The following is a 55412-nucleotide window of genomic DNA, read 5'->3' on the forward strand; positions in this document are numbered from 1 at the left end:
GGCCCACGCTCCAAAGCCGGAGTGAGGGCACACCGAGCGTGAGCGAGGTGCCGAGTGTTGGGGCAAGAGCCCTTTTGGTTACTTTTGGGGCTCTTTTCCAAAAGTGACCCGCTGTAAGAGCGGAACCAATATCAGCCATGACCCCAACAACGGATATGCCCCCCAATCCCCCAGCCACACTTTCTGCCGCCCACAGCCCCATCCTAAAGCGCTTCACCCCCCAAAAGCCCCCTAAAAGCGCACAAACAAAGGCCTTGCCCAAGCCTGGCGCGCACCGCAAAGTCTGCTGAGCCCAGCCACCAAAACGGTGGTTTGTATTGAGTGAAGGTCGTTTTAGACGGCATATGCTGATTTCACAGTGGTGTAATGAAGCTGTGCTGCAACGAGGCCGACGCGCCGCCAGGGCAGCGAACGCTTGCCACACTCAACTGACTTCAGGACCGCACTCAATGAGCTTTCTTCGTCCCAAATTCATTACGTTCGACTGCTACGGTACGCTGACCAACTTCCATATGGGCACCATGACCCGCGAGCTGTTCGCCGATCGCATCAAGCCCGAACAGATGGACCAGTTCGTCAAGGACTTCTCGGCCTACCGCCTCGACCAGGTCATGGGCGACTGGCGCCCGTACGACGAAATCCTCAAGACCGCCCTGGCCCGTACCTGCAAGCGCTGGGGTATCGACTATCGCGAGGAAGGCCAACTGTATTACGACGCCGTGCCAACCTGGGGCCCGCATGCGGATGTGCCGGCGGGCCTGTCGAAGATCGCCGACAAGATCCCCCTGGTGATTTTCTCCAACGCCAGCGACAGCCAGATCATGTCCAACGTCGACAAGCTCGGTGCGCCGTTCCACAAGGTGTTCACCGCTGAACAGGCACAGGCCTACAAGCCGCGTCTGGCGGCTTTCGAGTTCATGCTCGACAACCTCGGGTGCGGCCCGGAAGACATCTTGCATGTGTCTTCCAGCTTCCGTTATGACCTGATGCCGGCGCATGACATGAAGATCAAAAACAAGGCCTTCGTTGCCCGTGGTCACGAAGTGCCGGCCAATGCGTTCTACGGTTATCAGCAAATCACCGATATCGGTGGGCTGCCGGCGTTGGTCGGTCTGTAACGCAAACAAGGGGTAAGACATGGGCAGCGAATCCTATTGGCTCGACACCGCACCGGCGTTTACCGGTGCCCAGCTGGGCGGTTTGCCCCAGCAGGTCGATGTGGCTGTGGTCGGCGGTGGGTTCACCGGCCTGGCGGCGGCGCGGGCGTTGGCGCTCAAGGGCGCCAGTGTGGTGGTGCTGGATGCCGGGCGGGTGATCGGCGAGGCCTCGGGGCGCAACGGTGGGCAGTGCAACACCGGGGTGGCCCAGGACTATGCCGGGCTGCACGCCAGCCTCGGGGCCGCCAAGGCGCGTGCGTATTACCAGGCCTATGAAAGTGCGGTGCACACCGTGGTGTCACTGGTGGAGCAGGAAGGGATCGCCTGCGACATGGTGCGCAACGGCAAGCTCAAGTTGGCGGCCAAGCCGCTGCACTATGAAGGCCTGGCCCGCACCTGCGAGCTGATCCGCCGGGAGGTGGATGCCGATGTCGAACTGCTCAGCGCTGCGCAGACTCACGCTGAAGTCAATTCGGCGCAGTTCCATGGGGGCTTGCTGCAACGCAATGGCGTGCAGATGCATGTCGGTCGCTTCGGTGTCGGTTTGGCCGAGGCGGCGGCGCGGCGTGGCGCGATGATTTACGAGCACACCCAGGTCAAGGACTGGAAGGCCCAGGCCGGCGGTTATCAGGTCAACACCGCCAAGGGCTCGCTGCACGCCGGGCAAGTGCTGCTGGCCACCGGCGCCTGCCAGCATGGCGACCTCGGTTGGTACCGTCGGCGCATCGTGCCGGTGGGCAGTTTTGTGATCGCCACCCAAGTCTTGCCCCAGGCGCTGATCGACCAATTGCTGCCGCAGCACCGCGCCTATGTGACCAGCCGCATGATCGGCAACTATTTTCGCCTGACCCCGGATAACCGCCTGCTGTTTGGCGGGCGTGCGCGGTTTGCGATGTCCGACAGCGTCTCCGACGCCAAGAGCGGCAAGGTGCTGCAAGCGGCCATGCTCAACATGTTCCCGCAGTTGGCGGGCGTGAAGATCGACTACTGCTGGGGTGGCCTGGTGGACATGACGTCCGACCGCCTGCCCCGCGCCGGCCAGCATGGCGGCGTGTTCCACTCCATGGGCTACAGCGGCCATGGCGTACAGATGTCGGTGCACATGGGCCAGGTGATGGCCGAGGTCATGGCCGGCAATGTCGCGGCCAATCCATGGCGCGAGCTGGAATGGCCAGCGATCCCCGGGCATTTCGGCAAGCCCTGGTTCCTGCCGTTCGTGGGCGCCTATTACCGCTTCCAGGACTATTTGCACTGAGTTGCCGTTGTTGCGTCACCGTCGTTTGTGTTTCCAGGACGCTCCGGACATCCGTGAGCACTCGATTCTTCCGATTATCGACAGGTAGCCTTGCTATGACTGACAACAAAAACATCCCCGAGCTTATTTCCGGTCAGGAAAGCCTGCGGGTATTCGAAAGCCTCAATCGCGGCATGTCGCGCCGTAACGCGCTGCAAATGCTCGGCGTGGCCGGTGTGGCCGCCGCCGGTGCGGGCAGCCTGTTTGGCGTTGCCGGCAAGGTGTTCGCCGATGACGCAGTCGCAGCGGGCAAGGGCAAGCCCGGCGGCAAGATTCGTGTCGCCGGCATGTCCAGTTCCACCGCCGACACCCTCGACCCGGCCAAGGGCGCACTGTCCACCGACTATGCCCGTCACTACATGTTCTACAACGGCCTGACCCGTTTCGATAAGCACCTGGTGCCGCAATTGGAACTCGCCGAGCGCATCGACAACAGCGATGCGACCGTGTGGACCATCACCCTGCGCAAAGACGTGACCTTCCACAACGGCAAGAGCCTCACCGCCGCCGACGTAGTGTTCTCCCTGGGTCGCCACAAAGACCCGCTGACCGGCTCCAAGGTCATGCCGTTGATGGAGCAGTTCGTCGAGGTCAAGGCCAGCGGGCCGAACGAGGTGCAGATCCGCCTCAGCGCGCCCAACGCCGAGTTGCCATCGATTCTCGCCGTGTCGCACCTGTTGATCGTTCCCGAAGGCACCACCGACTTCAGCAAAGGCATCGGCACCGGGCCGTTCACGGTGGGTGAATTCAAGCCCGGCGTGCGCTCGGTGGCGGTGCGCAACAAGAACTACTGGAAACCCGGCCTGCCGTACCTCGACGAGATCGAGTTCATCGCCATCGCCGACGAGCCATCGCGGGTCAACGCGCTGTTGTCGGGTGACGTGCACATGATCAACGAGGTCAACCCGCGCTCCACCGACCGTATCGGCAAGAGCGCCAAGCACCGGGTCGTCGATGCGCCGTCCGGCAACTACACTGACTTGATCATTCGACAGGACCAACTGCCCGGCAAGAATCCGGACTTCACCCAGGCCATGAAACTGCTGCTGGACCGTGAGCAGGTCAAGTCGGCAGTGTTCCGTGGCTTTGCCGTCGTCGGCAACGACCACCCCATTGCGCCCGGTTCGCGTTACTTCAACAGCGACTTGCCGCAGACGGTCTACGACCCCGAAAAAGCCAAATTCCTGCTCAAGAAGGCCGGCATGGAAAGCATCACCATGCCCGTGATGGCGTCGCCTGCCGCCACCGGTTCGGTGGACATCGCCGTGCTGTTGCAGCAGTCGGCGAAACAGGCCGGCCTCAAGCTGGACGTGAACCGCCTGCCGAGTGACGGCTACTGGTCCAACCATTGGATGAAGCACCCGTTGAGCTTCGGCAACATCAACCCACGGCCGAATGCCGACGTGATGTTCTCGCAGTTCTTCCAGTCCAAGGCGCCGTGGAACGAGTCCGGCTGGCAGAACGATCAGTTCGACCAACTGCTGATGCTGGCCCGAGGCGAAACCGACGACGCCAAACGCGCCAAGATGTATGGCGACATGCAGACCCTGGTCCATGACCACTGCGGTATCGGCATCCCGGTGTTCATCAGCAACATCGACGGCGTCGACCAACGCATCAAGGGCTATGACAGCAACCCGCTGGGCGGTTTCATGGGCTACATGTTTGCCGAGCAGGTGTGGTTGGACGCTTGAGGAGGGCAGTACGATGAATAGCAATACACTGTGGTTGATCGGCCGGCGCCTGGGCGCAGGGGTCGTGACCTTGTTGATCGTGTCCATGGTCGTGTTCGCGATCACGGCTGTACTGCCGGGGGACGCGGCGCAACAATCCCTTGGCCAGTTCGCAACCCCTGAACAGGTGGCGGCACTGCGCCTGAAACTGGGGTTGGACCAGCCCGGTGTGTTGCGGTACCTGCACTGGTTGATGAGCCTGCTCACCGGTGACATGGGCGTGTCGGTTTCCAACGCCATGCCGGTGGGTGAGCTGATGGCGGGCCGTGTGCCCAATACCCTGATGCTGGCCGGTGCGACGGCGCTGGTCTCGGTGCCGGTGGCCCTGGTGTTGGGCATCGGTTCGGCGATGGGCCGGGGCGGGCGCATTGACAGCTGCCTGAGCTTTGTCACCCTGGCCATGGTCGCGGTGCCGGAGTTTCTGGTGGCGACCCTGGCGGTGCTGATTTTTGCGGTCAACCTCGGCTGGTTGTCGGCCCTGTCTTACGCCAGTGACATCAGCTCACCGCTGCAATTCATGCGCACCTATGCCTTGCCGGTGATGACGCTGTGCTGCGTGATCGTCGCGCAAATGGCGCGCATGACCCGCGCCGCCGTGATCGACCAGCTCGACAGCCCCTACGTGGAAATGGCCCGCCTCAAAGGCGTCAGCCCGATCCGCATTGTGCTGCGCCACGCGTTGCCCAATGCCATCGGGCCGATTGCCAATGCCATCGCCTTGAGCCTCTCGTACCTGTTGGGCGGGGTGGTGATCGTCGAAACCATCTTCAACTACCCCGGCATTGCCAGCTTGATGGTCGATGCCGTGACCAACCGCGACATGGCACTGGTGCAGGCCTGCACCATGCTGTTCTGCGCGGCTTACCTGGCGTTGGTGCTGCTCGCCGACCTGTGTGCAATCCTGTCCAATCCGAGGCTGAGAAACCAATGAACAACCTCATTGCGAAGTCAAAGCCTGTGTCTTCCGCCCTGGCACTCGCCAAGGTTTCCAGCGCGCCGTCCTGGTTGGGCCTGCTGGGTGCCGTGGTGTGCGTGGCCTGGTTGCTGGTGGCGCTGTTCGGCCCGTGGCTGGCCCCCCACCCGGTGGGCGAGGTGGTGTCCGATAACATTTTTGAAGGCTTCAGCCTGGCGCACCCGTTCGGCACCGATTACCTGGGCCGCGACATGCTCAGCCGCGTGCTGGTAGGCGCCCGGTTCACCGTTGGCCTGGCGCTGGTCGCGGCGTTACTGGCGAGCACCTTTGGCACCGGTTGCGCGCTGCTGTCGGTGGTTTCGCCCAAGTGGCTGGACGAAATCATCAGCCGCATCATGGACGCCTTCATTTCGATCCCGAGCAAAATGCTCGCGTTGATCATGGTGTCGGCCTTTGGCTCATCAGTCACGCTGCTGATCTGCACCGCTGTGATCAGCTATATCCCGGGCTCGTTCCGCGTGGCGCGCAGCATGGCGGTGAACATTGAGGCCCTGGAGTACGTGCAAGTGGCACGCACGCGCGGCGAACGCCGGCTCTACGTGGCGTGCGTCGAGATCCTGCCGAACATGCTCAACCCGGTGTTGACCGACCTGGGCCTGCGCTTCGGCTACATCGTATTGTTGCTCAGCGGTATGAGTTTTCTTGGGCTTGGCGTGCAACCACCGGACGCCGACCTGGGCTCCCTGGTGCGCGAGAACATCGGCGGCCTGAACCAGGGCGCGATGGCGATCATCATTCCGGCCCTGGCCATCGGCACGCTGACCATCGGTGTGAATCTGTTGATCGACTACCTGTCTTCACGACGTAGTCGACGCACGGGAGGCCATTGATATGAGCGAATTAATTCGCGTCGAAGACCTGCGCGTGGTCGCCTGTGGCGAGCACGGCGAGGTAGAAATCGTCAAAGGCGTGAGCTTTGCCCTGGAAAAAGGCGAAGTGCTGGCGCTGATCGGTGAATCGGGCTCGGGCAAGACCACCATCGCCCTGGCGCTGCTCGGCTATGCGCGGCGCGGTTGTCGTTTGTCCGGCGGGGTGGTGCAGGTCGGTGAACACGACATGCTCGCGCTGAGTGAAAAACAGCTGCAGGGCCTGCGTGGCAACCGCGTGTCCTATATCGCCCAGAGCGCCGCCGCGGCCTTCAACCCGGCGAAAAAACTTATCGATCAGGTGGTGGAGGGCGCCCTGATCCATGGCCTCGGCACCCGCGCCGCACTGGAGGCCAAGGCCATCGGCCTGTTCCGCGACCTGGCGCTGCCCAACCCCGAGCGCATCGGTCGGCGCTACCCGCACCAGGTGTCCGGCGGGCAACTGCAACGGGTGATGGCGGCGATGGCGTTGATCAGCGACCCGCTGCTGGTCGTGCTCGACGAACCGACCACCGCGCTGGACGTGACCACCCAGATCGACGTGCTGCGCGCGTTCAAACGTGTAGTGCGCGAACGTGGCGCGACGGCGGTCTACGTGTCCCATGACTTGGCCGTGGTCGCGCAGATGGCCGACCAGATCGTGGTGCTCAACGGCGGGCAAATCCTCGAGCAGAGCGCCACGGCGCCGCTGCTCAAGACCCCGACCCACGAGTACACCCGCAGCCTGTTGGCCGCTGCCCGGCCAGACACCACGTTGCGTGCGCCCTGCGGGCTGGCCCAGGACGTACCGTTGCTGACCATCACTGGCCTGACCGCAGGCTACGGCAACAAGAACATGCAGGGCATGCCCGCGATTCGGGTGCTCGAAGACATTGACCTGAGCGTGCGTCGCGGCCAGGCCATCGGCGTGATCGGTGAGTCGGGCTCCGGCAAGTCCACCCTGGCGCGTGTGGTGGCCGGGCTGCTGACCCCGGCCATCGGCGGGCTGACGTTCGACGGTGAACCGTTGGGCGGCAGCCTGTCCGAGCGTACGCCGGAGCAATTTCGACGCATCCAGATGGTGTTCCAGAATGCCGACACTGCACTCAACCCGATGCACAGCGTGGCAACCATCCTCAGCCGTCCGTTGAAGATGTATTTCGGCCTCAAGGGCGCCGCCTTGCAGGCGCGTATCGGCGAACTGCTCGACCTGGTGCGCCTGCCGCGTGACCTGGCCGAGCGCCGCCCCAACGAGCTGTCCGGCGGGCAGAAGCAGCGGGTCAACCTGGCTCGGGCGCTGGCCGCCAAGCCTGATTTGATCCTGTGCGACGAAGTCACCTCGGCCCTCGACACCGTGGTGGGCGCGGCCATCCTGGAACTGCTGCGCGACCTGCGCCAGCAACTGGGCGTGTCCTACCTCTTTATCAGCCACGACATCTCCACCGTGCGCGCGCTGTGCGACGACATTGTGGTGATGTACAGCGGCCACAAGGTGCAGGCCGGCAGCCGGCAGTCGTTTGCCGAGCCGCCGTTCCACCCCTACACCGACCTGTTGATTCACTCGGTGCCTGAGCTGCGCCAGGGCTGGCTGGAAACCTGCGGCGCCACCAGCAGCGCGCTGCCGCCGATTGGCGAGCGCGCCAACGTGCCCGAGCTGTGCACCTTCCTCAATCGCTGTCCGGTGCGCGTCGACGGCCTGTGCAACCGCACCGCGCCGAGCCGCCGCCGCCTGGACAACGGCGGTGAAATCCTGTGTCACCACGACAGCGCCCAGTTGCTGAATACCCAGCAGGGCGTCACTACTATCAGCTTGGGAGCCTACGCATGAACGGGCGTTTTGTGAGGCTGGCCGAACAGGGCCGGCCGACGGTCAGCCTGACCGTGGATGGCGCACCCATCGAAGCGTTGCAGGGCGATACCCTGATGGTCGCACTGCTGACCCAGGGCAACGCCCTGCGCCAATCCGAATTCGACAACGGGCGCCGCGCCGGTTTTTGCCTGATGGGCGCGTGCCAGGACTGCTGGGTGTGGACCCGCACCGGCGAACGCCTGCGCGCCTGCTCCAATGAAGTCCGCGACGGGCTGGATATTGTCACCACACAACCGGAGGCAACATGGCCACTGCACGGGTAGTCATAGTCGGCGCCGGACCGGCCGGGGTTCGCTGCGCCGAAACCTTGCTGGCGGCCGGTATCAAGCCGATCCTGATCGATGAAAACCGTCGCGACGGCGGGCAGATCTACCGTCGCCAGCCCGAGGGTTTCACCCGCGACTACACCACCCTGTATGGCACTGAAGCCGCCAAGGCCTGGGACCTGCACCAGAGTTTCGACCGCCTGCGCGGCGCCATCGACTACCGCCCCAACACCCTGGTGTGGAACCTCACGCCGGGGCAGTTGTGCTGCGCCAGCGAGGGCCGCCACTGCACGCTGGATTACGACGCGCTGATTCTCTGCACCGGCGCCACCGACCGTTTGATGCCCATCGAGGGTTGGCAACTGGCGGGCACCTACAGCCTCGGCGGCGCGCAGATCGCGCTGAAAAACCAGGCCGTGTCCATCGGCCATCGCGTGGTGTTCATGGGCAGCGGGCCGTTGCTCTACCTGGTCGCCAGCCAATACATAAAAGCCGGTGCAGAGGTGGCGGCGGTGCTCGACACCTCGCCGCTGAGCCTGCGGATCAAGGCATTGCCCAAGCTGCTGGCGCGGCCGGGTGTGCTGTTCACCGGGCTCAAGCTGTTGGCGCAACTGTACCGGGCCAAGGTCGCGGTGCACCTGGGCATCAAGCCGTTGCAAGTGCTCGGCGATGCGGCGAATGGCGTGATGGGCGTGCGGTTCACCACGGGCAGCGGGCGGACCGAAACGGTGCAGGCCGATGCCGTCGCGCTGGGTTACCACCTGCGCCCGGAAACCCAGCTGGGCGATCTGGCTGGGTGCGCCATGGCGTTCGACCAGGCGTCCAGCCAATGGTGGCTGGCCACGGACGCCGCCGGGCGCACCTCGGTGAAGGGCGTGTATGCGGCCGGTGACGGCGCGAAAATTCGTGGCGCGGATGCCGCCGAGCACGCCGGGCGTCTGGTCGCGTTGGCACTGCTGGAAGACCTGCAGCAGCCGGTCGACGCCGGGTTGCGTGACGAGCAACAGCAAGCGCTGGCGGTGATGGACCAGTTCCGCCTCGGCCTGGCCCAGGCGTTCCCCTGGCCCAGCGAGCAGGCCCAGACGCTGCCCGACAGCGCCATTGTGTGCCGTTGCGAAATGATCAGCGCCGGTGAACTGCGGCGCACGGTGCGTGAAAAGGGCGCCTGCGAAGTCAATCGCGCCAAGGCCTTCAGCCGTGTCGGCATGGGCCGTTGCCAGGGCCGTTATTGCTCCCAGGCCGGGGCCGAGGTGATTGCCGCTGCAGCCGGTGTGCAGGTGCAGGAGGTCGGTCGCCAGCGCGGCCAGGCACCGGTAAAACCCTTGTCGATGCTCACCGAGGAGGTTGCGCCATGAGCGTGCAAAAAGCAGACGTGGTGATCGTCGGCGGTGGCCTGATGGGCGCGGCGACCGCGTTTTTCCTGCGTCGTCGCGGGCAGTCGGTGATCCTGCTGGAACGTGACCAGATCGGCCAATACGCCAGCGGCGTGAACTTCGGCAATGTGCGCCGGCAAGGGCGTTTTCTTGGCCAACTGGCGCTGGCCAACCGTTCCTGGGCGCTGTGGAAACGCCTGCCGGAGCTGATCGACGATGACCTCGAATTTATCCCCAGTGGGCACATGCGCGTGTGTTATCGCGAAGATGAAATCGCCGAGCTGGAGGCCTACGCCGCCGCACCGGAAGCCGCGCAACTGGACCTGAAAATCTACCGTGGCGCCGAGCTGCACCGGCGTTTCGGCTTCCTTGGCCCGGACGTCAAGGGCGGCTCCTACGCGCCCCACGATGGCCACGCCAACCCGCGTCTGGCGGCCCCGGCATTTGCCCGCGCGGCCATTCGCCTGGGGGCGCAAATCGAAGAGCGCACGGAAGTCGCCGAGGTCGAGAAGCGGGGCGCCGACTTCCACGTCACTACCACCGACGGCCGCCAGTTCCAGGCCGCGCAGCTGTTGATCACCGCCGGCGCCTGGGGCCAGAAACTCTCGGCGCAATTCGGCGAGCCGGTGCCGCTCGACACCCACGGCCCGCAGATGGCGGTGACCGAGCCGGTGCCCTATGCCTTGCCCACGGTCATCGGCGTGTACACCAAGATCCCCGAGGAAGTGATTTACTTTCGCCAGATCCCGCGGGGCAATATCGTGATCGGCGGCGGCTACCGCAGCAAACCCGACATGCTCAACCGCCGCGCCTACGTGGAGCCGCGCAGTATCGTCAACCAGATCAGCCAGATGCGCCGCCTGCTGCCAGGCGTGGGCAACCTGAATATCATCCGCGTATGGAGCGGCATCGAAGGCTACCTGCCGGATTCGCTGCCGGTAATGGGCGCCAGCGGCACCGTCGACGGCCTGTTCTACGCGTTTGGCTTCTGCGGCCATGGCTTCCAGCTCGGCCCGGGTGTGGGCGATGTGATGGCCGAGTTGCTCAGCACTGGCGCCACCAGCACGCCGATCGCGCCGTTCTCCATTACCCGCTTTGCCCTTCCCGCCGCGCAACGGAGCCAGGCCTGATGAAACCCCGTGTACTGGATATTCTGAAAAAACTGATGGCGTTCGACACGGTGTCGTCCGAGTCGAATATGGCCTTGATCGAGTACGTGCGCGACCTGCTGCTGACCCAGGGCATCGAGTCGCTGATCGTCAAGGATGCAAGCGGCAAGAAGGCCAACCTGTTCGCCAGCACCGGGCCCAAGGACCAGCCTGGCGTGCTGTTGTCCGGGCACACCGACGTGGTGCCGGCGGCGGGGCAGGCGTGGACCTTTCCCGCGTTCGCCGCCACCGTGCAGGACGGGCGCATCTATGGGCGTGGCAGCTGCGACATGAAGGGGTTTATCGCCCTGGCCATCGACGCCATGCTCGACGCCGCCGGCCACACGTTGAACCGCCCGCTGCAACTGGCCCTGTCCCATGACGAGGAGATCGGCTGCGTCGGCGTGCGGCGCCTGCTCGACGTGCTGCACCTGGCGCCGGTGCGGCCGTTTTTGTGTGTGATCGGCGAGCCGACCAACATGCAGTTCGTGCTGGGGCACAAGGGCAAGGGCTCGTACCGCACTTATTGTCGTGGCCAGGAAGCCCATTCGTCCCTGGCGCCGCGTTCGGTCAACGCCATCCATGTGGCCTGCGACTTTATCGCCGCGCTGCGTGAAAGCCAGCAGCAATTGCAACAACACGGCGCCCAGGACGGTGACTACGACGTGCCTTACAGCACCGTGCATGTCGGGCAGATTGTCGGCGGCAAGGCGCTGAATATCGTGCCCAACCTGTGCACCCTGGATTTCGAAGTGCGCAACCTGCCAGCCGATGATCTGGACCAGTTCCTGGAGCAAATGCGTGAACGCGCCGAGGTGATCGTGCGCGAGGCGCAAAAGCTCTCCAGCGTAGCGGCCATCGAGATCGAAACAGTGAATGTCTACCCCGGTCTCGACACCCACCCCAGCGTCGAGGCCGTACGGTTTCTCAAGCAATTCGCCGCGCCAGGCACCGCGACCTCCAAGGTTTCGTTCGGCACCGAAGGCGGCCTGTTCAAGCAGCGCCTGGACGTGCCGGTGGTGGTCTGCGGGCCGGGTTCCATCGAGCAGGCGCACAAGCCCGATGAGTTTATCGAGATCAGCCAGATGGACGCGGGTGAACGCTTTCTACAGGGTTTGCTCGGTTCGCTGACGGCCTAGCAGAGCCTGCCGTCCTGGGCTGAATTTCAGCACGGCACGCTGCTTTAACCGCGCTTTCGGCATCCTCGTCCGTGGCACCTCCCTAGACTGGAGCGTGTCTCGGATCAGGACTCGACCATGCTCAATACTCGCTTGCAAGACCCCAGCCTCCTGGCTGAACTCGCCTATGTAGATGGCCAGTGGATCGCTGCCGACAGCGGCGCGACCCTGGACATCCACGACCCCGCCACCGGCCACTTGCTGGCGCGCGTACCGGCCATGGACGCGGTGGACACCCACCGCGCCATTGCCGCCGCCGAACGTGCCTGGCCCGCCTGGCGCGCACGCCCCGCAGCGGAGCGTGCGGCGCTGCTGGAGCGCTGGTTCCAGGCCATGCTCGACAATCTCGACGACCTGGCGCTGATCATGACCTGGGAACAGGGCAAGCCGCTCAATGAGGCCAAGGGCGAGATCCGCTACGGGGCCGGTTTCGTCAAATGGTTCGCCGAGGAAGCGCGCCGGGTCTACGGCGAAACCATGCCGGCGCCGAGTGGCGACCGCCGCTTGCTGACCCTCAAGCAGCCGGTGGGCGTGTGCGCCGCCATCACGCCGTGGAATTTCCCCAACGCGATGATCACGCGCAAATGCGCGCCGGCCCTCGCCGCCGGTTGCCCGATCATCGTCAAACCGTCGGACCTCACGCCGCTGTCGGCGCTCGCCCTGGCGGTGCTGGCCGAGCGCGTCGGCATCCCGGCCGGGGTGTTCAACGTGGTCACCGGCTTGCCCACCGGTATCGGCGAAACGCTCACCGGCAGCCCGGCGGTGCGCAAGATCTCGTTCACCGGCTCCACCGCCGTAGGCCGCCTGCTGATGCGCCAGAGCGCCGAGCACATCAAGCGCCTGAGCCTGGAGCTGGGCGGCAATGCACCGTTTATCGTGTTCGACGATGCTGACCTGGAGCAGGCAGTGGCCGGGGTCATGCTGAGCAAGTTTCGCAATGCCGGGCAAACCTGTGTGTGCGCCAACCGCATCCTGGTGCAGGCCGGTATCTACGAGCGTTTCGCGGCGCGCCTGGTGGAAGAGGTGGGCAAGCTCAAGGTCGGCAATGGCCTGGAGGAGGGCGTGAGCATTGGCCCGTTGATCAACCCGGCGGCGGTACAAAAAGTCGCACGGCACATCGACGATGCCCTGAGCCAGGGCGCGCAGCTGCTGTGCGGGGCGATCCCCACGGGCGACAGCCAGTTCGTGCAACCCACGGTGCTGGGCGACTGTCACGCCGACATGCTGCTGGCCAACGAAGAAACCTTCGGCCCGGTGGCGCCGCTGATGCGTTTTACCGACGAGGCCGAGGCACTGGCCCTGGCCAACGCCACGCCGTACGGCCTGGGCGCCTACTATTTCACCCAGGACCTGCAGCGCTCCTGGCGCTTTGGCGAGGCTTTGGAGTTCGGCATGGTCGGGCTCAACACCGGGATCATCTCGATGGAAGTCGCGCCGTTTGGCGGTATCAAGCAGTCGGGCCTGGGGCGCGAAGGCAGCAAGTACGGCCTGGACGAATACCTTGAGGTCAAAGCCTTCCATATCGGCGGGTTGAACTGAATTTTTGCGAGGTCTGCAGCATGAGCAAGACATTCAGAATCGCCGCGATTGCCGGCGATGGCATTGGCAAGGAAGTGTTGCCCGAGGGGCTACGGGTACTGGAACAGGCCGCGAAGATCTGGGACCTGAACCTGAGCATCGAAGTGCTCGACTGGGCCCACTGCGATTACTACCTGGAACACGGGCAGATGATGCCCGACGACTGGTTCGAGCAGCTCAAGGGCTTCGATGCGATTTATTTTGGCGCGGTGGGCTGGCCGGACAAGGTGCCGGACCACATTTCCCTGTGGGGCTCGTTGCTCAAGTTCCGTCGCGACTTCGACCAGTACGCGAATATTCGCCCGGTGCGGCTGTTCCCCGGCGTGCCGTGCCCGCTGGCCGGGCGCGAGCCTGGGGATATCGATTTTGTGGTGATCCGCGAAAACACCGAGGGCGAGTATTCATCGGTGGGCGGCAAGATGTTCGAAGGCACTGAGCATGAGTTCGTGCTGCAGGAATCGGTGTTCACCCGACGCGGGGTTGATCGCATCCTCAAGTTCGCCTTCGACCTGGCGCAGACCCGTCCGCGTAAAAAGCTGACGGCGGCGACCAAGTCCAACGGGATTTCCATCAGCATGCCGTACTGGGATGAGCGCACGGCCTTGATGGCGGCGAATTATCCCGAGGTGAGCTGGGACAAGCAGCACATCGACATCCTGTGCGCGCGGTTTGTGTTGCAACCGGACCGCTTTGATGTGGTGGTGGCGTCGAATCTGTTTGGCGACATTTTGTCCGACCTGGGCCCGGCGTGTGCCGGGACGATTGGCATTGCACCGTCGGCCAACCTCGATCCCGAGCGGCGCTTCCCCTCGTTGTTCGAGCCAGTGCATGGCTCGGCGCCGGATATTTATGGGCAGAACATCGCCAACCCGATTGCGATGATCTGGTCGGGGGCGTTGATGCTGGAGTTCCTTGGCAATGGGGATACGCGGTATCGGGCGGCCCATGATGGGATTTTGCAGGCGATTGAGGCGGTGATTGCAGAAGGGCCGATTACGCCGGATTTGGGCGGTAAGGGCTCCACTCAGGATGTCGGCGCCGCGATTACCGAAAGGCTCCACCTCTAAAGCGAACACCGTCAAAAATGTGGGAGGGGGCTTGCTCCCGATGGCGGTGGGTCAGTTGATAAATCTGTCACTGACCCACTGCAATCGGGAGCAAGCCCCCTCCCACATTTTGATCTCCATGCATCAGTAGCCCTTGTGGCGATCCACTTCTCCGACCATTGGCTCTGCCCGTTCAAATCGCCGAATATTCTCCAACAACACCCCAAACGCACTCGCCGGTTGGGTCATGGCGGCAATATGCGGCGTCAGTACAACCTGCGGGTGATCCCAGAACGGGTGGTCCGCCTTCGCCGGTTCCTCTTGCAGCACATCCAGCACCGCACCGCTCAGTTGGCCGCTGTCCAGCGCTTTCAGCAAGTCCTCTTCCACCAGGTGCCCGCCACGCCCCATGTTGATCAGCGCTGCGCCCCGTGGCAATTGTGCAAACAGCTGGCGGTCGAGAATGCCCTGGGTCTGCTCGGTCAACGGCAGTACGCAGAGCAGAATGTCGCACTGGCTGAGAAACGCCGGCAGTTGTGCGTGCCCGGCAAAGCAGTCTACCCCCGCTATCTGGTGGGCACTGCGGGCCCAGCCCGATAAAGCAAACCCAAGAGGAGCCAAGGTTGCCAGGATCTGCTGGGCCTGGGTGCCCAGCCCCATCACCCCCACGCGCCGGTTCGTCGCCGGCTGCAACAGGTGCGCCTGCCAGCACCGCGCGACCTGTTGCTGGCGATAGCGCAGCATATCCCTATGCAGGCTGAGCACCGCCCAACTGGCGTATTCGCACATGCCACGGGTGATGCCCGGGTCGAGCAGGCGCACCACGGGCAAGCCCACAGGCAAACGTTCAAGGTCCAGTTGATCGACCCCCGCCGACAACGCAAACAGCACTTTCAGGTTGGGCAGCAACTGCGCCATATCATCCGGCGCCTGCCAGGCGGCGAGGTACTCGATGTCGTTGGGGTTGCCGATGTCGGGCCAGGCGCGCCATTCGATATCCGGCGCGTGTTCGGCGAACAGTGCCTGCCAATGTTGGCCGCGCACCGGGTCAGCTTTGTAGAGCAAGGCCATGGGCATTTCCTGCAGGTTTTGGGTAGCGATCATCATCCCCCAAGCCCGGCGCAGGATCTGTTGAAAGGCGGGGCCAAAACAGTTGATCCGAATTTCTCACGGGCCAAGTTCGGCGTAGTTCGTTGCTCGCACGCCGTAATCTGGACAACATCGCAACCGCTTCCCGGTTGCCGGACTCACGATGGGAAATGCCATGAATAGCAAAGTCGACGAAACCCCTCATTTGCTCCGTCAGCGCGAACAATTCGTGCCACGTGGCCTGGTGACCGCGCACCCGCTGGTAATTGACCGGGCCCAGGGCGCCGAGTTGTGGGACGTGGATGGCAAGCGTTACCTGGACTTCGTCGGCGGCATCGGCGTGCTTAACATCGGCCACAACCATCCCAAGGTCGTCGCTGCGGTACAGGCCCAGTTGCAGAAAGTCTCCCATGCCTGCTTCCAGGTGGTGGCTTACCAGCCTTACCTCGATCTGGCCCAGCGCCTGTGTGAAATGATCGGCGGGCAGGCGGCGTACAAGGCGGCGTTTTTCACCTCCGGCGCCGAGGCGGTGGAAAATGCCGTGAAGATCGCCCGCGCGCACACCAATCGCTCGGCGGTGATCGCTTTCCGTGGCGGCTTCCATGGCCGCACGTTGCTCGGCACCACGCTCACGGGTATGAGCCAACCCTACAAACAGAACTTCGGGCCGTTTGCGCCGGAGGTGTTCCACACGCCATACCCTAACGCCTATCGTGGCGTGACCAGCGAGGTGGCACTCAAGGCCCTCGACGAGTTGCTGGCCACCCAGGTGGCGCCGGAGCGCGTGGCGGCGATCATCATCGAGCCGGTGCAGGGCGATGGTGGTTTCCTCACCGCGCCGCCCGAGTTTCTCCAGGCCTTGCGCGCGTTGGCCGACAAGCACGGCATCGTGCTGATCCTCGATGAGATCCAGACCGGTTTCGGTCGCACCGGCACCTGGTTCGGTTTCCAGCACGCTGGTATCCAACCCGACCTCGTCACGGTGGCCAAGAGCCTGGCTGGCGGCCTGCCGTTGTCCGGTGTGGTCGGCAAGGCGCAGATCATGGATGCACCGCTGCCCGGCGGCCTCGGCGGCACCTATGGCGGCAATGCGTTGGCCTGCGCGGCGGCATTGGCGGTGATCGACGCCTTCGAACAGGAACAATTGCTCGCGCGCAGCCAAGTGCTCGGCGAGCGCCTGCGCCAGGGGTTGCTGGGGCTGCAGGCACGTTACCCACGGATCGGCGACGTGCGCGGCACCGGCTTTATGCTGGCGATCGAGTTGATCAAGGACGACCCGGCCCGTACCCCGGACGCCGACCTCAATCAACAGGTGATCGACGCCGCGCGCGCCGGTGGTTTGCTGGTGATCAAATGCGGTGTGCATCGCAACGTACTGCGCTTCCTGGCCCCATTGGTGGCCACCGAGGCCCAGGTCGACGAAGCCGTACAGATTCTCGACGCGGCCTTGGCACGGGTCTTGAACTGAGCCCGTGCCCGCCTCGGGCGCGGTTTTCGGTACCGCCCGTGACCCGTTATGGCGCACGGGCGACTTCACTGCATCATTGGAGGCTTGACCCGCATGGGACTGACAGATTATCGAGCGTTGCTGATCGATTGCGATGAAGTGCTGGTGGACCGCGACTCGGGCGTCTGGGCGGCGTTGCAGCCGCTGTTGGATAGCCGCGGCGGGCAGGCGCAACGGGAGGCGGTGCTGGCCGAATTCAATGCGGTGGTGGCGGCGCTGTACCCGCGTTTCGCCGAGCTGGGTTTTAGTGGCGTGCTGTGTTTTGCCCATCGCCAATTGGCCGAGGCCTGGGGGCTGCACGCCAGCTGGGAAGAGGGCATGAGCTTTGCCCGGTCGGCCGGCAACTGGTCGTTGTTCGAGGACGCACCGGGGGCGATGCTGTACCTGCGCAAGTTCTATCGCCTGCTGGTGCGCGGCGACCGCGACGCCGAGGACCGTGGCTTACTGTGCGAGCGCCTGGGGATCGAGGCGGAGGACTTTGTTTCGCTGGCCGAAGAACCGCACTGGCTCGACGAGCAAGGCCTGCAGCCGATCCTGCATGTCACCCGTCCGTCGGTCGGTGCACAGGGCAGCCTGGACCGCTGCCTGATCGGTCGCCACCGTGCGCGGCAGCCTTCGCCATGTGCGGCGGATTACTGCATTAACAGCATGGCGGATCTGGTGGCGCAGCATCAGCTGTCTTTACGGCGCTGATTTTGCTAGAAGATTGTCTTATAAACGGCAGTCACGAGGTACGCAATGGAAGGGCAAGTCAAGCTGGACCGGATCGACATCAGTATTCTGGTTGAACTGCAAAAGGACGGCCGGATGACCAACGTCAGCCTTGCCGACGCCGTGGGCTTGTCTGCCAGCCCGTGTTTGCAGCGGGTCAAGCGGTTGGAGTCGGCGGGGTATATTTCCAGCTACAAGGCGCATTTGAACCTGGCCAAGATCACCGACTCGGTCACGGTGTTCACCGAAATCACCCTCAGTGACCATAAGCGCGAAGACTTCGCCAAGTTCGAATCCAACATCCGCCTGGTCGACGAAGTGCTCGAGTGCCACTTGATCAGCGGCGGCTACGACTACCTGGTGCGCTTCATGACCCGCAGCATCCAGCATTACCAGGAAGTGGTCGAGGGCCTGCTGGACAAGAATATCGGCATCTCCAAGTACTTCAGCTACATCGTCATCAAATCGCCGGTGCTCAAGGACGGCGTGCCGCTGCGCAAGTTGCTGCGGCACTGAGTCGGGCCTCACGGGGTGCCGGGGTAGCGCGTTTCCATCACGATCGACAGGGCATCGGGGCGCCAGAACTCCTGGTCGAATTCCACCGCCTGGTCAGCTTCGCCAAAGTTCAGGCGTTCCAGGTACACGCTGGTGGAGCCGGGTGACAGTTGCAGCAGCTCGGCCTGTTGTTCGTTGACCGTGCCGATGTGCATCTGCAGTTCACAGCGCGATTGCACCCGCGCAAACCGTTCGCGCAGCAGTTGGGTCAGGGAAGTGTTGAGGTCGGCGTCGAGCAGGCCGGGGCACCAGCTGGCAAGCAATGCGTTGAATTCCAGCAGCACCGGGCGGCGGTCGATCCACCGGCGGCGCTGCAGGAAAAACAGCGGTTCGTCCGCCGAGGCCAGGCCCATGCGCTTGGCCAGCCAGGCACCGGCCGGGCGCAGTTCGGCGTGCAGGCATTCGGTGCGGGGCGTGCGGCCCTGGGCGCTGACGTAGTCCATAAAGCCGCTGATGCGTGTCGGGTCGTAGCGGATGCGCTGCGGGCTGACGAACCAGCCCCGGCGGTTTTCGCGGTACACCAGGCCTTCGGCCTCCAGTTGTTGCAAGGCCTGGCGCAGCGTGACGCGGGTGCAGCCGAAGCGTTCGATCATGTCCCGTTCGGAGGGGAATTTCTCGTCGGCCTGGGGGACACCGGCAGCGATGTCATTGGCGATTTGTTCGCGGATGCGCTGGTAATGCGGCGAAATGGGGTCGAAAGGCATCCTGGGGTTCCGTTTGCAGGCATGACGTGGCGCTGACTTTACCCTTCCTGCTGGCGCAGGTCACGCTGCCAGGCCCGCAAACCATAGGCCGCCAGCAGCACAAAACCGGCGTATAACGCGGCGGTCAGCTGCAGGTCCTTGTACAGGAACAGGCCCACGTAGGCCGCGTCCAGCACAATCCACAGCCACCAGCTGACCACGTATTTGCGCGCCGCCCACAGGCTGGCCACCAGGCTGAAGGCGGTGAGCAGCGAGTCGAGCCAGGGCAGGGCGGCGTCGGTGAAGTGGTGCATGACGGCGCCCAGGGCCACGGCGCCGATCAACCCCGCCAACAGGTGCCGCCACGCCGCCTGCGGTGGCAGACGCTCTACGCGGACCTTGCCCGCGTCGATGCGCCCGGTGCTCCAGCGCCACCAGCCATAGCCCTGCAGCACGGCGAAGACCAGTTGCAGGAGCATGTCTGAATACAGCTTCACGTCGAAGAAGATCCAGGCATACAGCAACACCGCGACCACACTGACCGGCCAGCACCAGCGCACCCGCTGTGCGGTGAGCCAGACCCCGGCGATGTTGAAGAACACGGCGACGATTTCGAGTGGCGACATAGGCTTATCTCACGGCTGATTTTCTAGCTGCAGCGCCTGTTGCTTGAAGTGGCGCTTGCGTTCGAAGGGCAGGGCTTCCTGGTCGCCATAGGGCGCGCTGTACCAGTTGCCGTAGGTTGGGTTGGGCAACAAGAACCAGCGTTGGCCGAGCCAGGCCAGGTACGGCGCGGCCGCTTTGCGCTGGTCGGCCAGGGTGTTGTGGTCGGCCTGCACGAAGTCGCCGAAAGAATCACCGGCCAGCATCAGCACGCGGGCATGGCTGGCCACCCATTGGCGCCGGCAGTTCTTGCCGTAGCCGGCCTGCTCGCAGTGGCCGGTGGGCGTGCTGGCAGCCAGCACCTGTTCGTTGCGCGCCACCGGAAAACCGCGCAGGCGCAGGTTGTTGACCGTGGCCTGGACCTGGCTGTGCTCGCGGTTGGTGATGTAGTAGACGGTGATGCCTTTCTTGTCAGCCGCCTGCAGGAACTCGACGGCGCCCGGCAGGGCCTGGGCCTTGGCCTGGTCGACCCAGGTGTTCCAGCGGTCGTAGCCGTAGACCTGATTATTGACAATGTCGCGGGCATTGAGCGGCACGTTGTCGAGCACGGTTTCGTCGATATCCACGACCACCGCCGGCGGCAGCCCGCTTAGGTTGCGGGGGGGCAAGGGCAGGGCGTCCCAGCTCGGGTCAGCCAGGGCCGCGTCCAGCTGACGGGTGGCGCTGGCGAAGATTTGGCGGTAAATCAGCTCGTGCTCGATGGAGGTCTGGGTCCACAGCACGGCGTCCAGTTGGTCGTTGGCGGGCGGTCGCTGCTGGCAACCGACAAGGGCGGTGGAGAGCAGGCACACACTGGCAAACATCAGATTACGCATAAACATTCAGCCTCAGAAATTGACGGTGGCGGACAGCCGCGCGGTGCGTGGCGCGCCCAGGAACAGGTAGCCGTCGCCTGCGGATTCACCCACATCGCGCCAGTAGCGTTTGTCGAACAGGTTGTCGACGGTCAGGCGCAGCACAGTAGCGTAATCGCCGACCTGGGTGGTGTAGCGGCCGCCCACATCGAACACCGCGTAGTCGTCGACCTTCACCGTGGCCTCGCGGTTGGCGTATTTGCTCGCGCTGTATTGCACCCCGCCGAGCAGGGCCAGGCCGGGTACGCCGGGGATGCTGTAGTCGCCGTGCAGGCTGGCGCGCAGCTTGGGCACGTTGATCGCCTGGTGGCCGTCGTAGTCATCGGTGCCGCTGCCGCTGACCTGGGCGCGGATCGCCGCGACACTGGCCGACACTTGCAGGTCGGAGGTCACGCGGCCGTTGGCGGACAGTTCGATGCCGACGTTCTTCTGCTTGCCTTGCTGCACAAAGGTGATCGTGCCGTCGTCGTTGGGGCGGTTGTATTGCAGGTCCTGGGTGATCTGGAACAGTGCGGCCGTCAGGCTCAGGCGCTGGAAGTCACGCTTGATCCCGACTTCCAGCTGGCGCGACGTGGTGGGCGGCAACACCTCATCGGCGTTGTTGCTGAACCACGCGGCCTCGCCTCCCAGGGACAGGCCCTTGCTGTAGCTGGCGTACAACGACGTGTCCGGGCGCGGCTTGTAGATCAACGCCACCTGGGGCAGGAACACGCTGCGCTGGGTATGACGGGTGGTGGCCCCGGCCTGGTTGTAAGTCTCTTCGTCGAGACGCACCTGGCGCCCGCCGAGGATGGTTTGCCATTGCTCGTTGAAGCTGATGCGGTCGCTGGCGAACAGGCCGTACTGGCGGCTGTCGAGGCGCCGGTAGGTGTGGCCCAGCGGGCCGTCGTAGGGTTCCAGCACGGGTGACGGCTGATAGATATTGCCTTCGCCGATGTACTCGTTGACCGATTGACGCCGATCCACCAGGCGGCGGAATGCGCTGGTGCCAACGGTCAGGTCATGCTTGAGAAAGCCGGTGTCGAACTGGCCGTTGAGCGCAGCCTGGGCTTCCTCGTTGCTGCGCGTGTCATCGGGGCTGCGGTAGTCGGAGATGTCGTAGTCGCCCTCGGTGCTGAAGTGGTTGGGCACTGCAGTGCCTGCGCAACTGGCGGCGCCGTAGCAGCCCCAGGCGAAGGTGCTGTAGTCGTCGATCACCACACGGCTGCGCGATGCGCTGAAGCTGGCTTTCCACGCGTCGTTGAAGCGGTACTCGAACAACCCGTCGAGGTTCAACGAGCGGATGCCCACCGGGTTCGACCAGCTTTGGTAGGCCAGCAGGTCCTTGGGCGAAACGTGGTGCGGCACCTCGGTCCCGCCGAGCAATTGGTAGCCCGGCACCGAGCGTTGCTCACGGTCCTGGTATTCGGCGTTGAGTTGCAGCAAGGCGTTGGGGCTGATGTTCCAGTCCAGGGCCAGGGAGGCGAAATCGCGCTTGCCGTCGGCATGCTCGACATACGAGCGGATATCTTCGTGGGCCAGGTTGATGCGCACGCCCACCTGTTGTTCGGCGCCGAGCCAGCCGCCAATGTCGGTGGCCAGGTAGCGCTCGCCCTGTTCGTTGGTGGACACGGTGACCGAACGCACATTCTCCGGGCGCTTGCTCACGTAGTTGACCAGCCCGCCGGGCTCCGAGACGCCACTCTGCAAGCCGGCCAGGCCCTTGAGCACTTCCACCTGCTGCTTGTTTTCCAGCGCCACGTTCTGCTCGCCAGTGATGGTGCGGCCGTTGATCTTGTAGCTGCTGGCCGGGTTCAGAGCGAAGCCGCGTATCACGAAATTCTCGTAGTAGCCGACGGGGGCATAGCTGTCGCCGACCGAGGCATCATTCTTCAAGACCTCGCTGAGCAGGCGCGCTTGCTGGTCTTCCAAGCGGCCTTCGGTGATCACCGAGACGGACGCCGGGGTATCGAGCAGCGGGGCGTTGTCGAAACCCGCCACGGCGGCTTTTTTGGCCTGGTAGTCGGTAGGTTCCTGGCCGACGACGGTGACGGTGTCCAGGGTCGTGTCCTGGGCTTGAGCCGCCGCGGCGGCGAGGGTGATGCTCAGCGCGAGCAGGGTGTGACGATAAGGCGTAGCCATGTAAAGAGCGCTCCAGAGGTCTGCCGCCGTTGCCGTACGCTTTTATCGGGCAACAGGGTGCCCAGCGCTGCGCAACGAACGGGTTGCCAGTACGAAATGAAAAAGCCGAGTTCGCCGCAAAGGGCGTCAGGCCGGAGCTGCTCCGGTAGTCATTGGTAAGCGTGCGTCGGCGGCCCATTCCTGCAGGGAGCCGTCGTAGAGTGCGATGTCCTGGCGACCCAGCAAGGTCAGGGCCAGGGCGTTGGCGGCGGCCGAGATACCGCCGCCGCAATACAGCACCAGTGGACCTTCGCTGTGTAACAGCGTGGGGCCGATGGCGCGGGCCAGGGCATCCTTGGGCAGGTAGCGGCCCTGGGCGTCGAACAGGGTGCGCGCCGGCAGGTTACGGCTGCCGGGGATATGCCCGCGCCGGGCGTAGCGGGTGAGGGCGCTGCCGTCGAAGAGCGCCGCGCCCAACGCACAGATCAGCACGCCGGGCGCATGCCCGGCAATGATCGCTTCCACGCCGTAGCGGTCGATCCACAGCTGCGGGCGCAGGTTGATCGGCCAGGGTTGCGCCGTGGCAATCCTGGCAGCCGGTCCGCTGTGCACCGGCAGGCCGGCGGCGCGCCAGGCCTCGAAACCACCGTCGAGCACTGCCGCATCAATGCCCACGCCGCGCAGCATCCACCACAGGCGCGCGGCCCAGAAGCCGTCCGCACGGTCGTAGATCACCAGGGTTTTGCCGACGCCGGCACCCAGATTCGCCAGGCCCTGGACCAGCACGTGGGGCGGTGGCAAGGCGAAGCTGAAAGGGGCTTGGGTGTCCGCCAGTTCAGTCACCAGGTCAGCGTGCCGTGCGCCGGGGATATGCGCCTGCAGCCAGCCGTCATGGCCGCTGGCAACCCGGTAGTCGCCATCGAATTGCGGCGCTGGCAGCAACACCGTGGCATCCAGCACCACCAGCGCGGGGTCGGCCAGGTGCGCCTGCAACCATCGGCTGTCGACCAACGGGCTCATACGGTTTTACGCCGCAGATGGCCGAGCAGGCGTTGCCCCTGGGCGCCGGCAAACCAGCGCAGATGACCGAGCAGGTACGCGTGGTACGCCACGTCGGCGCTGGTGGTTGAACCGACCACGTCGTGGTAATAGGCCACTTCGGACAGCGCGAAATCCACATGCACCAGCGGCAGCAAGGCGCTGAGGGTGTGCAGGTCATGCGTGCTCAGTGGGCGCACCTGGTGGTAGCCGGCCAGCAGTGCATCAACGCTGTCGAGGTCGGCGCTGGCCGGGCCGCCGCTGTCCAGGTCCAGCCAGGGCACGCTGTTGCGTTCGATGGCGGTGGCCAGGTCGAACAGCGCGAAGGTGCGGTCGGCCAGGCCGAAATCCAGCACGCTGCAGACGGTGTCGTCAGGGCTCCACAGCAGGTTCGATGCATGCCAGTCGTTGTGGGTCCACAGCGGTGGTTGCTGGCCCAGCAACGGCTGCAGCGCCTGGTGCCAGGGCAGCAGCAGTTCGCTGAGTTGGGCGTGCCAGTCCTTGTCGGCGAGATAGGCATTGTGGGTGTTGGCGATGGCCTCCAGGGGCGCCGCGTGTTCGATCAGCCGTGCATTGGCCAGCAGCACGGCGGTCTGGCGGGGCGGCGCGTCGTAGCCTGCAGCCGCTTGGTGCAAACGGGCCAAGGCCTGGCCGGCGGCGAGGGCATGGGCGTGCTGCTGGAATGGCGACCACGACAGTGCATCACGGTAAAGGTCCAGGCCCTGGGCGAGGTGGTGCACTTCATAGGTCCACTCGCCTTGTGCCGTGGCCGTCGCCCCGTGGCGGTTCGGCACCACGGCCGCTACCGGGGCGCCTTGGCGATGCAGATGGGCGATCAAGCGGTGTTCTTCTTCCAGCCATGCAGCCTGCCGCACCTGCCGGTGATGGCGTTTGACGAACAACGTTGCGTCGCCGGTGGTGATCAAACCGGCAGCGGAAAACGGTCGTGGGCTGTGCCACTGCAGGCTGTGCAGCGGGCCCAGTTGCGGGTACTCACGCAGTAGGTGGTCGATGTCGGGTTCGTGCAGGGCCGGCCAGTCTGCCGCTACCGGTTCCAGTCCTAAACCGTGGGCGGTGCGTTGCGGGTTCATGCGCGCACCTCGGGCAGGTAGGCGTTGCTGGTCGCGCCTTGCCACACCTGTGGATCATCAAGCACGGCATGCGCATGCAACCACTCTGCATACGGCGCCAACAGTGCTTGGCGCTGTTCGCCCCAGCGGCCTTCATGCAGCCAGGTCGGGGCGATTTTATGCAGCGAAGCGCTCAACAGTTCCGCCGGGAAATACGGCGTGGTGTGTTCATAAGCGCTGAGGGCAATCGATGGTTCTTGGGCCACGGCCAGGTAACCGCGGGCGGTGGCTGCGAGAAAGTCGCGTACCACCTCGGGTTTGTCCGCCAAGGTGCGCTCATGGGCGCCGAGCAGGTAGCTGTGATAGGCCGGCGCACCGAGCTCGTCCACCGGCAACACCACCCGGCGCGCGGCGTCGATGGGGCTGTGCATCAACGCTTCCCAGGCCCAGTAGCCGCCAAAACTGGCATCGGCCACGCCTTGCGCCAACTGCTCGGGCCGCAGTTCGCGCACACCGCTGTCGACCAGGATCACGCCATCGGGGTCACCGCCGTCGCGGCTCACCAGGTGCCGGACCATGGCCAGGCCACGCGGTGTGGGGTTGAGTGCCAGGCGTTTGCCCACCAGGTCGCGGGGGCGACGGATGCCGGAATCGGTGAGGGTCTGGATCGACTCCAGGCCGGCATGGTTGATCGCCGCGATACCCTGCAACGCCTGACCCAAGCCACGGCGTACCAGCAGGCGGTTGCTGGGGAATACGCCAAAGTCCGCCGCGCCCGTCAGCAGATGCTGCAGCGTGTCGCCACGGTAAGGGTCGTGCACCACCAGCTCCACATCCAGCCCCGACTCTTCATACCAGCCGCGTTCCCTTGCCAGGTACAAACCCGCCGAATTCGGCCAGGGGTGAAAGTACTCCAGCATTACTTTTACCGACACCATCGCTTGCTACTCCAGCCCAACGTCCTTTGATGGAGGCGATTTATAAGGGAGTGATCTGGTATATACCAATATCCTTTATTGCTATGGTTATGCCGTAAACGTTGCACGCGGGGACTGGTTGCGAATTATGGCGTTGCGGCGCAATTGGGGTGGAGCCCTGAACACGTAGTGCGCATTCGGGGCCGCTGCGCGGCCCAACGGGAGCAAGCTCCCCCGCCACACGGTTGGTGTGTTAGAGGGGGCAACTGACCACTCACGATCACTCGATGCTCATCACTGTCGCGCTGGGTGGCGGGCTCGTCCATCGCTTGCCAGCACGTTCAGTCAGTATTTTCCTGAGCGTTCTGCCGGTCGCGATCAATCCAATGGGTCTTGATGCCCTTGGCCCACGCCACGGTGTAGAAGCAGCTCAGCAGCACGATGCCCCATTGTTCGGCATTGATCGACGACCAGAACCAGAACGGCTGCCCGGCCATGCCGAACAGGCAGGCATAGCGGCGTACCTTCAAGCGTTTGCTCTGGCTGAACCAGATGGCGACGACGCCGAGGGCGGCGATCATGAGTTGGGCGATCACGGCCATGCTCCTTGTGTGTGGGCGTACTCGGATCACCTGTGGGAGAGGGCAAGCCCCCTCTCACAGGTTGACCTGATCGGTTCAGGGATTACGTGTCCTTGCGCGCATCCATGGTCTTCTGGTACTCGGCGAGGAACGGTTGTTCCGCCGGGTCGAAGCGATCAATTCCGGCGGTAAAACGATGCCAGTACGGGTACAACGGCTCGCGTCGTGTCACCGCCTCGATGCGCGCCGACTGCTCTTCGGTCAGCTTGAGTTGCGTGGCGGCGAGGTTGTCGCGCAGGTGTTCTTCGGTGCGCGCGCCGACGATCAACGAGGTAATCCCCGGCCGATCCTTGAGCCACGCCAGGCAGGTACGCGCCACCGACACACCGTGTTCGTCACCCACGGCGGCGAGGGTTTCGATGATGTCCAGCGCACGCTCCCGGTCATGCACGTAGGGTTCCGGCCAGCCGCTGCCCTGGCGCGTGTTGGCCGCAGGCGGGTGCCCGCGTCGGGTAGAACCGGTCAGCAGGCCTTCGCCCATCGGGCCCCACACCAGGGTGCCCACGTGCTGGTCCAGGGCCAGTGGCAGCAACTCGTACTCGGCTTCGCGCGATTCCGGGGTGTAGTAAATCTGTTGGGTGATGGGTTTGAGCATGCCGTGCAGCTCGGCCTTGCCCAGGGTTTTCATCATCTGCCAGGCGGTGAAATTGCTCGTGCCGAAATAGCGGATTTTTCCCGAGCCGACCAACAGGCGCAGGGCTTCGAGGGTTTCCTCGATGGGCGTCATGCCGTCCCAATTGTGCAGTTGGTAGAGGTCAATGTGGTCAGTGCCCAGGCGTTTCAAACTGGCTTCGCAGGCGCGGATCAAGTGATAGCGCGACGAGCCGGAGTTGTTCGGGTTGCTGTCCACCGGGCTGCGGCCCTTGGTCGCCAGCAGAATATCGTTGCGCTTGGCGCCCAAGGCGTTGCCGACCACTTCTTCTGCCAGCCCATGGGAATACAGGTCAGCGGTGTCGACCATATTCACCCCGGCATCGAACGCGATATCGAACATGCGCTTGGCCTGGGGCACGTCCACCGAGCCGCATTTTTCAAACTCGGCGCGACCACCAAACGGCACGGTGCCCAGGATGATTTCCGAGACCAGCAGGCCCGAATGGCCCAGTTGTCGGTATTGCATGTCGCCTCCTACTTAACGTTACACGTGAAGGTGTGAACGACGCGGCTAGCGATAGTTTGAATTTTTTCATGAAAACTTCCGGTACCTGCTTCACCATTGCGCCCAACAGGACTTAACAGGAACCCCGCGTCCATGAGCGCACTGATTGAAACCCGCGCCCTCACGCGCAGCGATGAGCGCCGCCAGGTGCCCTTGCTGCAACCCACCGATTTGCGCCTCAACGCCGGTGACCGCGTGTCCATCACCGGCGCTTCAGGCTCCGGCAAAAGCGTGTTGCTGCGTGCGCTGGCCCTGTTGGACGCGCCCAGCGCCGGGCAGATCCTGTGGAACCAGCAACCGATCGCCAATGCGCAGATCCCCCATTACCGCAGCCATGTCAGCTACGTGTCCCAGCGCCCGGCGCTGATCGAGGGCACGGTGGAAGACAACCTGCGCTTTCCCTTCAGCCTCAAGGCCCTGCGCAAGCGCCGCTTCGATCTGCACACCGTGACGACGTTGCTGGGGTACGCCGGCAAGGCCCCGGAGTTCCTGGCGAAAAACGCCGGTGACCTGTCGGGCGGCGAATCCCAAGTGGTTTCGCTGATCCGCACCCTGCAACTCAACCCCCAAGTACTGTTGCTCGACGAGCCCACCGCGGCCCTCGACCCGACCTCATCGCGGGAAGTGGAAGCGCTGATCGATGCGTGGCACGCCGGCGATCCGTCACGCGCCTGTATCTGGGTGTCCCATGACCTCGATCAGGCCCGGCGCATGAGCACCATCCACCTGCACATGAGCGCCGGGGTGTTGAGCGAGGCCGCCCAGCCATGAATTATCAAAACCTCACCGCCCTGGACATGGGCATCGCCGCCTCGCTGATCCTGATCAATGGCGCGCTGTCGCTGCTGCTACGCTTGGGGCTGGGTCGCCAGTTGTTGTGGGCGGCGGTGCGCACCGTGGTGCAACTGTTGGCCATCGGTTATTTGCTGGGCTGGGTGTTCGAGTTCGCCTACTGGTACGTGGTGCTGCCGTTGATGTGTGCGATGACGTTGATCGCCGGTCTCTCGGCAGCTGGGCGCGGACGGCGCACGTACCGGGGGCAGCGGGTCGACAGCATTGTGTCGGTGTGGGGCAGTTCGTGGCTGGTGACGGCGGTGGGGTTGTTTGCGGTGATTCGCATCCACCCCTGGTACGAGCCGCAGTATGCGATTCCGATCCTGGGGATGATCCTCGGCAATACCCTCACGGGGGTGTCTTTGGGGATCGAGCGCATGACCCAGGAACTGACCTCGGGCCGCAACACCATCGAGATGATCCTGGCCCTCGGCGGCTCGCGCTGGGAAGCCGCGCAGGAAGCGATCCGCCAGGCCGTGCGCGCGGGCATGATCCCTACGCTGAACCAGATGACCGTGGTCGGCATCGTCAGCCTGCCCGGCATGATGACCGGGCAGGTGCTGGCGGGGGAGAGCCCGGTGGACGCGGTGCGCTATCAGATCGTGATCATGTTTCTGATCGCTGCGTCGTCCGCCCTTGGCACGGTAGGCGCGGTGTTGCTCACCTACCGGCGGTTGTTTTCCGCGAGCCATCGGTTCTTGCGTTTCAGGCTCGAAGAGCGCGCCTGAGCCCCGGGTGTTGTTGCAACCCTTGGCAATCGAGTCTTCATTCGTGGCGAGCGGGCTTGCCCGCGTTGGGGCGCGAAGCGGCCCCTGCATTGACGCATGCGGTGTATCAGACCTGTCTTGGCGCCTGCTTTTGGGGCTGCTGCGCACCCCAACGCGGTCAAGCCCGCTCGCCACAGGAGGTTGACTCGGCATTGCGGGCATAACAAGGCTCTTTGTGCCCAGGCCAGCCTGGTGATCAGGGCCGGTCCGCGACACCAAAATCCAGCACCACTTTCATCGCCTGGGTTTTGTCCGCCGCCAGTTCAAATGCCTGTACCGCTTGTTCAAACGGCACGGTATGCGAGATCACCGGGCGCACGTCGATGATCTGGCGATTGAGCAGATCCACCGCCTGGGCGAATTCGCTGTGGAAGCGGAAGGTGCCGCGCAAGTCAATCTCGCGGCTGACCAGCAGGTTCAGCGGCAACGATACATCCCCACCCAACCCGACCGTGACCAGCACGCCTCGCAGGGCGATGCATTCCAGGCCGTTACGCAAGGCCTGGGCGCTGCCGGAGACTTCGAACATCACATCGAAATAGCCCTTTTCAGCGCTGTAGCGCTTGAGTGCATCGGCGCCGTCGACGATGTTGTGGGTGCGCGTTGCGCCCATTTTTTCGGCACAGGCGAGGGCGCTGGCGGACAGGTCCACGGCGACGATTTCAGCCGCGCCGGCCGCGCGCAAACCGCCGATCAGCAGGTTGCCGATAGGGCCGCAGCCGGTCACCAGCACGCGTTTGCCGAATACCGCCCCGGCGCGTTGGATCGCGTGTAAACCCACCGACAACGGCTCGGCCAGTGCACCTTCAGCCAGGCTTACGTGATCGGCCAACACATGGGCCTGGTGCGTCTCGATCACCAGGCTCTGGCGAAACGCACCCTGGATATGCGGAAAGGGCATCGCGCTGCCGTAGAAACGCATGTTCAGGCAATGGTTCGGCAGGCCTTGATGGCAATACCGGCAGCCGCCACACGGGCGTGACGGTGACACCGCAATGCGCTGGCCGACCTTGAACAGCCCGACGTCCGCGCCCACTGCGTCGATTACCGCCGACACCTCATGACCCAGCACCATCGGTTCGCGCAGCCGCACGGTGCCGAAGCCGCCGTGCTGGTAGTAGTGCAAGTCCGAGCCGCAGATACCGCCCCGCGCAATGCGCACGCGTAACTGCTCGGGGGCGAGGGTTGGGGCTTCTTCCTGGGGGCTCACCCGCAGGTCTTTCGAGGCATGGCAGACAATCGCGTGCATAAAGTTCTCCGGGTTTACAGCGACGCGGTGATGCCACCGTCGACGTAGAGGATATGGCCGTTGACGAAGCTCGCGGCGTCGCTGGCGAGGAATACGGCGGCGCCGGCCAGTTCGGCCACATCGCCCCAACGCCGGCTCGGTGTGCGTTGTACCAGCCAGTCGCTGAACTCGGGGTTGGCCACCAGGTTGGCGTTCAGTTCGGTCTTGAAATAGCCCGGGCCGATGCCGTTGACGGTCAGCCCATGGGGCCCCCAATCAATCGCCATGCCCTTGGTGAGCATTTTCAACGCGCCCTTGCTCGCCGCGTACGGCGCGATACCCGGGCGCCCCAGTTCACTCTGCACCGAGCAGATATTGATGATACGCCCACGCTTGCGCGGGATCATCGCCCGCGCCACGGCCTGCCCCACCAGGAACGCGCTGTCGAGGTTGGTGCTGATCAATTCGCGCCAGTGCTGCTCGCTGTAGTCTTCCAGCGGCCCGCGCCGCTGCATGCCGGCGTTGTTGACCAGGATCTCCAGCGGGCCGAGGCGTTCTTCGATAGCCGCCACGGCAGCCTGGATCGCCGTGCTGTCGGTGACATCGAACGCCTGGGTGTGCACCTCCAGGCCTTCCAATGTCAGCAGCGCGGCGGCATCGCGCAAGGTGCTGCGGTTACGCCCGTTGAGTACCACCCGCGCCCCGGCCTGGGCCAGGCCGCGCGCAATGGCCAGGCCGATACCGGCGCTGGAACCGGTGACCAGCGCGAGCCGGCCATCGAGGCGGAAGTTGTCTAAAACGCTTTGCATGGGGCATGAATCTCCTGGCGCACGGTGATAAACAAAACACTTTCATGTTCGAGTGGCTGGACTTCACTTCAGCGCAGAGTAGGGTGTGGGTCCAATGTTCATTTATGATCGGCTGATCAATATTTGTGATAACCAGGAGGGCTTGATGGAGCTCAAGCACTTGCGCGCCTTTGTGGTCTTGGCCCAGGAGCTGCATTTCGGCCGGGCGGCGGCGCAGCTGTCGATTGTGCAACCGGCGTTGAGCATGCAGATCAAATTGCTGGAAGGCGGCTTGGGCGTACGCTTGCTCGACCGCAATCGCCACTCGGTCACGCTGACCGAAGCCGGGCGTGTATTCCTGCCCGAAGCCCAGGCCACCTTGCACCAGGCCGCCCGCGCGGCGGATGCGGCGCGGGCCTCCAGCCGTGGGGAAATCGGCCGGGTGCGCCTGGGGTTTGTGTCCTCGGTGTTGCCGAACTTGTTGCCGCAGTTGATCCGCGCTGTGCACCAGCGTTACCCGCGTATCGAGCTGGAACTCAAGGACATGCCCGGCCCCGACCAAGCCGCCGCGTTGAAGAGCGGTCAGCTGGATTTCGGCCTGATGCGCCTGCCCGCCGCCCACCCCGGCGTGCACACCCGCGCGGTGCTGCATGAGAGTTTCTGCGTGGCGTTACCGATCGATCATCCGCTGGCGGCCCAGCAGACGATTCAGCCTGCCGACCTGCTGGAGGTGCCGGTGTACATCCTGGCGCGGCGTTACGCGCCGGGCTTCTACGATGAATTTATCCAGGCCCTCGGCATTACCCTGGAGATCGCGTCGGAGCTGGGCGAATTCACCACCATGCTCGCGCTGGTGTCTGCCGGGCTGGGCGTGGGGGTGTTGCCGTTGCAGGCGACGCGGGCGTTGCCGGCCAATTGTGTGTCGCGGCACCTGGAGCTGGGTGGGTTCGAGGCCAGTACCGGCTTGGCCTGGACCGAGCTGGACAGCGCGGTGAAGACCACCCTGTTCAACCTGGTCATGGAATTGTTTGGCGAATAATTGTTTCAGTGGCTGAAATGCTGGATTGTAAATCCTGGTGATAGCCTTGCGTGAGCATCCGGCATTTCAGTTGGCGTAACAGTGGATTGCCTGGCGTGGCTATTCCGTCGTCGCCTGGCAGGGCGCAGCATTGGTTCATCCAAACGAAGGTGAGCACCATGAACCCCATCGAACAGTCCCCGTGGCACAACGGCGAACGCCAGTTGCAGGAAAGCGTCGGCGCCGCCGAGCGCATGGCGGTGATCGGCCCCAAGGTGATTCGTGATCACCTGCCCGAGCAGCACCGCGACTTCTATCCCTTGTTGCCCTACCTGCTGCTGGGTGTGGTGGATGAGCAGGGGGTTCCCTGGGCGACGATGCTGGAAGGCGCGCCGGGCTTTGCCCATTCGCCCGATCCCCTGGTTCTGCAAGTCGACAGCTTGCCGTCCCGCAGCGACCCGGCACGCTCCGGCTTGCTTCGCGGCGCCAGCGTCGGCCTGCTGGGCATCGACCTCAACACCCGCCGTCGCAACCGCATGAACGGGCGAGTCGGCCGCCTGGGTGACGACGGCTTTGCCGTCGACGTGGTGCACACCTACGGCAATTGCCCCAAGTACATCCAACTGCGGCCTGTGGATGCCATCGCGCGCAAACCCGGCACTCTGGCCGAACGCGGTACCGGCCTGGACGCCGCCGCACAAGCCATGATCCGCAACGCCGACACCTTCTTCGTCGCCAGCTACGTCGATGTGGACGGCGAACGCTCGGTGGACGTTTCTCATCGTGGCGGTAATAGCGGTTTTGTGCGCGTGGAAGGCAATGTGCTGACCATCCCCGACTTTGCCGGCAATCTGTTCTTCAACACCTTGGGCAACCTGCACGCAAACCCGGTGGCGGGCCTGCTGTTTATCGACTTTGCCTCGGGTGAGGTGCTGCAGGTTGCCGGGCGTACCGCGCTGATTCTCGACGGGCCAGAAGTGGCCAGGTTCGAGGGTGCACAGCGGTTATGGACGGTCACCGTCGAACAGAGCGTACGCCGTCCGGCGGCCCTGGCGTTGAGATGGCAGTTCGCAGAATTTTCGCCGCACAGCCTGGCGATGGGAAGTTGGTGATACCGGCCCCTGCAGCGCTTTTTTGTGGCGAAGGAGCTTGCTCCCGTTGGGCCGCGAAGCGGCCCCAAAACCGGTAAACACGTCGTTCCTGAGAAAACGCGGTGGTCTTTATAGGGGCTGCTGCGCAGCCCAACGGGAGCAAGCTCCCTCGCCACGAAGGGCAAGCCTGGCTGTGAAGATCAAGTAGCGGGCTGCGCAGCTTCCTGGACTGATGGTTCCGGGTATGTTGCAGGATGTTGAACCCTTAAGATTGAGCAACACCTTTGGGTTAGCCTTGTTTTTCTACTGACAACAAGGACTCGTCATGCAACGCAAGGTCATCAATCCCGCAACGGTATTCAACTCCCTGCAATACGGCTTCAGCCAGGCCATGGCAGTGCCCGACGGCCGGCGGATTGTGTTATCGGGCCAGGTCGGCGTGGATGCTCAGGAGCGTACCGTCGGCCCTGGCATCACCGAGCAGACAGCCACGGCCTTGGACAATATCGAAAAGGTGTTGGCTGAAGTCGAGGGCGATCTGTCCCATGTGATCATGCTGCGGTTGTATATCGTCGAGTCCGCGCGAGATCAACAGGAGCCGATAGCGCAGGCGCTTCTGCAGCGTTTCCCGCACAACCCACCGCCGTCTTCATGGATTATTGTCAGTGGGTTGTCGCTACCGGAGTGGTTGATCGAAATCGAGGCAGAGGCGGTGATTCCCCTAAGCTAGCCAACACAATCACTGTTGCCATTCCAGGGCGGTCGGGCACGATCTCCAGGGTGCAGGCGATCAAATGTGGGAGCTGGCTTGCCTGCGATGGCATCACCTCGGTTCATCTGCTGGACCGAGTTGCCTGCATTGCAGGCAAGCCAGCGTAAGCCTGCGCACCAGCGGTCTGGGCTGGCCGTGGAGCTACTACGGCGGTCATGTCGGCGTGCGCGTGCAACCGCCACGCCCGGATAAAGTCGCCCAGGCCATCGCGCCTGACTACGCCTTGGGCACCCACGTCGCGCCCCTGGGCCTGGCGTTCTCCGATGCGCGAGGCATGCCGGCGGCCTTTGCCAATGGCGAGTTTGTCGGCGAGCACGGCTCGTGGAACCGCAACCCGCAGGCGGGCTACAAGGTAGTGTTCATTGCATTCAAGGACGGCGAGCCAGCGGGTACCCCGGTGGACTTCCTTACCGGCTTCCTCAATGCCAGCGGCGAAGCCCAGGGCCGGTCGGTGGGTGTGACCCTGGACGGGCAGGGCGCGTTGCTGGTGGCCGATGATGTGGGCAACACCGTTTGGCGGGTGGCACAGCGCAAACCTTGGGCCGCCTGGCCAAATCCCTCACCCATGCCGTACCATGCGCGCGCCTCACAGTGACGTGAGGCGCAGCGCCAGGATGGCATCGCATGCGTGTCCGGTGGCGCTTGCAGCTCCCTTTTTGCTTGCGTTCAGGATTCGCCATGTTTTGCCGTTGCAGGCCTTTGGCCTTGTTTTTAATCGCTGCCGCCTTGGTCGGCTGCGGCACGCAGTCGGCGTCGCTGGTCAGCCAGCCGCTGCAACCTGGCCCCCAGGAACCGGTGGCGTATCTGGTGGGCTCCATTGGCCCGCAGAGCCTCGCTGCATCACCCGCACCCAACCAGCGTCTGTTGTTTCGCAAGCGCGGTTCCGCGTTCGGCGCCGCCGGGGTCTGGCTGGGCATCGCGCGGGGCACTCCGCAGGATGTGCAGGACAAGGACGGCGCTGCCAGTGTCTTCGTGCTGCCGCTCAAGCCGGGCGATTATGAGTTCTACGATTTCCAGTTCTTTTCCAGCAGCTATTCACCGACCCTGGGCACCACCTACACCTCGCTCCAGGCGCGCGAGAAATTCAACTTGCCGCTGCGCCTGCAGGCCGGCAAGGCCTATTACCTCGGCGAATTCCGCTCGCTGTGCCTCGGTGCCTCACTGTGCGCCTTCCGTTGGCGTGACCAGCTAGGTCGCGACGAGTCGATCGCGCGCCAGTCGGTTCCGGGCTTGCCGAGCCTGCAGTTGCTGCCGCTGGATTATCGCAGCGCCGCCCCGTATATCATCGCGCCGCTGCCTGGCGGTGCGGGTCAGAACCCCCTTCAAGAGAAGCGTCCATGAACCGCCTGATGACCCTGAGCGCCTTGGCCCTGCTGGCTGGCTGCGCGACCACCAACACCTTGCCCGAGCGCGAGTTGCCCGACGGCAAGGCCTACCTCACGCCGATCCATGTGATGGTCGATGACCCGCTCAATGCCGCGCAGATGCGTAACCAGTTGCGCGAAACCGGGGTATTTCGCAGCGTCGAAGCGGGTATGGGCAAGCCCGGCGATTATTCGGTGCTGATCCGCTCCAACGTGCAGCGCGACATGCCGCCGTTTCCGCTGTTGTTGCTGAGCGCCGCGACCTTGTTCCTGATGCCGTTGTCGGTGAGTATCGACACCACCACCGAGTTCTCCCTGCAGCAGGACGGCAAGGCGTTGAAGCAGTACCGCTACCGCAACGTGACCCACAAATACAGCTGGCTGCTGGATGGCATGGGTGGCATGCAGGAACAGAACGGCAGCCGCATCGCACGCGCTTTCGCCCAGGACGTGCAACGTGACGGCGTGCTGCCCGAGGAGACTGCGCAATGATCAGAATCAGCCTGTTGACCAGCGTATTGTTGCTCAGCGGTTGCGGCACCGCCCTCAAGCCTCTGGACTACAAGGCCGAGCGCGCCTTTGTGCCAATGAGCGTGACCATGCCGCCGCCGGCGTCGCGCTTTGACCAGCAAAAGCAGCGCGAAGTCATCCAAGTGCTGCGCGACACCGGCGCCTTCAGCTTCATTGATGGCGGTTACAGCAAGACCGGCTACAGCCTGCTGGTCGATCAGCGCGGCGGCAAGGGCGCCGGGGTGCTGCCGGCGGTGCTCGGCGCGCTGACGCTGCTGACCGTGCCGATTCCCTACACCTACGAGCGCCAGTTGCACGGCGCGTTGTACAAGGACGGTGAACTGCTCAAATCCTATGCCTACAAGCGCGGCGGCTGGACAGCTACCACCTGGTACATCCCCATGACCGAGCCGCGCAGCGAGAGCGAAATGCTCGGCGAACTGATGCGCGACCTCGACCACGATCGCCTGATTCCCTATCAGTAAGCCTTGGCCGTCAGTACCGGCGCTTGCCCCCAGGCGCCGCCCAACGCCGTGTACAAATTGACCTCCGCCACCAGCTGCGCCAGTCGATCCACGATCAGCGCCTGCTGGGAACTGAACAGTGAGCGCTGGGCGTCGAGGAACGTGAGGTTGCTGTCTACGCCGCTGCGGTAGCGGTGTTGGGCCAGGTCGTAGTAGGCCTGGTTGGCGGCCACAAAGTCCCGTTGTGCCGCGAGCTGTTCGGTGAATGTCTGGCGGGCGGCGAGGCCGTCGGCGACTTCCTGGAAGGCGGTCTGGATGGATTTTTCGTACTGGGCCACCGTGATGTCTTTTTGCAGCTTGGCGTAGTCGAGGCTGGCGCGCAGGCTGCCGGCGTTGAAGATCGGCAGATTGATCTGCGGCTGGAAGGTCCAGGTGCCCGAGCCGCCCTTGAACAGCCCCGACAGTTCGGTGCTGGCGCTGCCAGTGTTGGCGGTGAGGGTGACCGACGGGAAAAACGCCGCACGGGCCGCACCAATGTTGGCGTTGGCGGCTTGCAATTGGTACTCGGCCTGGAGAATATCCGGACGGCGTTGCAGCAGGTCAGACGGCAAGCCGGCGGGCACGCGCGCCACCAGGTCCGTGGCCAAGGGGCGCCCCGGCAGGTGTTCATCCACCGCACCGCCCACCAACAGGCTGAGGTTGTTGAGGTCCTGGGCCACCTGGCGCGTATAGCGGGCCACACTGGCGCGCGTGCTTTCGACGCTGGTGCGCGCCTGCACCACGTCCAGCGCCGAGGCCTTGCCGGCGGTTTTGCTGCGTGAGGTCAGCTGCCAACTGTGCTCGTCGGCGGCCAGGGTTTGCTGGGCCAGGGCCAGCAGTTCCTGGTCGGCGCGCCAGGTCAGGTAGGCGTTGGCGACGTTGGCCACCAGGCTCAACTGCGCGCTGCGCCGGGCCTGTTCGGTGCCCAGGTAGGTAAGCATCGCCTGTTCGCTGAGGCTGCGTACGCGGCCGAATAAATCCAGCTCATAGGCGCTGAGCCCCAACGTAGCGGAATAGCTGGAGGTGATCGCCGACTGGCCAGTGCCGGTCACATCCCCCGGCAACTTCTGGCGCTTGCCGGCGCCGGTGGCGGACACCGCCGGGAACAGGTCGGCACGCTGGATGCGGTACTGCGCCTGGAACGCCGCGACGTTCAGCGCCGCCACCCGCAGGTCGCGGTTATTGACCAGGGCCGTGTCAATCAACTGTTGCAGTGCCGGGTCGTGGAACACGCCTTGCCAGTCCGAGGCGGGCGCAGTGCGGTGCTCCCCGCCATGCGGGTACTGCGTCGGCACAGGGGCCACGGGCCGCTGGTATTCGGGGATCAGCGAGCAACCGCCGAGCATCCAGGCCAGGCCGACAGTGGTGAGTGCGCGGGTGTTCATCACGCGCCCACCATCCATTTGGCCAGGCCATGCCGGCCACTCACGCCCAGCTTGGCGGCGGCGCGCTTGAGGTAGGTCTCGATGGAGCTGTTTTTCACGCTGAGTTTTTCCGCCATTTGCGGCACGGTGCCGCCGGTCAACAGGCCCAGGCACACCTCCTGCTCGCGCGCCGACAGGGTGATGTCACCCAGCGACAAACGCTTGTAGAACTCACGTTGCAATTGCGATTGCTCAAGCAGCGTGTGGGCTGGCTCGAGCTGAGGCTGCGGCGCCTGGCGCAGGCTTTGGGCGTGCCACTCGATCAACGGCAGCAGCGTGTCCGACAAACACTTGAGAAACGACAGCTCGGCCAGGGAAAAACCGCGCTGGGCTGGCGGCCGGTAGAACGAAATCACACAGCGCCGGTTGCCCTGGCGCGACACCAGGTTGCATTGGTGCGAGGTGCCCCGAGGGTGCGCGCTGTCGGCCTTGGCCTTGAGCTGGATCAGCAACGGGTCCTGCATGCCGAGCATGTCGCGCAGCAACGGGTGGTCATTGATCGAAGGCAAGGACAGGGGCGGCGGCAGGTCCTGCTTCTGGCCTGCGCTGCCGAGCAACTTGATATCGAGTACGCTGTCGCGCAACTCGTCGAGGGTCCACTCGCTGAGATCCACCAGGTGGATCGGCACCCATTTGTCCACCAGGCGCAGCATGTGGACGGCAAAATCGGCGTGGCCGCTATTGGAAATCAACTCGCCCATTTCGGCATAAAAATGCGGCCCTGGGGTGGGGGTCATACTGCTGGTCAAACTCATAGCCATCTCATCCTTGATGTCGAAAACCGTCACAAACTCCCTGGGTCTCTGCGGGGCGATCCGTTCCTCATGAAGCAGCGTCGGCACTCGAGAGTGTATTTAGCCCGGGGATTTGTCCTACGTATGTAGCAGAAACGAGGGACACAACGTGCCACAAAAACATCGTCATTAATTCGACGTTTCTGACATTGAAAACCAGCTGAGATAATTCAAAAATTTGCCTTGTGGTTAATTAAACAATTGATATTAAAGGTAAATATTTATTTTTAAAAACCATCCTCAAAAAGCGACATCGGCCAGGAATAGCCAATCTCCTACAGCCCTTTAATCGTTTCAGCAATGAACCATCAGCCAAGCCCGTTTGCCCTCCTTTTTGCTGTCCGGGTTTCAGGTGGCAGACCCTCCCTGGACCCCATGCTCAAATCCGGCCATTTCGCCGTCCACGTGCGGCCAGTGCCTGACCATGAGAAGGATCTTATGAAGCATTCCTCCAGCTTCCCCCTCACCGCCGCCCAACAGGACGTCTGGCTCGACCAACTGCGCGCAGGTGATTCACCGCTGTACAACATCGGCGGCTATGTGGATTTTGCCGGGGCGGTGGTGCCCGAGTTGATCCAGCGCGCCGTCGAGCAATTGGTGGCCAGGCACGATGCGTTGCGCACGCAGTTGCACAGCGATGCCGATGGCTTGCCCCGCCAGACCTTCAGCGCTGCCTGCGCGGTGGAGGTGCCGCTGCACGACGTTGCTGCGCTGCCCGACCCGCACGCTGCGAGCCTGGCCTTGATGCACGCGCAAATGGCCCGGCCCTACGCACTGCAAGGCGCGCCGCTGTTCCGGTTTTTCCTGGTCAAACTCGACGACAACCACTACCGCCTTGGCACCCAGGCACACCACCTGATCCTCGACGGCTGGGGCTTTGGCCAGATGCTGCAATCCCTGGCGCAGCTGTACAGCGCACTGGAGCAGGGCCGTCAGGTGGACGCGGCGGCAGCGTCCTATATCGACTTTATCCACGCCGACCAGCACTACCAGCAATCCGCTCGCTACCCGCGCGATCGCGCCTATTGGCTCGCCAAATACCAGGTACTGCCCGAGCCATTGCTGGTGCCCCGGCACACCGCGCAGGCGTCGAGCAGCAGCCTGGTCGAGCCCTTCGCGGCGGCGCTGCTTGAACGCATGGAGCACGTGGCCAACCGTTACCAGGCGTCGGCGTTTCATGTGTTGCTGGCCGCGATGTATGTGTACTTCACCCGCGCCCACCAGCGTGATGAGTGGGTGGTGGGGGTGCCAATCCTCAACCGTTCCAACGCGGGTTTGCGTGGCACCGTCGGCTTGTTTGCCCAGGTCAGTGCGGTGCGTTTCCAGTTCAGCGAGCAGTTGCCCTTTGGTGCGCTGGTGCGCGGCGTACGCGACCAGCTCAAGCAGGACTTTCGCCACCAGCGTTTCCCCCTCAGCGAGATGAACCGCGAGCTGGGCCTGCGGCGTAGCGATCGCGGCCAGTTGTTCGACCTGTCGGTATCGTTCGAGCAGGACGACCATGACCTGCGCTTCGGCCAGGTGCAGGGCCGCGCGGTCAAGGTCTCCAACCACCACGAGCCGCTGCCCCTGGCCGTTCACCTGCGCAGCAACCGCTACCAGGCCACTGCGTGCCTGCATTGTGTTTACAACCAGGCGTATTTTCAGCACGACGAAGTCCAGGCGCTGGCACAGCGTCTTATCGGGCTGCTGGAGCAGGGCCTGGACGACACTGAACGCACGCTCGGCGAATTTTCGCTGGTGACGCCGGCCGAGCAGGCCCAATTGCAACAGTGGAATGCCACCGCCCAGCTCACGCGCGAACCGCACACCCTGCACGCCCGCATCGAAGCCCAGGCCGCACGCACACCCGATGCCGTGGCCGCTGCGCAGCAGGGGCGGGAGCTGACGTATGCCCAGCTCAATCAGCAGGCGAATGCCCTGGCCCATCACCTGCTTGAGCACGGCGTGCAAGCGGATGATCGCGTGGCGGTGCTGGCGCGGCGCGGGTTGGACACGCTGGTGGGGCTGCTGGCGGTGCTCAAGTCCGGTGCCTGCTATGTGCCGCTGGACCCGGCCCATCCCGCCGAGCGCCTGCATTACCTGCTGCAGGACAGCGCACCGGTGGTGGTGCTGACCCAGCATGACCTGCTGCCACGCTTGCCGGCGCTGGAGGTGCCGGTGATCGAGCTGGACCGCCCGACCTTCCACCCGGGCAGCAACCCGCGTGTGGCCGTCACGCCTGAACACCTCGCCTATGTGATTTACACCTCCGGCTCGACCGGCTTGCCCAAGGGGGTGATGGTTGAGCACCACACGCTGGCGAACCTGGTGGACTGGCATTGCCAGGCTTTCAACCTGCACGCCGGCAGCCACACGGCGAGCGTGGCCGGGTTTGGCTTTGATGCGATGGCGTGGGAGGTGTGGCCGGCGCTGTGCGTGGGCGCGACCCTGCACCTGCCGCCGGCCCACGATGGCGCGCAAGACCTTGACGCGCTGCTGGGCTGGTGGCGCAGCCAGCCGTTGCAGGTGAGTTTCCTGCCGACGCCGGTGGCCGAGTACGCCTTCAGCCAAGGCCTGCAACACCCGACCCTGCGTACCTTGCTGATCGGCGGCGACCGTCTGCGAGGGTTCACGCGGGCACAGAGCTTCGAGGTGATCAACAACTACGGCCCCACCGAAGCCACGGTGGTCGCCACCTCCGGTCGCGTTGAGGCGGGCCAGCCGCTGCATATCGGCGCGCCGATCACCAATACCACCGTGTACGTGCTCGATGCGCAGCAGCGCCCGGTGCCCATCGGCATGCCGGGGGAGCTGTACATCGGCGGCAAAGGCGTGGCGCGCGGTTACCTGAACCGTCCCGAACTGACCGCCGAGCGCTTCCTCGATGACCCCTTCAACCCTGGCCGCATGTACCGCACCGGCGACCTGGCCCGCTGGCTGGCGGATGGCACGCTGGACTACCTGGGCCGCAATGACGACCAAGTGAAAATCCGTGGCGTGCGCATCGAACTGGGGGAAATCGAAGCGGCGCTGGCCAACCACCCGGCGGTCCGCGAAGCCGTGGTGCAGTACCGTGAGGGGCAATTGCAGGCCTGGTTTGTCGCGCGTGATGAGGTGGATAGCGAAGCGCTGCGGGCTCACCTGCACGCCGCGCTGCCGGATTACATGCTGCCCGTGGCCTACGTGAAACTCGACCGGTTGCCGCTGACCGCCAACGGCAAGCTCGACCGCAAGGCCTTGCCGGTGCCGACGCAGGACGCCTACGTGGCACGCGTGTTCGAGGCCCCGCGCGAGGGTATTGAAACCACCCTGGCGCAGATCTGGGCCGAGCTGCTGCAGGTGCAGCCGGTGGGGCGGCATGATCACTTTTTCGAGTTGGGCGGGCATTCATTGCTGGCGGTGCAACTGGTGCAACGCATGCGCCAGGCGGGCCTGCGTGCGGATGTGCAGGTGCTGTTCGGCCAACCGACGTTGGCCGCGTTGGCGGCCGCAAGTGAAGGGGCTGAGGCGGCGGTGCCGGCCAATCGCGTGCCAGCGGATTGCACGCACATCACCCCGGATCTGTTGGTCCTGGCCGACCTCGACCAGCCGAGCATCGAGCGCATCGTCGCGGGCATCCCCGGCGGCGCCGCCAATGTGCAGGAGATCTACCCGCTGGCACCGTTGCAGGAAGGTTTGCTCTACCACCACCTCACCGACGAGCGCGATCCGTACCAGCAACACGCGCTGTTCAGCTTTGCGCGCCGCGACCAGCTGGACGCATTTGCCCAGGCCCTGCAACAGGTGATCAACCGCCACGACATCCTGCGCACCAGCCTGGCCTGGGACGCCCTTGAGCAGCCGATGCAATTGGTGTGGCGCGAAGCCCGCTTGCGCGTTGCGCCGCTGGGCGAGGCGTGCCCTGCGCTGGACCTGCGCCAGGCGCCGCTGATGGCCCTGGATTACGCCCAGGAGCCCGAGCGCTGGGTTGCGCGCCTGCGTTTCCATCACTTGGTCAACGACGCCACCTCGACCGCTGTGCTGGTGGATGAAATCCGCGCCCATCTGCTCGGTGAACAGGCGCAGTTGCCGACACCGGTGCCGTACCGCAACGTGGTCGCGCAAACCCGCCTGCCCGCGCGGTTGGCCGCCCACGAGGCGTTCTTTCGCGAGCGCCTGGCGCAGGTCGACGAGCCGACCCTGGCGTTTGGTCTTCAGGAGCGCCAGGCGGATCGCGCCAACATCGATGCCTGCGAGCGGCCCGTGAGCGTTGGCCTCAACCAACGCCTGCGTACCCAGGCGCGTAGCCTTGGCGTCAGCGCCGCCAGCCTGTTCCACCTGGCCTGGGCGCAGGTGCTCAGCCGCGTGGCCGGTCGCGATGATGTGGTGTTCGGCACCGTGCTGCTTGGCCGCCTGCAAGCGGGCGAGGGCGCCGACCGGGCCCTGGGCATGTTCATCAACACCTTGCCACTGCGCCTGCGCCTGGCCGGGCAGAGCGTGGTGGATGCGGTGCACGACACCCATCGCCAGCTCAGCGCCTTGCTCGCCCATGAGCAAGCCTCGCTCGCCCTGGCCCAGCGTTGCAGCAGCACCGCACCGCTGTTCAATAGCCTGCTCAATTACCGTCACACCGCCGCCGACCCTGAGCTGAAGCTGGTGCCCGGCATTGCCTTGCTCAGCAGTGAAGACATCCTCAGCTACCCGCTGATGCTCACCGTGGACGACATCGCCAGCGGCTTTCAACTCAAGGCCAAGGCCCCGCGCGAGGTCGGTGCCGAGCGCTTGCTGGGCTACCTCGACACGGTGCTGACCGGCCTTGTCGATGCGCTGGAAACCACCCCAGGCATGCCGTTGCGCGCGGTGCCGGTGCTGCCTGCCAGCGAGTTGGCAACGCTGCTGGTGGAGTTCAATGCCACCGCCACCGACTACCCCGATGCCCTGACCCTCCACGCGCTGTTCGAAGCCCACGCGCGGCTGAGCCCGCATGCCATTGCGGTGCAAGCCGGTGAGCAGCAACTGACCTATCGCCAGCTCAACCAGCGCGCCAACCAGCTCGCCTATCACTTGCGCGAGCGCGGCGTGCAGCCGGATGCGCGGGTGGCGTTGTGCGTCGAACGCGGGCTGGACCTGGTGGTGGGCTTACTGGCGATTCTCAAGGCTGGCGGCGCCTATGTGCCGCTGGATCCGGGCTACCCTCGCGAGCGCCTGGCCTACATGCTGCACGACAGCCAGCCGGTGGCGCTGCTGGTGCACGCCGCCACACGCGAGGTGGCGGGTGAGGTGACGATCCCGGTGATCGACTTCGACCACTGCGCCTGGAGCCAGGCGCCCGAGGGCAACCCTTTGGTGCCGGGCCTCGGTGTCGCCAACCTGGCCTACGTGATGTACACCTCGGGCTCCACCGGTACGCCCAAAGGCGTGATGATCGAACACCGTGGCCTGGGCAACCTGATGCACTGGGGCTCCCTGCTGTGCCCGCACGCCGAGCACGGCGCCTTGTTGCAGCGTGCGCCGTTCAGTTTCGATGGCTCGGTGTGGGAGTTGTTCTGGCCGCTCACCAACGGCATGCGCCTGGTGCTGGCGCGACCCGACGGGCATCGCGAGCCGGCGTACCTGGCGCAGGTGATCCGCGAGCAGCAGATCAGCGTGATCAAGTTCGTGCCGGCGATGCTGCAGCAGTTCCTTGAACTGGAAGAGTCCGCCCAGTGCACCAGCCTCACCGACGTGCTGTGTGGCGGCGGAGAACTCACCGAGGCCCTGGCCCGTGCCGTGCAAACGCGCTTGCCCAAGGTGCGTCTGCACAACGTCTACGGCCCCACCGAAGCCACGGTGGACAGCAGCGCGTGGACTCTGGAGCCCGGCGCGCGCGTGCCCGCGCTGCAACTGCCGATCGGCCGCGCGATCAGCAACACCCGCCTGTACGTGCTGGACCCGCACGATGCGCCGGTGCCGCTGGGGGTCAGCGGCCAACTGCACATTGGTGGGGTTGGCGTGGCGCGCGGCTATCTGGGCCAGGCGCAGTTGACTGCCGAACGCTTTATCGACAGCCCGTTCGTGGCTGGCGACCGGCTGTATCGCACTGGCGACCTGGTGCGCTACCGCCCGGACGGCAACCTGGAGTTCCTTGGGCGCAATGACTTCCAGGTCAAGCTGCGCGGCGTGCGCCTGGAGCTGGGGGAAATCGAGTCACGCCTGCTCGCGCACCCGGCTTTGCGTGAGGTGGCGGTGTTGATTCGCGATGAGCGGCTGGTCGCTTATTTCACCCTGCGTGCCGAGGCGCCGAGCCTGGAGGCATTGCGCGCGCATGTGCTGGCGCAGTTGCCGGAGTTCATGGTGCCGGCGGCGTTTGTGCAACTGGAGGCGTTGCCGCTCAACCCCGCTGGCAAGCTTGACCGCAAGGCGCTGCCCGAGCCTGGGCTGGAGGCGGTGGTCAGCCGCAGTTATGAGGCACCGGCGGGGGATATTGAAACCTTGATGGCGAGCATCTGGGCCGAGGTCTTGAAGTTGGAGCGGGTCGGGCGCCATGACCATTTCTTCGAGTTGGGCGGGCATTCGCTGCTGGCGGTGAACCTGGTGGCGCGGCTGCGCAAGGCGGGGTTGGAGGTGGATGCGCGAACGTTGTTCAGCCATCCGACTTTGGCGCAACTGGCGGCGTGCACCACGGCCCCGGTGCAGCGTATGGAGGTGCCGCAGACGGCCATCCCGGCACTCAACCGTCGTCGGCGGATCTGACGGTGGCAAAGCGGCCAACGTAGCGCTGGCTTGCCTAAGATGGCGGCCTTCTGCATGCGTTTAACTGTGGGAGGGGGCTTGCTCCCGATGGCGGTGTGTCAGTCGACCTCACTTCACTGACCCACCGCTATCGGGAGCAAGCCCCCTCCCACAGGAGGTCGTCGAGGTGGCAGCGATCCTGCGCAACAACGGCAACACTTCCGCCCCGACATGAATCGCCTCTTCCAAGTGCGGAAAGCCCGACAGGATAAAACTGTCGACCCCCAGCTGGTGATACTCCTCGATCCGCTCCGCCACCTGCGCGTAGCTGCCCACCAATGCGGTGCCTGCGCCGCCGCGTACCAGGCCCACGCCCGCCCACAGGTTGGCTGACACTTCCAGCTCCCGCGCGCCACGGCCACGGCCTTGCATGAGTTGGGTCTGGCGGCTCTGGCCGACGGACTCGTAGGCGGCCATCTGGCGTTGTGCCTGGTCGATCGCGTCCTTGGGGATTTCTTCCAGCAAACGCTCCACATGGGCCCAGGCCGCGTCGTCGGTGGGGGCGGCGAACACGTGCAGGCGCAGGCCGAAACGCAGGGTGCGGCCCTGGGCAGCGGCGAGGTCGCGCATGCGTTGGATGCGTTCGGCGATCATCAACGGCGGCTCGCACCACATCAGGTAGGTTTGCCCGTGGGCCGCGCCGACGCGTTCGGCGGCCTCGGAGGCGCCGCCGAAATAGATGGAAGGCACCTGCGCGCCCGGTGCAATCGGCGTGTGAAGGCCGCTGCGGTAGTAGCGCCCGGGATGCGCCTGGGGCTCGCCGGCCCAGACGGCCTGGAACACTTGAAGGAATTCGGCGGTGCGCGCGTAGCGTTCATCGTGTTCGAGAAAGTCGCCCAGGGAGCGCTGTTCGAAACGGCTGGAGCCAGTCACCACGTGCAGCGCCAGGCGGTTTTCGCTGAGCAGTTGCAAGGTGGCCGCGCGGTGGGCGGTGTAGGCGGGCAGCTCGGTGCCGGGACGCAACGTGAGCAGAAATTTCAGCCTACGTACTTCCTGGGCCAGCACGGCGGTGATCAGCCAGGGGTCTTCGAAGCCACTGGCGGTGGGCACCATGATGCCGTCGAAACCGGCCTGCTCGGTGGCGCGCACGATCTGGCGCAGGTAGTCCAGGGTCGGTGCGCGTTCGCCTTGCTGGAACAGCCCGACCTTGGGCAAGCCGCTGCTGGTGAGGTGACGGCCGTCGCCATTGGTGGGTAAAAACCAGTCCAGCTGGATCGGTGGGCGTGCATCTGTGTTCATGCTACGGGCGCTCCTGGCGCAAAAGGGGGGCAACTTGCTCGCCGAAGCGCAGCACGTCGCTGACCGCCGGGCCGCCTTCCAGGATCACCTGGTCCAGGCCCAGCCCGTGCAGTTCCTGCAGGCGCGTGGCGAGCTGTTGCGGGGTGCCCACCAGGATCAGCGGTTGCCCAGGCGCGCGTTGCAGCAGGTTCGGGTGCACTTCCCATTGGCGCAGCGGGTGGCGGGCGCGGGGCAGGGTGGCGAGGGGTTCATCGGGCAATGCCGGTACCGGTAATAACGCGGCGGCGTGCTCCCAGGCGAGGTCTTCGCTGTCACCCAGAATCAGGCCAAAGGTGCAGGCAAACGCCAGTGACGGTTGAATCGCCTTCCAGCGTTGTATGTGCTTGGCCAGCACCTTGGGATGGCTCGGCGCGAGCAGGCAGGTGTGGGCATGGGCGGCCAGCAGGGTATGGCTTTGGCTGTCGTCCAGCACCAGCGTGGGCGCGGGCAATTCGCGGCGGGCGACACCGGCGTTTTCCAGCTGGAAATAACGGCCCTGGTAATCCAGGCCATTGGCATTGTGCGTGAGCAATTGCTGGAGGATATCCAGGTACTCGCCGATGCGCTCGCTGCGCTGGTCGCGGTTGAGCCATTCGCCAAACGCGCTGCGCTCGCTGTTGGGCAGGTGCACTTGCACCCGGTGGCCGCTGATCGACTGCAGGCTTTGCAGGGTGGTGGCCAGCGCCGCCGGCAGCATCACTTCGGGCGGCACGCTCACCGCCAATTGCAGGCGCCGGGTATGCGCACAGAGCGCCGCCGCCACGCCCAGGCTGTCGGCGCACAGGGCTCCGCCGGGAATCCACAGGCCGTCCAGGCCGGCGTATTCCACGGCCTGGGCCAACTGAATCCATTGCCCGGGCCGCGCTGCCCAGTCGGGGGTGCAGAGGGGCATCAGCCAGCTGAATGTCAGGGACATGCACATGCTCCGTTGTTCATCGTCTTTTCCACCCCAAGGCCGGTGCGATATCCCGGGCGAGGATCTCCAGGCGCTTGAGGATCTGCGCCTGGGTCGAGCTTTCGGCCTGGACCACGGCGATCACATAGTCAGCATAAGGCAACAGCGAGGGGTCTTGCCGCAAGCTTTCGATCACATCATCGGGATGCCCGTGGTGCACGTTCATCAGGCGCAAGTGTGCTTGCAAATCCAGCGCCTGGTCGATCAGCCCTTCACGTTGCAGGCGCGGGATATGCCGCTCGATGTCCACCGCCAGTTCGGCCTGGGCGCTGGCGCGATCCGCCGCCGGGAAGATCGCCCGTACCACACCGATTCGTGGGGCGCGGTCGCGGTGCGGCCAGGCCTGCAGGTAGGCGTCGGCCAGCGGCTTTTGCACGGTCAGTGGGTCATGGGTGGCGGTGCCCAGCAGCAGGCCGTTGCCCTGCTGCGCGGTGTAGGTCGCGCCATCGAGGCTGCCGTGGGAGTGCCACAGGCGTCGGCTCAGGCCGGGTGCCGGCGGTTGCAGGCTCAGCTCGGCGCTCAGCGGGCGGCCTTCAAGCAGCTGCTGCAGGCGCTGCTGGCGCTCGGCGAAATCCGTCTGGCGTTGGCCGGGGTCGCGGTCGAAGGCGCTGAAATTGTCGAGGTTGGCGCCGCCGCTGCCCAGGCCCAGTTCCACGCGGCCGCCGCTTAACGCATCCAGCACACTGGCGTCTTCAGCCAAGCGGATCGGCTCTTCAAACGGCAGCACGATCACCCCGGTGCCCAACTCGATGTGCTGCGTACGTTCGGCCACCGCTGCCAGCAACACCAGCGGCGACGGCAGGCGCCCGAAGCCGTTGCTCAGGTGGTGCTGGGCAATCCAGCCGCCGTCGAAGCCCAGGGCCTCGGCGACTTCGAATTGCTCGATCAGGTCACGGTAGACCTGTTTTGGGTCGTCGCCAAAGGCATGGCTGAGAAAGCCCAGTTTGAAGGTCATGACGGGGTTCCTGTGGGGTGCCAACCGAGGGCCGGGGCGATCTGTTCGCGAATGATCTGCAGGGCGCGGATCGCCTCGCGCAACGGCGTGCTGGTGGTCTGCACTTGCAGGATCAGGTGGTCGTGGGCGGTCAGCGCCGGGCCTTGCTGAAGTTGCTCGAGAATCTGCTCCACCGGGCCGTGCAGCACGCCGAGGCGCCTCAGCATGGTGTTGAAGTCTGCGTCCAGTGCGCCCTTGAACACGCCGATGCTTTGCTGGCGTTGCACATAGGCCTCGATATCGCGGCGGGTGGCGGCGTCCGGTGACGGCAGCAGGGCCTGCACGCGGGCGACCCGTGCCGGCGTGCCGTTGTCGCCAGTGAAGGCGTTGCGGTAGCGGTTCACCAGCGCTTCTGCGGCGTCGGCGGGCTGGTGCGGGTTCGGTGCGATGATCAGGCCGTGGCCACGTTCGGCCACCTGCTCTACGCGTGAAGTGGCTTCCCACAGTCGCTGGCCCAGGCCGTTGGCGCGTGGCAGCAGGCGCGCGCCGCTGTCGGTCAGTGGTGCGTTGCCCAGGGCATTGAGCAACTGCTGAAGATGCTCTTGGTAATCGCGGTGGCGTGCCTCATGTTCACGGCCAAAGGCCTGGAACGTCTGGGGATCAAACCCGGCACCGAGGCCCAGTTCCAGACGGCCATTGCTGAGCACGTCCAACACGGCTGCATCCTCTGCCAGGCGCAGCGGCGCTTCTTGTGGCAACACGATAATCCCGGTGCCGAGGCGGATCCGTCGCGTGCGCTGGGCGATGGCCGCCAGCAACACCAGCGGCGAGGGCAGGCGCCCGTGTTCACTGGCGAAGTGGTGTTGCGCGACCCAGCCGCTGTCGAAGCCCAGCTCCTCGGCGGCCTTGAACAGGTCCAGGGTGTCGCGGTAAACCTTGGGGTCAATGTCCGGGCTGTAGACCCGGCTCAGAAACCCGAGGGAAAAGCCTGCGCTCATGGGTGCACCTCATGGGCCAGTTGCTGTTGCAGCGCGGGGCTGACGCTGATCGATTCCGGCAGGCCACTGAAGGCGCTGATGGTGAGGTAACCCTGGTTCAGCCACACCGCTTCGTCGTGCTGTTGCGCGGCGCTGGCGGCGCGGCTGTACTGGAAGCCGATACCCGCTTTGCCCGGCAGGTTGAACTGCTTGAGGTCATCGGTGTACAGCGCCTCGAAGCCGACGTAGCTGCCGATACGGGTGAATTTCACGCCCTTGGTCTGCGTGCCTTTGGGCAGGTTGATATTCAGGCCCACGCCCGGCGGCAGCAGTGCGCCGTCAGATTGGCGATGTTGCTCAAGGGCTTTGACCAGGTTGGCCACTAGCAGGGCGGCACGCTGCGGGTCGGGTTCTTTGAGGTCGGTGCTCACCGCCAGCGCCGGAATGCCTGCCTGCAACGCCACGCTCGCTGCGTTGAAGGTGCCGGAGGCCATATTGATCGCCCCCAGGTTATTGCCGGGGTTGGGGCCGACAATCACCAGGTCCGGGTGCGGCAGCACTTTGTTCAGGCCCATCAACACGGCCATGACCGGGGTACCGCTGATTGCGATTTGCACGTCCTTGCCGGCGCAATCGGGGCTCTGGCACAGGCCTTTCTCGGTGGTAGCGATGAAGTAGCTGTCCGGGTAGGCCGGGTCGCTGTCGTGGCCCACGGTGACTTCACGGCCGAAGTAGAACGCGCCGCCGCGCGCGCTCTGGTCACTCTGCGGCGCGGCAATCCTGACGGTATGCCCTTGAGCCTTGAGTACGGTGTAGAGGGCACGGATATTCGGGTGCTGATAGCCGTCGTCATTGCTCAGCAGAATGTTCAGCGCAAACGCCTTGGGGGCGATCAGGCTGCCCAGGGCGAGCATCCATGCGCGGCGTCTCATGGGGTGGCCCCTGCGGTAAAGCGGTTGGCCGGGCGGGGCAGGCCGAGGTTGTCGCGCAAGGTCGCGCCTTCGTATTCAAGGCGGAACAGGCCGCGTGCCTGCAGCAGCGGAATCACCTGCTCGACAAACAGGTCGATGGCCCCCGGGAAGTACGGGAAGAACACATTGAAGCCATCGCACGCACGCGCCTGGAACCATGCCTCGAAGTAATCGGCCACGTCTGCGGCAGTACCGATCACCGGGTTGCCGCCGGCCAGGCGCAGGTACAGCTGGCGGATGCTCAGGTTTTCGCTGCGCGCCAGTTCCAGCACCTTGTCGCGACGGCTGCCGCGTTGGCCCACCGGGGTGTCCGGCAGCGGGCCGTCGAGGTCATACCCGTCCAGGTCAATGTCATCGCCGAGGGTGTCGGCCAGCAGGCGCAGGCCCAGCACCGGGTCGATCAAGGCCTGGAATTCCTCGAACAGCGCCTGGGCCTGCTCGCGGGTGTCGGCAATGAACGGCGTGACACCGGGCAGGATCTTGATGTGGTCCGGGTCGCGGCCGAGGGCGGCGGCGCGTTGCTTGATGTCCTGGTAAAACGCCTGGGCGCCTTCAAGGCTGTGGGAGTGGGCGAAGATCAGTTCGGCGACGCGCGCGGCAAGCTGCTTGCCCGGCTCCGAGGCACCGGCCTGTACCAGTACCGGATGGCCCTGCGGCGGGCGCGCGACGTTAAGCGGGCCACGCACGGCAAAGTGCTCGCCGCGATGGTTGAGGGTGTGCAACTTGGCCGGGTCGAAGTACTCGCCGCTGGCTTTGTCGCGGGTGAAGGCGTCGTCGTCCCAGCTGTCCCACAGGCCCTTGACCACATCGTGGAATTCCTCGGCGCGCTGGTAGCGGTCACCGTGGTCCACGTGGTGTTCGCGGCCGAAATTCCAGGCTTCATCCGAGACCACCGAGGTCACCAGGTTCCAGGCGGCGCGGCCCTTGGACAGGTGGTCGAGGGAGGCGAATTTGCGTGCGATATGGTACGGCTCGTTGTAGGTGGTGGTTGCGGTGGCGATCAGGCCGATGTTGTGGGTGACGGCGGCCAAGGCCGACATCAACGTCAGCGGCTCGAAATGTTCGGCGCGGGCCGTGCGGCTGAGGGCGTCGTGATGATGCCCCCACAGTGCAACCACGTCAGCGATGAACAGCGCGTCGAACTTGCCGCGCTCGGCGGTCTGGGCGATGTGCTTGAAGTGTTCGAAATCCAGGCTGGCGTCGGCCTGCGCCAGTGGGTGGCGCCACGCGGCGACGTGGTGGCCGCTGTTGGCGAGGAAAGCGCCGAGTTTGAGTTGGTCGGTGCGGCGGGTCATGAACAGGCTCCTATCGGGGGCAGGCACGGGGCCGGCGTACCGGCGCCGTGGGCTGGGTCAGAAGTTGTAGGTCACGCCGGTGTACCAGTAGCCGCCGGTGGTGCCGTAGGGTGAGAAGTTGCCGTACGGGAAGCCGCCCGAGCTGCTCGCCAGGTCGGTGCGTTCCGGGTATTTGTTGAACAGGTTGTTGGCGCCGGCGTTGAGGGTGATGGCCGGTGTCAGGTGGTAGTCGATGTTGAGGTCGGTGATCCACGCCGGTGAGAACGTGCGGTCGAAGGCCTCGGCGGTGCCGTACTGGGTGTATTCGCCGTAGCGGGTCAGGTTGAGACCGATCTCGAACTTGTCGACGGTCCAGGTGGTGCCCAGCAGCAGCTTGGATTGCGGCAGGCCATGCTTGAGGTTGCCCTGGCGCTGACGGTCATAGCCACCGGTGGGGCCGAGGGCTTGGCGGGCCACGCTGGAGGCGTGGATGTCGTCGATCTCGGTGGTGTTCCAGTTGAAGCCCAGGGTGTAGCGCAGGTTGCCGTAGGCACTGATGCTCTGGCGGTAGTCGCCCACCAAGTCGACGCCACGGGTGGTGGTGTCGAGGGCGTTGGTGAAGTACGTGACGGCCTGGTTCGGGTTGAGCCCGGCGGCGGTGAGGATCGCGGCGATTTCCGGGGTGCCGCCGAGGTAGCCGGTTTGCGCGATGCGGTCTTTGATTTTGATCTGGTAGGCGTCAAGGGTGATGCTGGTGGCGTCGGTCGGTTGCAGGGTCAGGCCGAGGCCGAAGTTAGTGGATTTTTCCGGCTTCAGGGTGCTGGCACCGAGGGCCTTGGCCACGTCGGAATTGACCGCCACGTTACGGTAGTCGAACAGCTGGCCGTTGACGCTGGTTTGCGAAGTTGAGCTGTAGATCTGCTGGGCCAGGGACGGCGCGCGAAAGCCTGTGCTGAAGCTGCCGCGCACGGCCAGGATCGGTGTCAGTTGGTAGCGGGTGGCGAATTTGCCGTTGGTGGTGGTGCCCGAACCGTCGTTGTAGTGCTCGTAGCGGCCGGCCAGGTCGACGTGCCATTTATCGGTGAAGTCCTGGCCGATCTCGCCATAGCCGGCCAGGCTGGTGCGACCTTTTTGCGCGGCATCTTCAGGCGTGGTGCCGGCGCCGGAAATAGTGCCTGGCGGGATCAGGCCGCCGTTGGCGCCCGTGGTGAACGGGCCGCTGGCGTAGGAGGCGTAGTCACCCTTGCCGATCTTGTAGTTTTCGTAGCGTTGCTCCAGGCCCCAGGAAATCTGCGTGGGCTTGTGCAGGCCCAGATCGAACGCGCGGGTCAGGTCGAGGTTGTTGGTCCACTGGCTGAAGGTCTTCACACCGGTGTCCACCGAGGTTGGCGAGTCCAGGCCGTAGCTCAGGTTATAGGTGTGGCGCAGGGTGGCCTCGGCGTGATCCTGGCCGTAGGTGCTGGACAGGTCGTAGTCCCAGCCGGCGAGTTCGCCCTTGCCGCCGACGGCCACCTGGAAGTCATTTTCGATAAACCGCAAGGTGTCTTCGACGCCCTCGGGGAACGGCGTAGCGATGCCGTTGAAACTTGCCGGCTGGTGGAAGGCCAGGGGTTTTTCCGAGTTGCGCCGGGTGTAGGTGGAGAACGAGTACAGGGTCAGGGCGTCGTCCACCGGCAGCTCGGCGTTATAGCCGAAACTGAAGTTGCGCGCCTCCGGCAGGCCGGTGCCGTAGTAGGTGTGTTGCAGGCTGGTGTTGCCGGCGGAGTCGGTGTACGGCGCGTTGTCGGAGCGGTCGGAGATCTTCTGTTTCTTCACGTCCAGGGCGAGGTTGATAAAGCCGTCATTGGGCAGGGCCAGGCCGATATTGCCGGTTTGACGTGCGGTTTCGCCGTCGCCGTTTTCATAGTTCTGGCCGTAGCTGGTGGACAGGCTGCCGCCGTGGTCGGTCTGTTTGAGCACGATGTTGACCACGCCGCCGATCGCATCCGAGCCGTACTGCGCCGAGGCGCCGTCGCGCAGCACTTCCACGTGATCCACCAGGGCGGTGGGGATCATGTCCAGGTCCACCGGTTGCGAGCCGGAGTTGAGGTAAGTGCCGTTGTTGAGCAGCGCGCTGTTGTGGCGGCGCTTGCCATTGACCAGTACCAGCACCTGGTCACCGTTGAGGCCGCGCAGGCTGATCGGGCGTACCACCGAGGTGGAGCCGAAGCCCGACGACGCCGGTTGGTTGAGCGACGGCAGCACCCTGCTCAGGGCGCGGGTAAGGTCGCCCTGGCCGGTGGCGAGCAATTGCTTGGACGAGATCACATCCACCGGTGCCGGGCTTTCGGCCAGGGTGCGCGCCTGGCCACGGTTGCCGATTACCACGACGGTGTCCAGGGGGTTGTCGCTGGCCGCGGCGTCGGCGGCGAGGGTCAGGCTGCTGTAGCTGGCGGCCTCGCACAGGGCGAGGAACAACAACGTGTGGGCGAAGGCCTTGCCGGGTTGGCGGCGACCTGCGGCGCGTGATGTATTCATGATGGGAAACACTCCAGTGGGTTAAGGCATTGGCCCTGATCTAAGTCGGCTTGTTGGGTTCAAGCTCTGGTGGAAGGCAAGAGAGCAAGGCCTGTGCCATCTGGAAAATTCGTTTAAAAACAGATGGTTGATTGTGGGTTAGGGCAGGTGTTGGTGTTTTTCTAACAGGCCCGAGGGCAGGGTGTTGGTTTTTGTGCAGCGGGGTTTGGCCGCCATTCGGCTTGGCGCCGCACGGCCGGGCTGTGTGCGCTTGGCACACGGCTTGCTCACCCCACGCCATACCTGAACCCAAGGAAGTTTTATCTGTATGCCTAGACCCGGCCCGCGCAATGCTCTTACTGATATCCCAGGCCTCACGGTCGGCCACGCCACGGACCTGCGCGTCGACACCGGCGTCACGGTGATCCGCCCCGATGGCTTCTGGACCGCCAGCATCGACATCCGCGGCGGCGGCCCCGGCGGGCGCGAAACTGCCGCCCTGGAGCCGGAAAACATGGTCGGCCAGCTGCACGCGCTGGTCTTCTCCGGCGGCTCGGTGTTTGGCCTTGGCGCGGCCGATGCGGTGGCGGCGAAGCTGTCCCAGGACCAGGTTGGCCTGCACCTGAAGCCGGGCGCCCCGGCGATCCCCATCGTGCCGGCCGCCGTGTTGCACGACCTCGCCAATGGCGGCGACAAGGCCTGGGGCCTCGACCCGCCGTATCGGCGCCTGGGTTTTGAAGCGTTGGCCAATGCCGGTGAGGATTTTGAGCTGGGCTCGGTCGGCGCGGGGCGCGGCGCCATGGCCGGGGTGTTGAAAGGCGGGCTGGGCACGGCCTCGCTGGACCTTGGGAATGGCTTGATCGTTGCGGCGTTGGTGGTGGCCAACCCGATTGGCTCGGTGTACATGCCCGACGGCAAAACCTTCTGGGCCTGGCCGTGGGAAGTGGCGGGGGAGTTCGGCGGCCATCGGCCTGGGGCGGCGATGGACTGCAGCGACCCGATGCCGGAGCTGTCGCGGCTGGATTCCATGGGGCGTTTGCAGGCGGGGGCGAATACCACGTTGGAGGTGGTGGCCAGTACCGCCCGGCTGAGTGTTGCCGAGTGCAAGCGGGTGGCGATCATGGCCCAGGACGGGATTGCGCGCGCGGTGCGGCCGGCGCATTTGCCGTTTGATGGGGATACGGTGTTTGCCCTGGCGTCGGGCGCGGTTGAGCTGAGCGCGGGGCCGCGGCGGCAGGTGGAGATTGGGTGTATTGG

46 protein-coding genes and 1 pseudogene are annotated in these 55412 nt (G+C 64.7%); 26 read left to right on the forward strand and 21 right to left on the reverse strand.

Going from position 1 to position 55412, the window contains the following annotated elements:
- Positions 1-449 precede the first annotated feature (449 nt).
- From GIW02_RS14620 to GIW02_RS14675, 12 genes are all read left to right on the forward strand, one after another.
- The gene (locus GIW02_RS14620) at positions 450-1118 is read left to right on the forward strand and encodes a haloacid dehalogenase type II (RefSeq protein ID WP_090406246.1); all 669 of its coding nucleotides are present in this window, start codon (positions 450-452) and stop codon (positions 1116-1118) included.
- 19 nt (positions 1119-1137) lie between these two features.
- Positions 1138-2412, forward strand: coding sequence for an NAD(P)/FAD-dependent oxidoreductase (locus GIW02_RS14625; protein WP_236418819.1), 1275 nt, complete (start codon positions 1138-1140; stop codon positions 2410-2412).
- A gap of 95 nt (positions 2413-2507) precedes the next feature.
- Positions 2508-4145, forward strand: coding sequence for an ABC transporter substrate-binding protein (locus GIW02_RS14630; protein ID WP_236418821.1), 1638 nt, complete (start codon positions 2508-2510; stop codon positions 4143-4145).
- Between the two features lie 13 nt (positions 4146-4158).
- Positions 4159-5115 carry an ABC transporter permease gene (locus GIW02_RS14635; protein WP_122540759.1) on the forward strand — a complete coding sequence of 319 codons (957 nt, stop codon included), beginning with the start codon at positions 4159-4161 and terminating at the stop codon, positions 5113-5115.
- Entirely contained in the window at positions 5112-5987 is an 876-nt protein-coding gene (locus GIW02_RS14640; RefSeq protein WP_236418823.1) for an ABC transporter permease, read from the forward strand. The genes GIW02_RS14635 and GIW02_RS14640 overlap by 4 nt, the downstream gene beginning before the upstream one ends.
- Before the next feature lies 1 nt (position 5988).
- A complete protein-coding gene (locus tag GIW02_RS14645; RefSeq protein ID WP_236418824.1) occupies positions 5989-7830 on the forward strand; it encodes an ABC transporter ATP-binding protein in 1842 nt (613 codons plus the stop codon).
- Positions 7827-8135 (forward strand): (2Fe-2S)-binding protein, encoded by a 309-nt coding sequence (locus tag GIW02_RS14650; protein ID WP_236418825.1) that lies wholly within the window; start codon positions 7827-7829, stop codon positions 8133-8135. Before GIW02_RS14645 ends, GIW02_RS14650 begins: the two co-directional genes overlap by 4 nt.
- Positions 8117-9493 (forward strand): FAD-dependent oxidoreductase, encoded by a 1377-nt coding sequence (locus tag GIW02_RS14655; RefSeq protein ID WP_236421910.1) that lies wholly within the window; start codon positions 8117-8119, stop codon positions 9491-9493. The genes GIW02_RS14650 and GIW02_RS14655 overlap by 19 nt, the downstream gene beginning before the upstream one ends.
- Entirely contained in the window at positions 9490-10641 is a 1152-nt protein-coding gene (locus GIW02_RS14660) for an NAD(P)/FAD-dependent oxidoreductase (RefSeq protein ID WP_236421912.1), read from the forward strand. The genes GIW02_RS14655 and GIW02_RS14660 overlap by 4 nt, the downstream gene beginning before the upstream one ends.
- Positions 10641-11798 carry an acetylornithine deacetylase gene (gene argE / locus GIW02_RS14665; RefSeq protein ID WP_236418389.1) on the forward strand — a complete coding sequence of 386 codons (1158 nt, stop codon included), beginning with the start codon at positions 10641-10643 and terminating at the stop codon, positions 11796-11798. Before GIW02_RS14660 ends, argE begins: the two co-directional genes overlap by 1 nt.
- Positions 11799-11915: 117 nt before the next feature.
- Complete coding sequence (locus GIW02_RS14670) at positions 11916-13376, forward strand: NAD-dependent succinate-semialdehyde dehydrogenase (protein ID WP_236418388.1); 1461 nt, start codon at positions 11916-11918, stop codon at positions 13374-13376.
- A gap of 20 nt (positions 13377-13396) precedes the next feature.
- Positions 13397-14482, forward strand: coding sequence for a tartrate dehydrogenase (locus tag GIW02_RS14675; protein WP_236418386.1), 1086 nt, complete (start codon positions 13397-13399; stop codon positions 14480-14482).
- A 123-nt stretch (positions 14483-14605) separates the two neighbouring features.
- Here GIW02_RS14675 and GIW02_RS14680 read toward each other — a convergent pair whose 3' ends face one another.
- Positions 14606-15532, reverse strand: a complete 927-nt coding sequence (locus GIW02_RS14680) for a 2-hydroxyacid dehydrogenase (protein ID WP_236418395.1) — start codon at positions 15530-15532, stop codon at positions 14606-14608.
- Between the two features lie 193 nt (positions 15533-15725).
- On the opposite strand from GIW02_RS14680, the gene gabT reads away from it, so the two are divergent.
- The 3 genes from gabT (at position 15726) to GIW02_RS14695 (ending at position 18284) form a co-directional block, all read left to right on the forward strand.
- A complete protein-coding gene (gabT, locus tag GIW02_RS14685) occupies positions 15726-17018 on the forward strand; it encodes a 4-aminobutyrate--2-oxoglutarate transaminase (protein ID WP_236418384.1) in 1293 nt (430 codons plus the stop codon).
- Positions 17019-17111: 93 nt separating this feature from the next.
- Entirely contained in the window at positions 17112-17750 is a 639-nt protein-coding gene (locus tag GIW02_RS14690; protein WP_236421913.1) for a 2-haloalkanoic acid dehalogenase, read from the forward strand.
- Positions 17751-17795: 45 nt separating this feature from the next.
- On the forward strand, positions 17796-18284 hold the full coding sequence (locus GIW02_RS14695) for an Lrp/AsnC family transcriptional regulator (RefSeq protein ID WP_236415190.1): 489 nt from the start codon (positions 17796-17798) through the stop codon (positions 18282-18284).
- Positions 18285-18292: 8 nt separating this feature from the next.
- Here the strand turns inward: GIW02_RS14695 and GIW02_RS14700 are convergent, their stop codons facing one another.
- The 9 genes from GIW02_RS14700 to GIW02_RS14740 form a co-directional block, all read right to left on the reverse strand.
- Complete coding sequence (locus tag GIW02_RS14700; protein ID WP_236415188.1) at positions 18293-19027, reverse strand: UTRA domain-containing protein; 735 nt, start codon at positions 19025-19027, stop codon at positions 18293-18295.
- Positions 19028-19065: 38 nt separating this feature from the next.
- Positions 19066-19632: a nicotinamide riboside transporter PnuC gene (pnuC, locus tag GIW02_RS14705; RefSeq protein ID WP_236415186.1), complete on the reverse strand. Its 567-nt coding sequence runs from the start codon at positions 19630-19632 to the stop codon at positions 19066-19068.
- A 9-nt stretch (positions 19633-19641) separates the two neighbouring features.
- On the reverse strand, positions 19642-20484 hold the full coding sequence (locus GIW02_RS14710) for an HAD family acid phosphatase (RefSeq protein WP_236415184.1): 843 nt from the start codon (positions 20482-20484) through the stop codon (positions 19642-19644).
- Positions 20485-20496: 12 nt separating this feature from the next.
- A complete protein-coding gene (locus GIW02_RS14715; protein ID WP_236415181.1) occupies positions 20497-22644 on the reverse strand; it encodes a TonB-dependent siderophore receptor in 2148 nt (715 codons plus the stop codon).
- 126 nt (positions 22645-22770) lie between these two features.
- On the reverse strand, positions 22771-23643 hold the full coding sequence (locus GIW02_RS14720; RefSeq protein WP_236415179.1) for a rhodanese-like domain-containing protein: 873 nt from the start codon (positions 23641-23643) through the stop codon (positions 22771-22773).
- Positions 23640-24752, reverse strand: coding sequence for a phosphotransferase (locus GIW02_RS14725; protein ID WP_236415169.1), 1113 nt, complete (start codon positions 24750-24752; stop codon positions 23640-23642). Before GIW02_RS14725 ends, GIW02_RS14720 begins: the two co-directional genes overlap by 4 nt.
- The gene (locus tag GIW02_RS14730; RefSeq protein ID WP_236415167.1) at positions 24749-25669 is read right to left on the reverse strand and encodes an ABC transporter substrate-binding protein; all 921 of its coding nucleotides are present in this window, start codon (positions 25667-25669) and stop codon (positions 24749-24751) included. The genes GIW02_RS14725 and GIW02_RS14730 overlap by 4 nt, the downstream gene beginning before the upstream one ends.
- Before the next feature lie 320 nt (positions 25670-25989).
- A complete protein-coding gene (locus tag GIW02_RS14735; RefSeq protein WP_236415157.1) occupies positions 25990-26250 on the reverse strand; it encodes a hypothetical protein in 261 nt (86 codons plus the stop codon).
- Between the two features lie 82 nt (positions 26251-26332).
- The gene (locus tag GIW02_RS14740; RefSeq protein ID WP_236415155.1) at positions 26333-27409 is read right to left on the reverse strand and encodes an aldo/keto reductase; all 1077 of its coding nucleotides are present in this window, start codon (positions 27407-27409) and stop codon (positions 26333-26335) included.
- Positions 27410-27541: 132 nt separating this feature from the next.
- On the opposite strand from GIW02_RS14740, the gene GIW02_RS14745 reads away from it, so the two are divergent.
- Together GIW02_RS14745 and GIW02_RS14750 are read left to right on the forward strand one after the other, a co-directional pair.
- The gene (locus tag GIW02_RS14745) at positions 27542-28219 is read left to right on the forward strand and encodes an ATP-binding cassette domain-containing protein (protein WP_236415153.1); all 678 of its coding nucleotides are present in this window, start codon (positions 27542-27544) and stop codon (positions 28217-28219) included.
- Complete coding sequence (locus GIW02_RS14750) at positions 28216-29010, forward strand: ABC transporter permease (protein ID WP_122673588.1); 795 nt, start codon at positions 28216-28218, stop codon at positions 29008-29010. Before GIW02_RS14745 ends, GIW02_RS14750 begins: the two co-directional genes overlap by 4 nt.
- A gap of 235 nt (positions 29011-29245) precedes the next feature.
- On the opposite strand, the gene GIW02_RS14755 is transcribed toward GIW02_RS14750, so the two are convergent.
- Entirely contained in the window at positions 29246-30298 is a 1053-nt protein-coding gene (locus GIW02_RS14755; RefSeq protein ID WP_236415151.1) for an L-idonate 5-dehydrogenase, read from the reverse strand.
- Positions 30299-30312: 14 nt separating this feature from the next.
- Positions 30313-31086, reverse strand: coding sequence for a glucose 1-dehydrogenase (locus tag GIW02_RS14760; protein ID WP_101271970.1), 774 nt, complete (start codon positions 31084-31086; stop codon positions 30313-30315).
- A gap of 145 nt (positions 31087-31231) precedes the next feature.
- Here GIW02_RS14760 and GIW02_RS14765 point away from each other — a divergent pair, with 145 nt between their 5' ends.
- The 7 genes and pseudogenes from GIW02_RS14765 (at position 31232) to GIW02_RS14795 (ending at position 36305) form a co-directional block, all read left to right on the forward strand.
- Positions 31232-32104 carry a LysR family transcriptional regulator gene (locus GIW02_RS14765; RefSeq protein ID WP_236415149.1) on the forward strand — a complete coding sequence of 291 codons (873 nt, stop codon included), beginning with the start codon at positions 31232-31234 and terminating at the stop codon, positions 32102-32104.
- A 158-nt stretch (positions 32105-32262) separates the two neighbouring features.
- Positions 32263-33195 carry a pyridoxamine 5'-phosphate oxidase family protein gene (locus tag GIW02_RS14770; protein ID WP_236415147.1) on the forward strand — a complete coding sequence of 311 codons (933 nt, stop codon included), beginning with the start codon at positions 32263-32265 and terminating at the stop codon, positions 33193-33195.
- A 304-nt stretch (positions 33196-33499) separates the two neighbouring features.
- On the forward strand, positions 33500-33904 hold the full coding sequence (locus tag GIW02_RS14775) for a Rid family hydrolase (RefSeq protein ID WP_236415137.1): 405 nt from the start codon (positions 33500-33502) through the stop codon (positions 33902-33904).
- A 169-nt stretch (positions 33905-34073) separates the two neighbouring features.
- Positions 34074-34541 (forward strand): annotated as a pseudogene (locus GIW02_RS14780) (PQQ-dependent sugar dehydrogenase); the annotation flags it as partial.
- 110 nt (positions 34542-34651) lie between these two features.
- On the forward strand, positions 34652-35287 hold the full coding sequence (locus tag GIW02_RS14785) for a hypothetical protein (RefSeq protein WP_236415135.1): 636 nt from the start codon (positions 34652-34654) through the stop codon (positions 35285-35287).
- Positions 35284-35802, forward strand: a complete 519-nt coding sequence (locus GIW02_RS14790; protein WP_236415133.1) for a hypothetical protein — start codon at positions 35284-35286, stop codon at positions 35800-35802. Before GIW02_RS14785 ends, GIW02_RS14790 begins: the two co-directional genes overlap by 4 nt.
- Complete coding sequence (locus GIW02_RS14795; protein WP_236415131.1) at positions 35799-36305, forward strand: hypothetical protein; 507 nt, start codon at positions 35799-35801, stop codon at positions 36303-36305. Before GIW02_RS14790 ends, GIW02_RS14795 begins: the two co-directional genes overlap by 4 nt.
- Here the strand turns inward: GIW02_RS14795 and GIW02_RS14800 are convergent.
- Together GIW02_RS14800 and GIW02_RS14805 are read right to left on the reverse strand one after the other, a co-directional pair.
- On the reverse strand, positions 36299-37708 hold the full coding sequence (locus GIW02_RS14800) for an efflux transporter outer membrane subunit (RefSeq protein WP_236415122.1): 1410 nt from the start codon (positions 37706-37708) through the stop codon (positions 36299-36301). The genes GIW02_RS14795 and GIW02_RS14800 overlap by 7 nt on opposite strands.
- Entirely contained in the window at positions 37708-38502 is a 795-nt protein-coding gene (locus tag GIW02_RS14805) for a helix-turn-helix domain-containing protein (protein WP_236421914.1), read from the reverse strand. Before GIW02_RS14805 ends, GIW02_RS14800 begins: the two co-directional genes overlap by 1 nt.
- Positions 38503-38979: 477 nt before the next feature.
- Here GIW02_RS14805 and GIW02_RS14810 point away from each other — a divergent pair, with 477 nt between their 5' ends.
- Complete coding sequence (locus tag GIW02_RS14810; RefSeq protein WP_236421915.1) at positions 38980-45231, forward strand: non-ribosomal peptide synthetase; 6252 nt, start codon at positions 38980-38982, stop codon at positions 45229-45231.
- 108 nt (positions 45232-45339) lie between these two features.
- On the opposite strand, the gene GIW02_RS14815 is transcribed toward GIW02_RS14810, so the two are convergent.
- Genes GIW02_RS14815 through GIW02_RS14845 form a run of 7 tightly spaced genes read right to left on the reverse strand, consistent with a single transcriptional unit; the run spans position 45340 to position 54176 of the window.
- On the reverse strand, positions 45340-46509 hold the full coding sequence (locus tag GIW02_RS14815) for an LLM class flavin-dependent oxidoreductase (RefSeq protein ID WP_236417867.1): 1170 nt from the start codon (positions 46507-46509) through the stop codon (positions 45340-45342).
- Between the two features lies 1 nt (position 46510).
- Positions 46511-47464, reverse strand: coding sequence for an LLM class flavin-dependent oxidoreductase (locus GIW02_RS14820; RefSeq protein WP_236421916.1), 954 nt, complete (start codon positions 47462-47464; stop codon positions 46511-46513).
- Positions 47465-47480: 16 nt separating this feature from the next.
- Positions 47481-48458 carry an LLM class flavin-dependent oxidoreductase gene (locus tag GIW02_RS14825; protein ID WP_236417872.1) on the reverse strand — a complete coding sequence of 326 codons (978 nt, stop codon included), beginning with the start codon at positions 48456-48458 and terminating at the stop codon, positions 47481-47483.
- On the reverse strand, positions 48455-49435 hold the full coding sequence (locus GIW02_RS14830; RefSeq protein WP_236417874.1) for an LLM class flavin-dependent oxidoreductase: 981 nt from the start codon (positions 49433-49435) through the stop codon (positions 48455-48457). Before GIW02_RS14830 ends, GIW02_RS14825 begins: the two co-directional genes overlap by 4 nt.
- Positions 49432-50346 carry a 5'/3'-nucleotidase SurE gene (locus GIW02_RS14835; RefSeq protein ID WP_236417879.1) on the reverse strand — a complete coding sequence of 305 codons (915 nt, stop codon included), beginning with the start codon at positions 50344-50346 and terminating at the stop codon, positions 49432-49434. Before GIW02_RS14835 ends, GIW02_RS14830 begins: the two co-directional genes overlap by 4 nt.
- Positions 50343-51680: an LLM class flavin-dependent oxidoreductase gene (locus GIW02_RS14840; protein ID WP_236417880.1), complete on the reverse strand. Its 1338-nt coding sequence runs from the start codon at positions 51678-51680 to the stop codon at positions 50343-50345. Before GIW02_RS14840 ends, GIW02_RS14835 begins: the two co-directional genes overlap by 4 nt.
- 57 nt (positions 51681-51737) lie before the next feature.
- On the reverse strand, positions 51738-54176 hold the full coding sequence (locus tag GIW02_RS14845; RefSeq protein WP_236417881.1) for a TonB-dependent receptor: 2439 nt from the start codon (positions 54174-54176) through the stop codon (positions 51738-51740).
- 307 nt (positions 54177-54483) lie between these two features.
- Between GIW02_RS14845 and GIW02_RS14850 the strand changes: the two genes are divergently transcribed.
- Positions 54484-55412 (forward strand): P1 family peptidase (locus GIW02_RS14850; protein WP_236421917.1); only part of this gene is annotated, 929 nt, incomplete at its 3' end.

Origin of the sequence: Pseudomonas syringae (assembly GCF_021606685.1) — a bacterium.
GTDB classification, from domain to species: Bacteria; Pseudomonadota; Gammaproteobacteria; order Pseudomonadales; family Pseudomonadaceae; genus Aquipseudomonas; species Aquipseudomonas syringae_R.

Bases quoted from the DNA above. Each gene is read 5' to 3' on its own strand.
- GIW02_RS14620 (WP_090406246.1), top strand. From the start codon at position 450: ATGAGCTTTCTTCGTCCCAAATTCATTACGTTCGACTGCTACGGTACG.
- GIW02_RS14625 (WP_236418819.1), top strand. From the start codon at position 1,138: ATGGGCAGCGAATCCTATTGGCTCGACACCGCACCGGCGTTTACCGGT.
- GIW02_RS14630 (WP_236418821.1), top strand. From the start codon at position 2,508: ATGACTGACAACAAAAACATCCCCGAGCTTATTTCCGGTCAGGAAAGC.
- GIW02_RS14635 (WP_122540759.1), top strand. From the start codon at position 4,159: ATGAATAGCAATACACTGTGGTTGATCGGCCGGCGCCTGGGCGCAGGG.
- GIW02_RS14640 (WP_236418823.1), top strand. From the start codon at position 5,112: ATGAACAACCTCATTGCGAAGTCAAAGCCTGTGTCTTCCGCCCTGGCA.
- GIW02_RS14645 (WP_236418824.1), top strand. From the start codon at position 5,989: ATGAGCGAATTAATTCGCGTCGAAGACCTGCGCGTGGTCGCCTGTGGC.
- GIW02_RS14650 (WP_236418825.1), top strand. From the start codon at position 7,827: ATGAACGGGCGTTTTGTGAGGCTGGCCGAACAGGGCCGGCCGACGGTC.
- GIW02_RS14655 (WP_236421910.1), top strand. From the start codon at position 8,117: ATGGCCACTGCACGGGTAGTCATAGTCGGCGCCGGACCGGCCGGGGTT.
- GIW02_RS14660 (WP_236421912.1), top strand. From the start codon at position 9,490: ATGAGCGTGCAAAAAGCAGACGTGGTGATCGTCGGCGGTGGCCTGATG.
- argE (WP_236418389.1), top strand. From the start codon at position 10,641: ATGAAACCCCGTGTACTGGATATTCTGAAAAAACTGATGGCGTTCGAC.
- GIW02_RS14670 (WP_236418388.1), top strand. From the start codon at position 11,916: ATGCTCAATACTCGCTTGCAAGACCCCAGCCTCCTGGCTGAACTCGCC.
- GIW02_RS14675 (WP_236418386.1), top strand. From the start codon at position 13,397: ATGAGCAAGACATTCAGAATCGCCGCGATTGCCGGCGATGGCATTGGC.
- GIW02_RS14680 (WP_236418395.1), bottom strand. From the start codon at position 15,532: ATGGCCTTGCTCTACAAAGCTGACCCGGTGCGCGGCCAACATTGGCAG.
- gabT (WP_236418384.1), top strand. From the start codon at position 15,726: ATGAATAGCAAAGTCGACGAAACCCCTCATTTGCTCCGTCAGCGCGAA.
- GIW02_RS14690 (WP_236421913.1), top strand. From the start codon at position 17,112: ATGGGACTGACAGATTATCGAGCGTTGCTGATCGATTGCGATGAAGTG.
- GIW02_RS14695 (WP_236415190.1), top strand. From the start codon at position 17,796: ATGGAAGGGCAAGTCAAGCTGGACCGGATCGACATCAGTATTCTGGTT.
- GIW02_RS14700 (WP_236415188.1), bottom strand. From the start codon at position 19,027: ATGCCTTTCGACCCCATTTCGCCGCATTACCAGCGCATCCGCGAACAA.
- pnuC (WP_236415186.1), bottom strand. From the start codon at position 19,632: ATGTCGCCACTCGAAATCGTCGCCGTGTTCTTCAACATCGCCGGGGTC.
- GIW02_RS14710 (WP_236415184.1), bottom strand. From the start codon at position 20,484: ATGCGTAATCTGATGTTTGCCAGTGTGTGCCTGCTCTCCACCGCCCTT.
- GIW02_RS14715 (WP_236415181.1), bottom strand. From the start codon at position 22,644: ATGGCTACGCCTTATCGTCACACCCTGCTCGCGCTGAGCATCACCCTC.
- GIW02_RS14720 (WP_236415179.1), bottom strand. From the start codon at position 23,643: ATGAGCCCGTTGGTCGACAGCCGATGGTTGCAGGCGCACCTGGCCGAC.
- GIW02_RS14725 (WP_236415169.1), bottom strand. From the start codon at position 24,752: ATGAACCCGCAACGCACCGCCCACGGTTTAGGACTGGAACCGGTAGCG.
- GIW02_RS14730 (WP_236415167.1), bottom strand. From the start codon at position 25,669: ATGGTGTCGGTAAAAGTAATGCTGGAGTACTTTCACCCCTGGCCGAAT.
- GIW02_RS14735 (WP_236415157.1), bottom strand. From the start codon at position 26,250: ATGGCCGTGATCGCCCAACTCATGATCGCCGCCCTCGGCGTCGTCGCC.
- GIW02_RS14740 (WP_236415155.1), bottom strand. From the start codon at position 27,409: ATGCAATACCGACAACTGGGCCATTCGGGCCTGCTGGTCTCGGAAATC.
- GIW02_RS14745 (WP_236415153.1), top strand. From the start codon at position 27,542: ATGAGCGCACTGATTGAAACCCGCGCCCTCACGCGCAGCGATGAGCGC.
- GIW02_RS14750 (WP_122673588.1), top strand. From the start codon at position 28,216: ATGAATTATCAAAACCTCACCGCCCTGGACATGGGCATCGCCGCCTCG.
- GIW02_RS14755 (WP_236415151.1), bottom strand. From the start codon at position 30,298: ATGCACGCGATTGTCTGCCATGCCTCGAAAGACCTGCGGGTGAGCCCC.
- GIW02_RS14760 (WP_101271970.1), bottom strand. From the start codon at position 31,086: ATGCAAAGCGTTTTAGACAACTTCCGCCTCGATGGCCGGCTCGCGCTG.
- GIW02_RS14765 (WP_236415149.1), top strand. From the start codon at position 31,232: ATGGAGCTCAAGCACTTGCGCGCCTTTGTGGTCTTGGCCCAGGAGCTG.
- GIW02_RS14770 (WP_236415147.1), top strand. From the start codon at position 32,263: ATGAACCCCATCGAACAGTCCCCGTGGCACAACGGCGAACGCCAGTTG.
- GIW02_RS14775 (WP_236415137.1), top strand. From the start codon at position 33,500: ATGCAACGCAAGGTCATCAATCCCGCAACGGTATTCAACTCCCTGCAA.
- GIW02_RS14790 (WP_236415133.1), top strand. From the start codon at position 35,284: ATGAACCGCCTGATGACCCTGAGCGCCTTGGCCCTGCTGGCTGGCTGC.
- GIW02_RS14795 (WP_236415131.1), top strand. From the start codon at position 35,799: ATGATCAGAATCAGCCTGTTGACCAGCGTATTGTTGCTCAGCGGTTGC.
- GIW02_RS14800 (WP_236415122.1), bottom strand. From the start codon at position 37,708: ATGAACACCCGCGCACTCACCACTGTCGGCCTGGCCTGGATGCTCGGC.
- GIW02_RS14805 (WP_236421914.1), bottom strand. From the start codon at position 38,502: ATGAGTTTGACCAGCAGTATGACCCCCACCCCAGGGCCGCATTTTTAT.
- GIW02_RS14810 (WP_236421915.1), top strand. From the start codon at position 38,980: ATGAAGCATTCCTCCAGCTTCCCCCTCACCGCCGCCCAACAGGACGTC.
- GIW02_RS14815 (WP_236417867.1), bottom strand. From the start codon at position 46,509: ATGAACACAGATGCACGCCCACCGATCCAGCTGGACTGGTTTTTACCC.
- GIW02_RS14820 (WP_236421916.1), bottom strand. From the start codon at position 47,464: ATGTCCCTGACATTCAGCTGGCTGATGCCCCTCTGCACCCCCGACTGG.
- GIW02_RS14825 (WP_236417872.1), bottom strand. From the start codon at position 48,458: ATGACCTTCAAACTGGGCTTTCTCAGCCATGCCTTTGGCGACGACCCA.
- GIW02_RS14830 (WP_236417874.1), bottom strand. From the start codon at position 49,435: ATGAGCGCAGGCTTTTCCCTCGGGTTTCTGAGCCGGGTCTACAGCCCG.
- GIW02_RS14835 (WP_236417879.1), bottom strand. From the start codon at position 50,346: ATGAGACGCCGCGCATGGATGCTCGCCCTGGGCAGCCTGATCGCCCCC.
- GIW02_RS14840 (WP_236417880.1), bottom strand. From the start codon at position 51,680: ATGACCCGCCGCACCGACCAACTCAAACTCGGCGCTTTCCTCGCCAAC.
- GIW02_RS14845 (WP_236417881.1), bottom strand. From the start codon at position 54,176: ATGAATACATCACGCGCCGCAGGTCGCCGCCAACCCGGCAAGGCCTTC.